At 70.9% G+C, this 57,671-nt stretch carries 43 protein-coding genes (1 of these 43 running past the window's edge); 22 read left to right on the top strand and 21 right to left on the bottom strand.

Features of this window, described 5'->3' with window-relative positions:
* The 3 genes in view from ACYQ1K_RS22770 to ACYQ1K_RS22760 are tightly spaced (at most 12 nt apart) and all read right to left on the bottom strand, a layout consistent with a single transcriptional unit that may run on beyond the window.
* Window positions 1–50, bottom strand: partial view of an SDR family NAD(P)-dependent oxidoreductase gene (locus ACYQ1K_RS22770; RefSeq protein ID WP_459985623.1) — the 5' portion only. Its footprint begins 766 nt before the window's first position; the window shows 50 of its 816 coding nt (coding positions 1–50); the start codon lies at window positions 48–50; its stop codon lies off the left edge, out of view.
* Window positions 51–62: 12 nt separating this feature from the next.
* Window positions 63–1,865, bottom strand: coding sequence for a peroxidase family protein (locus tag ACYQ1K_RS22765; RefSeq protein ID WP_459985622.1), 1,803 nt, complete (start codon window positions 1,863–1,865; stop codon window positions 63–65).
* The gene (locus ACYQ1K_RS22760; RefSeq protein ID WP_459985621.1) at window positions 1,862–2,263 is read right to left on the bottom strand and encodes a hypothetical protein; all 402 of its coding nucleotides are present in this window, start codon (window positions 2,261–2,263) and stop codon (window positions 1,862–1,864) included. The genes ACYQ1K_RS22765 and ACYQ1K_RS22760 overlap by 4 nt, the downstream gene beginning before the upstream one ends.
* Before the next feature lie 153 nt (window positions 2,264–2,416).
* Here ACYQ1K_RS22760 and ACYQ1K_RS22755 point away from each other — a divergent pair, with 153 nt between their 5' ends.
* The 6 genes from ACYQ1K_RS22755 (at window position 2,417) to ACYQ1K_RS22730 (ending at window position 8,757) form a co-directional block, all read left to right on the top strand.
* Window positions 2,417–4,282 (top strand): S8 family peptidase, encoded by a 1,866-nt coding sequence (locus ACYQ1K_RS22755; protein ID WP_459985620.1) that lies wholly within the window; start codon window positions 2,417–2,419, stop codon window positions 4,280–4,282.
* A gap of 36 nt (window positions 4,283–4,318) precedes the next feature.
* On the top strand, window positions 4,319–5,620 hold the full coding sequence (locus ACYQ1K_RS22750; protein ID WP_459985618.1) for an alpha/beta fold hydrolase: 1,302 nt from the start codon (window positions 4,319–4,321) through the stop codon (window positions 5,618–5,620).
* A 163-nt stretch (window positions 5,621–5,783) separates the two neighbouring features.
* Entirely contained in the window at window positions 5,784–7,067 is a 1,284-nt protein-coding gene (locus tag ACYQ1K_RS22745) for a hypothetical protein (RefSeq protein WP_459985617.1), read from the top strand.
* Window positions 7,067–7,732 (top strand): peptidoglycan-binding domain-containing protein, encoded by a 666-nt coding sequence (locus ACYQ1K_RS22740; RefSeq protein ID WP_459985616.1) that lies wholly within the window; start codon window positions 7,067–7,069, stop codon window positions 7,730–7,732. Before ACYQ1K_RS22745 ends, ACYQ1K_RS22740 begins: the two co-directional genes overlap by 1 nt.
* Window positions 7,733–7,759: 27 nt before the next feature.
* The gene (locus ACYQ1K_RS22735; RefSeq protein WP_459985615.1) at window positions 7,760–8,356 is read left to right on the top strand and encodes a hypothetical protein; all 597 of its coding nucleotides are present in this window, start codon (window positions 7,760–7,762) and stop codon (window positions 8,354–8,356) included.
* A 20-nt stretch (window positions 8,357–8,376) separates the two neighbouring features.
* On the top strand, window positions 8,377–8,757 hold the full coding sequence (locus ACYQ1K_RS22730; protein ID WP_459985614.1) for an effector-associated constant component EACC1: 381 nt from the start codon (window positions 8,377–8,379) through the stop codon (window positions 8,755–8,757).
* A 2-nt stretch (window positions 8,758–8,759) separates the two neighbouring features.
* On the opposite strand, the gene ACYQ1K_RS22725 is transcribed toward ACYQ1K_RS22730, so the two are convergent.
* Window positions 8,760–10,862, bottom strand: coding sequence for a caspase, EACC1-associated type (locus ACYQ1K_RS22725; protein WP_459985613.1), 2,103 nt, complete (start codon window positions 10,860–10,862; stop codon window positions 8,760–8,762).
* Between the two features lie 130 nt (window positions 10,863–10,992).
* Here ACYQ1K_RS22725 and ACYQ1K_RS22720 point away from each other — a divergent pair, with 130 nt between their 5' ends.
* Together ACYQ1K_RS22720 and ACYQ1K_RS22715 are read left to right on the top strand one after the other, a co-directional pair.
* Window positions 10,993–11,406, top strand: coding sequence for a nuclear transport factor 2 family protein (locus ACYQ1K_RS22720; protein WP_459985612.1), 414 nt, complete (start codon window positions 10,993–10,995; stop codon window positions 11,404–11,406).
* 119 nt (window positions 11,407–11,525) lie between these two features.
* Window positions 11,526–12,029, top strand: a complete 504-nt coding sequence (locus tag ACYQ1K_RS22715; RefSeq protein ID WP_459985611.1) for a hypothetical protein — start codon at window positions 11,526–11,528, stop codon at window positions 12,027–12,029.
* Window positions 12,030–12,108: 79 nt separating this feature from the next.
* Here the strand turns inward: ACYQ1K_RS22715 and bfr are convergent, their stop codons facing one another.
* Entirely contained in the window at window positions 12,109–12,603 is a 495-nt protein-coding gene (gene bfr / locus ACYQ1K_RS22710; protein WP_459985610.1) for a bacterioferritin, read from the bottom strand.
* Window positions 12,587–12,790 carry a (2Fe-2S)-binding protein gene (locus tag ACYQ1K_RS22705; protein WP_459985609.1) on the bottom strand — a complete coding sequence of 68 codons (204 nt, stop codon included), beginning with the start codon at window positions 12,788–12,790 and terminating at the stop codon, window positions 12,587–12,589. The genes bfr and ACYQ1K_RS22705 overlap by 17 nt, the downstream gene beginning before the upstream one ends.
* A gap of 158 nt (window positions 12,791–12,948) precedes the next feature.
* Here ACYQ1K_RS22705 and ACYQ1K_RS22700 point away from each other — a divergent pair, with 158 nt between their 5' ends.
* Window positions 12,949–15,255 (top strand): ATP-binding protein, encoded by a 2,307-nt coding sequence (locus tag ACYQ1K_RS22700; protein ID WP_459985608.1) that lies wholly within the window; start codon window positions 12,949–12,951, stop codon window positions 15,253–15,255.
* Between the two features lie 26 nt (window positions 15,256–15,281).
* On the opposite strand, the gene ACYQ1K_RS22695 is transcribed toward ACYQ1K_RS22700, so the two are convergent.
* Window positions 15,282–17,660: an ABC transporter permease gene (locus ACYQ1K_RS22695; RefSeq protein ID WP_459985607.1), complete on the bottom strand. Its 2,379-nt coding sequence runs from the start codon at window positions 17,658–17,660 to the stop codon at window positions 15,282–15,284.
* Entirely contained in the window at window positions 17,657–18,388 is a 732-nt protein-coding gene (locus ACYQ1K_RS22690; protein WP_459985606.1) for an ABC transporter ATP-binding protein, read from the bottom strand. Before ACYQ1K_RS22690 ends, ACYQ1K_RS22695 begins: the two co-directional genes overlap by 4 nt.
* Window positions 18,389–18,618: 230 nt before the next feature.
* On the opposite strand from ACYQ1K_RS22690, the gene ACYQ1K_RS22685 reads away from it, so the two are divergent.
* From ACYQ1K_RS22685 to ACYQ1K_RS22650, 8 genes are all read left to right on the top strand, one after another.
* Entirely contained in the window at window positions 18,619–19,611 is a 993-nt protein-coding gene (locus tag ACYQ1K_RS22685; RefSeq protein ID WP_459985605.1) for a DUF2157 domain-containing protein, read from the top strand.
* Between the two features lie 96 nt (window positions 19,612–19,707).
* Entirely contained in the window at window positions 19,708–21,288 is a 1,581-nt protein-coding gene (locus ACYQ1K_RS22680; protein WP_459985603.1) for an MFS transporter, read from the top strand.
* Between the two features lie 287 nt (window positions 21,289–21,575).
* Window positions 21,576–24,062: a winged helix-turn-helix domain-containing protein gene (locus tag ACYQ1K_RS22675; RefSeq protein WP_459985602.1), complete on the top strand. Its 2,487-nt coding sequence runs from the start codon at window positions 21,576–21,578 to the stop codon at window positions 24,060–24,062.
* Window positions 24,063–24,174: 112 nt separating this feature from the next.
* Window positions 24,175–25,623 carry a cytochrome ubiquinol oxidase subunit I gene (locus ACYQ1K_RS22670; protein WP_459985601.1) on the top strand — a complete coding sequence of 483 codons (1,449 nt, stop codon included), beginning with the start codon at window positions 24,175–24,177 and terminating at the stop codon, window positions 25,621–25,623.
* On the top strand, window positions 25,620–26,654 hold the full coding sequence (locus tag ACYQ1K_RS22665; protein WP_459985599.1) for a cytochrome d ubiquinol oxidase subunit II: 1,035 nt from the start codon (window positions 25,620–25,622) through the stop codon (window positions 26,652–26,654). Before ACYQ1K_RS22670 ends, ACYQ1K_RS22665 begins: the two co-directional genes overlap by 4 nt.
* A 106-nt stretch (window positions 26,655–26,760) precedes the next feature.
* Window positions 26,761–28,614: a glycoside hydrolase family 15 protein gene (locus ACYQ1K_RS22660; RefSeq protein WP_459985598.1), complete on the top strand. Its 1,854-nt coding sequence runs from the start codon at window positions 26,761–26,763 to the stop codon at window positions 28,612–28,614.
* Window positions 28,611–29,972, top strand: coding sequence for an NAD(P)/FAD-dependent oxidoreductase (locus ACYQ1K_RS22655; protein ID WP_459985597.1), 1,362 nt, complete (start codon window positions 28,611–28,613; stop codon window positions 29,970–29,972). Before ACYQ1K_RS22660 ends, ACYQ1K_RS22655 begins: the two co-directional genes overlap by 4 nt.
* A gap of 25 nt (window positions 29,973–29,997) precedes the next feature.
* The gene (locus ACYQ1K_RS22650) at window positions 29,998–31,551 is read left to right on the top strand and encodes a GMC family oxidoreductase (RefSeq protein WP_459985596.1); all 1,554 of its coding nucleotides are present in this window, start codon (window positions 29,998–30,000) and stop codon (window positions 31,549–31,551) included.
* 75 nt (window positions 31,552–31,626) lie between these two features.
* On the opposite strand, the gene ACYQ1K_RS22645 is transcribed toward ACYQ1K_RS22650, so the two are convergent.
* The 4 genes from ACYQ1K_RS22645 to ACYQ1K_RS22630 all read right to left on the bottom strand — a co-directional run bounded on the left by ACYQ1K_RS22645 (window position 31,627) and on the right by ACYQ1K_RS22630 (window position 39,674).
* Entirely contained in the window at window positions 31,627–33,906 is a 2,280-nt protein-coding gene (locus tag ACYQ1K_RS22645) for a winged helix-turn-helix domain-containing protein (RefSeq protein ID WP_459985595.1), read from the bottom strand.
* Window positions 33,907–33,992: 86 nt separating this feature from the next.
* Window positions 33,993–35,399, bottom strand: a complete 1,407-nt coding sequence (gene zwf / locus ACYQ1K_RS22640) for a glucose-6-phosphate dehydrogenase (protein WP_459985593.1) — start codon at window positions 35,397–35,399, stop codon at window positions 33,993–33,995.
* Between the two features lie 131 nt (window positions 35,400–35,530).
* The gene (locus ACYQ1K_RS22635) at window positions 35,531–37,840 is read right to left on the bottom strand and encodes a helix-turn-helix transcriptional regulator (RefSeq protein ID WP_459985592.1); all 2,310 of its coding nucleotides are present in this window, start codon (window positions 37,838–37,840) and stop codon (window positions 35,531–35,533) included.
* A 238-nt stretch (window positions 37,841–38,078) separates the two neighbouring features.
* On the bottom strand, window positions 38,079–39,674 hold the full coding sequence (locus ACYQ1K_RS22630; RefSeq protein ID WP_459985591.1) for a PucR family transcriptional regulator: 1,596 nt from the start codon (window positions 39,672–39,674) through the stop codon (window positions 38,079–38,081).
* A 118-nt stretch (window positions 39,675–39,792) separates the two neighbouring features.
* On the opposite strand from ACYQ1K_RS22630, the gene ACYQ1K_RS22625 reads away from it, so the two are divergent.
* A complete protein-coding gene (locus ACYQ1K_RS22625) occupies window positions 39,793–41,328 on the top strand; it encodes a CoA-acylating methylmalonate-semialdehyde dehydrogenase (RefSeq protein WP_459985590.1) in 1,536 nt (511 codons plus the stop codon).
* A complete protein-coding gene (locus ACYQ1K_RS22620; protein ID WP_459985589.1) occupies window positions 41,321–42,784 on the top strand; it encodes an aspartate aminotransferase family protein in 1,464 nt (487 codons plus the stop codon). Before ACYQ1K_RS22625 ends, ACYQ1K_RS22620 begins: the two co-directional genes overlap by 8 nt.
* Before the next feature lie 82 nt (window positions 42,785–42,866).
* Here the strand turns inward: ACYQ1K_RS22620 and ACYQ1K_RS22615 are convergent, their stop codons facing one another.
* From ACYQ1K_RS22615 to ACYQ1K_RS22585, 7 genes are all read right to left on the bottom strand, one after another.
* A complete protein-coding gene (locus tag ACYQ1K_RS22615; protein ID WP_459985588.1) occupies window positions 42,867–43,850 on the bottom strand; it encodes a TauD/TfdA dioxygenase family protein in 984 nt (327 codons plus the stop codon).
* A 53-nt stretch (window positions 43,851–43,903) separates the two neighbouring features.
* Window positions 43,904–44,887, bottom strand: coding sequence for an ABC transporter permease (locus ACYQ1K_RS22610; RefSeq protein ID WP_459985586.1), 984 nt, complete (start codon window positions 44,885–44,887; stop codon window positions 43,904–43,906).
* Between the two features lie 10 nt (window positions 44,888–44,897).
* A complete protein-coding gene (locus ACYQ1K_RS22605) occupies window positions 44,898–45,707 on the bottom strand; it encodes an ABC transporter ATP-binding protein (RefSeq protein WP_459985584.1) in 810 nt (269 codons plus the stop codon).
* Between the two features lie 6 nt (window positions 45,708–45,713).
* The gene (locus ACYQ1K_RS22600) at window positions 45,714–46,778 is read right to left on the bottom strand and encodes an ABC transporter substrate-binding protein (RefSeq protein ID WP_459985583.1); all 1,065 of its coding nucleotides are present in this window, start codon (window positions 46,776–46,778) and stop codon (window positions 45,714–45,716) included.
* 68 nt (window positions 46,779–46,846) lie between these two features.
* On the bottom strand, window positions 46,847–48,208 hold the full coding sequence (locus ACYQ1K_RS22595) for an LLM class flavin-dependent oxidoreductase (RefSeq protein ID WP_459985582.1): 1,362 nt from the start codon (window positions 48,206–48,208) through the stop codon (window positions 46,847–46,849).
* Window positions 48,209–48,329: 121 nt separating this feature from the next.
* The gene (locus ACYQ1K_RS22590) at window positions 48,330–49,622 is read right to left on the bottom strand and encodes an ROK family protein (protein WP_459985581.1); all 1,293 of its coding nucleotides are present in this window, start codon (window positions 49,620–49,622) and stop codon (window positions 48,330–48,332) included.
* A 178-nt stretch (window positions 49,623–49,800) separates the two neighbouring features.
* Window positions 49,801–50,682, bottom strand: coding sequence for a LuxR C-terminal-related transcriptional regulator (locus tag ACYQ1K_RS22585; RefSeq protein WP_459985580.1), 882 nt, complete (start codon window positions 50,680–50,682; stop codon window positions 49,801–49,803).
* A gap of 106 nt (window positions 50,683–50,788) precedes the next feature.
* Between ACYQ1K_RS22585 and acs the strand changes: the two genes are divergently transcribed.
* Both acs and ACYQ1K_RS22575 read left to right on the top strand, forming a co-directional pair.
* Entirely contained in the window at window positions 50,789–52,759 is a 1,971-nt protein-coding gene (gene acs / locus ACYQ1K_RS22580) for an acetate--CoA ligase (RefSeq protein ID WP_459985579.1), read from the top strand.
* A complete protein-coding gene (locus ACYQ1K_RS22575) occupies window positions 52,759–53,322 on the top strand; it encodes an adenylate kinase (RefSeq protein ID WP_459985578.1) in 564 nt (187 codons plus the stop codon). Before acs ends, ACYQ1K_RS22575 begins: the two co-directional genes overlap by 1 nt.
* Before the next feature lie 82 nt (window positions 53,323–53,404).
* Here ACYQ1K_RS22575 and ACYQ1K_RS22570 read toward each other — a convergent pair whose 3' ends face one another.
* Together ACYQ1K_RS22570 and ACYQ1K_RS22565 are read right to left on the bottom strand one after the other, a co-directional pair.
* On the bottom strand, window positions 53,405–54,883 hold the full coding sequence (locus tag ACYQ1K_RS22570; protein WP_459985577.1) for a S8 family peptidase: 1,479 nt from the start codon (window positions 54,881–54,883) through the stop codon (window positions 53,405–53,407).
* 146 nt (window positions 54,884–55,029) lie between these two features.
* On the bottom strand, window positions 55,030–56,400 hold the full coding sequence (locus ACYQ1K_RS22565; RefSeq protein ID WP_459985576.1) for an FAD-binding oxidoreductase: 1,371 nt from the start codon (window positions 56,398–56,400) through the stop codon (window positions 55,030–55,032).
* A 278-nt stretch (window positions 56,401–56,678) separates the two neighbouring features.
* Between ACYQ1K_RS22565 and ACYQ1K_RS22560 the strand changes: the two genes are divergently transcribed.
* A complete protein-coding gene (locus ACYQ1K_RS22560) occupies window positions 56,679–57,242 on the top strand; it encodes a hypothetical protein (RefSeq protein WP_459985575.1) in 564 nt (187 codons plus the stop codon).
* Window positions 57,243–57,671: the final 429 nt, after the last annotated feature.

Raw genomic sequence — 57,671 nt, 5'->3', positions numbered from 1 at the left:
AGGACGGTCGCGCCGGCGAGCCGAACCGGCCGAAAGGTTTCCCGAGACACGACTGGCCTTCCTCAGGCGCTCCGCCGCCAGGCGGCGAACGCGTTGGGCACCTCGACGAGTGCCGGTCGAAGCTCCGGATAGTGGCGCAGGAGCACCGACTTCATCGAGTTGTCGTTGATCCAGGCGAACCCTTCCGGGGTGTAGACGTCGGGCGTGTAGTAGTCGGTGAAGAAGCGGTCGCTGTTGAGACGGCGCGACGCCATGAGGACGAAGATGCGGAACGCGGTGTCGCTGAACGCGAATCCCGCGGGCCGGCGTTCGGCGTACATCCCCACCTGCAGGTCCACCTTGTCGATGTCGCCGTCGTAGAGGTCGCGGATCTCCTGCGCCCAGTGGGGATTGTCGGTGAGCTCCTCGAACGTCGACACGGGCTCCAGGTGGATCAGGCGCCGGAAGGCGTTGTAGCGCGGCACTCCGAGCTCTCGGGAGCGGAGGATGTCGGTCGCCGCCAGGTCCTGGAGCCGTCCGTCCGGCCGCACGAACTCCTGCATGGAGCGGGGGTAGTTGTGCAGGCTGACGAAGCCAGGGGGCAGCGTTCCGAAGGAGTAGAGCAGGTCGCTCATGGGTATCTCGGCGAGGACCTCGAGCGCGTGCGGACCGGTGAGGTCGCCGAAGAGGCAGTCTCGGATCGTCTCGTCGTCCCGGGCCCGTCGCAGGCTCCACTCGTCGCGAATCAGCGGGTGCATGCGGTAGACGGCCGCGAACTCCTCGGTCAGCGCATACGGCACGCCGTAGTGGTCGGTCCTGCTGCCGGGGATGCCGCTGATGACCTCGCTCCCGCTGACCCGCCCGAACATCTTGTGCACGCGCTCACCGGCCAGGCCGAACCAGTTCGCCCGCATGCCGATGACGGTGGTCGGGTTGTTGATGACCGCCGGCGTCCACTCGACCGTGTGGATCTTGGCGAGCAGCGCCGAGTTCACCAGGCGGGCGCGCTGGAAGAGCTCCTCGTCGTCCCAGCCCGGGTACGCCGCACGCAGGTGGTCGCAGATGGCGTTGTGCTCCCGCGTGAACACCGTGATGAGCATGGCCATCCCGGTCCAGAAGCCGGTGGTGCGCGACGGGTCCTGACTGGGCTCCTTCGGCCACGGCAGCGAGCCGTCCGCGTTGACCAGCAGCTTCCCGTCGACCTTGCTGCGGCGCGCCGCGGTCAGCTCCTCGGACTCGCCGTAGATCTGCGACCCATCCCACCAGTGGGTGAGCACATTGATCCGCGTCTGCGGCGCGGTCGAACCCGGCGGCCGCGTCGGGTCGTCCATGGTCCGCAGGATCGTCATCGGCTTGTCCGGCCAGGGGTCGTCGTCGGCCAGCTCGACGACCCACGGGTTGTCCTTCGGGCTGGCGCCGTGGCTGAACCAGTCGTGGATCATGAACTGGAGCCAGGCGGCGATCAGGGAGTTGCCCCCGGCGACGGCGTCCAGCTGATGGCGGGTCATCAGGCGGCGGCTGACCTCGCGCGGGCTCGGGCTCGCCAGCACGTCCTCGGGTGCCGAGGGGGCGATGTCAGCGAGCGGTATGTTGCGGCCGAACCGAGTGCCGACCATGCCCATCGCGCCGTCGCTCAGGTCGTTCCAGCTGCCGTCCGCGGCCCGATGCGTCAGCTGCGACGCCTCCCGCGCGGGCGGTGTCGGCGCGCCGACGGAGGGCAGACTGCGCGTGTCGACGAGGTTCTGCTGGCGCAGCCGTGTGCGGATGCCGATGAGCACACCCAGCGCGACGGGGACCGGCAGCCGGTGCCAGCCGACGCGATGGTCGAGCCGCTCCGCGAGGGCGGTGTAGACCCGCCAGAAGGGTCCGCTCCGGTAGGTGGTCATGCCTGTCGTCCTCCGTGGGTGCGTGGGCGCGCAGCGACGGCGAGCGCGGTGTTGAGCGCCGAGATCGCGATGAGCGGCAGTCCGTTGCGGAGCCGGACGCGCCGGGTCACGGTGAGCAGCGTCGCGGTTGCGGTGTCGCAGGCGTGGATGAGCGGCGCCTCCGCGACCGCCTTGGCCCGTGCGGGCCCGTCGGCGCCGACGAGGTCGCGGCCGATCAGGACCGTGCGGATCCCGAACATCCGGAAGGCGTAGACCGCAGCCGGGCTGGGCGGATCGGCCGACTGCACCCGCCCGATGAGGAACTGCGGGACCACCAGGGCGAGTGTGCCGTTGATGATCCTGATCGCCGCGAGCACCAGACGTGCTCGGTCTGCCCCCACGGTGTCGACATGCGCCATCACTACCCCCGATCGTCGAGAAGGCGCGCTCCCTCTCCTCGATGGTGGTCAGCGCGGCGGACTAGGGGCAATGGCCCGAAATGACTAGGGACGTAGCCCCCTGAGCGCTGGAGGATGGAACGATCTGTGGCGCCACTCGGGTGGGTGAGGGACATGACAGAGCACGGCAAGCCCGGTCGGGAGCCGGGAGACGGCGACTTCTCGCCCGACAAGCTCTCCCGGCAGACGGCACCACCTGACCTGGAGGACGACGCGAACCGGCGCCGCTGGGGGCTCGGTGACAGCCCTGACGCCCGCGGGCCGTACCTCGTCGAGCTCAACGTGCTCCACGTCGACGGGCTGTCGGGGGCCACCGTCGCCTTCCGGCGTCTCTTCGAGCAGGTCTTCGACGAAGGCGCGTCGGGGATCCCTCCGTGGAACCTGACCAAGATCTCGAAGAGCTACTTCCGTGCCGACATGACCCTGGCCGAGTGGAAGCGGCTCGTCGCCGCGGACCAGGACCAGGCGATCGAGGCGGCCAGCGGCGTGGCGACGGCTGTCGCCACCACTGCTGCCGCCGAGACCGTGTCCACGTCCGTCCCGGTGACGCACACCGACGACTTCCCGTACCGCACCATCTACCGCCTGTGGCCCGACTTCCCTGTCCGGCCGCACATCTCCCACTCGGTCTCCACGATCAAGGCCGACGCCGCGCTCAGGTCGTTCGAGGCCAATGGGGCCGGCATCTGCTGGGCCGTGCTGGACTCGGGCGTCGACGCCACACATCCCCACTTCGGAGTGGAGGGGCGCAACCACCTGCTGCTCGACCCCGCCGTCGGGAACCTCCACCGATGCTTCGTCGAGGTCGACGGGGAGCTGCCCCCGGACCCGGACGAGGAGCGCGCCAGCGGGCGGCCACTGTCGGAGTCGGAGCGCAGCAAGCGCATTGCGCGCCATCGTGACCTGGCGCTGCAGGACGCGCTCGGTCACGGCACGCACGTCGCGGGCATCATCGCCGGAAGCGCCTCCACCACCTCGGGGGTGACGAACGTGGTGCTGGTCCGCCAGGACCGGATCGTCGCGGGCGACGAGGACGAGAACGAGCCCTCGCGGGTGACCGAGACGCTTGCCAAGCCGATCGCGCCGAGTGAGGCCGCACGGTTCCACGGCGTCGCACCGGGTTGTCGTCTGGTCAGCCTGCGAGTCCTCGACGAGTCGGGCGAAGGCAGGTCCAGCAACATCATCCGGGCGCTCGAGTACGTCCGCGAGAGGTTGAACGACAACCCCAAGCTCCTGCGCGTGCATGGGGTCAACCTCAGCGTCGGCTACGACTTCGACGCCGAGATGTTCGCCTGCGGACAGAGCCCGCTGTGCACGGAGGTGAACCGGCTGGTGCAGTCGGGAGTCGTCGTGGTCACCGCCGCCGGGAACACCGGCTACTCGACGCTGCCCACCACCTCCCGTGTGGCCAAGGTGGGCCTGTCCAACACGATCAACGACCCCGGCAACGCGGCGGATGCGATCACCGTCGGGTCCACCCACCGCGACTCGCCGCACACCTACGGGATCTCCTACTTCTCGTCCAAGGGCCCGACCGCCGACGGCCGCCTCAAACCCGATCTGGTCGCGCCCGGCGAGCGCATCATCTCCTGCGCAGCCGGCACCAAGAGGGAGACGACCCTCGCGGCCGTCCCCGCCGGCGCGGGGAGCGGGCCGGGGACAGACCCGGCGACAAGCCCGCCGACCGGTACGACGCCCGGCGCCGCGTCCGGGGCTGCGTCCGGGGCTGCGTCCGGGGCTGCGTCCGGGGCTGCGTCCAGCGCGACGACGGCGTACTACGTGGAGGACAGCGGGACGAGCATGGCCGCTCCGCATGTGTCCGGCGCCATCGCGGCCTTCCTCTCGATCCGCCGCGAGTTCATCGGGCGCCCGGAGGAGGTCAAGGAGATCTTCCTCTCGAGCGCGACACCGTTGGGGCGCGACCGCTACTTCGAGGGGCGTGGGCTCGTCGACCTGATGCGTGCCATCCAGTCGGTGTGACGCGGACACCGGCGAGCGGAGAGAGGAGCAAGGACCATGGTCGCTGGACAGTGGGAGGTCGAGTTCACCAAGGACGGTCGCATCTTCGACGAGGCCCAGGTCGACGCCCTGCTGGCCGGCCTCGCCGGCGCCACGGATCTCCTGGTGCTCGCCCACGGATGGAACAACGACCGCGCGGACGCGACCGCGTTGTACGACGGGCTGCTGACCTCACTGAAGGAGGTCGGACTCCCCGACTCCGGACGCGGGTCGAAGGTCGCCGTCATGAGGGTGCTCTGGCCGAGCAAGAAGTTCGCCCTCGAGTCCCTGATCCCCGGCGGGGGAGCGGCCTCTGCGTCGCCCGGAGTGGACGCGGCACTGCTCGCCGCGCTCGGGGAGCTCAAGCGCGACCCCGACCGGCTGGGCGGGCAGGGAGCCGACCCGACGCGGGCTGCCCTGGTGGACGGGGCGATCGCGCTCGTCCGGCAGCTCGACTCCTCGGCTGTCGCCAGACGTGAGTATGTGCAGCAGATCCGCGCGCTCCTGAGTCCGGACCAGGCGAGCGAGGACGACGGCTCCCGCGAGCTCTTCGAGCTCGATCCCGCGACGATCCTGGACCGCTTCTCCGAGCCCGTGCTGCCGACGGCAGGTGGGGGAGGAGCAGCAGGGCTGAGCGCGGGTGGGGCTGCGTCGCTCGGTGACCTCCTCAGCGGCGCCCAGGCTGGCGCCCGCAGGCTCGCCAACTTCGCGACGTACTACGCGATGAAGTCGCGGGCCGGTGTGGTCGGGTCGGGCGGTGTGTCGTCGGTGCTCGGCAGGGTTCGGGTCCTGGCGCCGTCCCTGCCCCTTCACCTCGTCGGGCACAGCTTCGGCGGTCGCCTCGTCACGGCCGCCGCGGCCACCCTTCCCGCGAGGGAGGCTCGCGTCAGCCTCGTCCTGCTCCAGGCGGCGTTCTCCCACAACGGGCTGGCGAGGCTGTTCGACGGCAAGCACGACGGAGCCTTCCGCACCGTCCTCGCCGATCGGCGGGTGAACGGCCCGGTCGTCATCACTCACACCAAGAACGACGAGGCCGTCGGCATCGCCTACCCGCTGGCCTCGCGGATCGCCCGGGACAGCTCGGCGGCGCTGGGCGACCAGAACGACCCGTACGGCGGCATGGGACGCAACGGTGCCCAGCACACACCGGAGCTCGACGCGACCGAGTCGGTGCTCCGCAAGGCCGGCACGGGGGTCTCCTACACCTTCAGCGCCGGCAAGGTGTCCAACCTGCTCGCGGACGCCGTGATCGCCGACCACAGTGATGTCCGGAGCACCGCCGTGGCGACGGCGCTCCGGGACGTGATCCGCCTTCCATGACGTGGGCGAGGATGCCGAAACATACCCAGAAGTGACGATTGTGCGGACAAGACGATCAGTGTCCAGCTCCGATCCCGTCCCATGGACGATGAGGGCAACGGCCCGTCGTTCTGGGCTTTCAGAGCGTCGCCCGCACCAGACTCGGATGTGAACGGGGCGTGACATGGCGAAGCGACTGGCGGTGCCGTCCGTCGAGGCCGCAGTCCGCGTCATGCAGGCGCGCCTCGACGTCTCCCACGCCGAGGGCCTCGCGCCCGACCAGCTGGCCGCGGCCGATGCGGTCCGCAGCTCGTTGAAGCTGGCACTGGACGCCTCTCGGGGCGAGGGCGACAACGCCAGCCGACGCGGACCGATGGGCTGGTGGCGGCGCAGGAAGGAGTGGTGGCACGGCACGCTCGTCGAGGCGTCGTACGCCTATCTCCACGCCGCCCGCGTGCAGATGCTCGACGTCTACGACGACGTCGAGCTCCACGCCGAGGTGCCCGCCGCCCTCGCGCGGGTCCAGGGGTGGCTCCGTCACGACGACCCGCGGTACGTCGGCGTGCATTCCTTCGCCGGCAAGGACGCGACGACGACGCGGGCCATGCTGCGGCGCTTGGTCGAGGACGGCTACGACGTCTCGGACCGACAGCACGCGAGGCTGCGGAGCTTCCGCAACATCGTGCTCGTCGCCGTCGGGCTCACCACGCTGGTCATCGCGGTCACGGTCCTGCTCGTCTGGAAGGACCCGAGGGCCCTTCCGATGTGCTTCCCGGACCCCGACAGCAAGGCTCTCCTCTCGTGCCCGTCCCGAGCGCATGCCGTGGCGCCGCAGAGCCAGGACATCCTGGTGGTCGCGCTGGCGGGCCTGATCGGAGGTGTCTTCGGCGCGGTCGTCAACATCCGCAACCTGCGGGGCACCTCCGCCTCCTACGACGTCCCCGTCGCGCTGGCGGTGTTGAAGCTCCCGCTCGGCGCGTTGACCGCGATCGTCGGGATCGTGCTCGTGCACGGTGCCTTCATCCCCGGCCTGTCGAACCTCGACACCCAGGACCAGATCGTCGCCTACGCCCTGCTCTTCGGGGTGGCGCAGCAGGCGTTCAGCAGGCTGCTCGACCAGAAGGCGCAGGACCTGCTCAACGGCCTGCCGACCAGGGAGAAGCCACCGGCCGCCGGTGCCGGCACTGCTGCTCCGGCGGCTGGCGCTGAGTCGTCGGCAGTTGCCGCCGGTTCGCCCGTGCCCGGCGTCGTGACGGCGTCGTCCGCGACTGGGGCGGCCGGCGTGGCTGGGTCGGCTGCTGGCCGAACGCCCGACGAGGGCGAGGCCGATGCGCTCGCCGACGAGGAGCTCGCCAAGCCGGAGGAGCCTCAGGAGCTCCTCGACAACCCCGAGGGCGACGAGACCGACCAGATCCAGGACGACTCCTCCGACGTCATGCCGGACGCGCCGGTGAGGGACCACACCTGATGCGAGACTTCAACCAGGCCAAGGCCTTCGCCCTCGCCCAGCATGAGAACCCGAGCCGGAGCTGGTTCAACTGCTGCCAGATCTTCTCCCGCCAGTGCGTGGGCTCGCCGCCCTTCGGTGAGTCGGCACGCCTCGCCTTCAACAGCATCCCGACGGCCCACAAGCACGACACGTTCCCGCCTCCCGCCGGGTCGATCGCCTACTACGGCTTCTCCGACCACGGCTCCGGCCACGCCGTGTTCGTGGTCGAGGGAGGCAACGTCTGGTCGAACGACATCCTTCGCAGGGGTCAGATCGACCGGGTCCGCTGGGACGTCTTCCCGTCCCGCTGGCGCCTGCCCTACCGAGGCTGGATCGCGTCCTGTCCGGCCGGCGACCTGCCGGTGCAGGAGCGCAACGGCCAGGGACTGACGTTCCGGCAGCGAAAGAAGGTCTACCGCAGCAAGATGCGGTTCCGCCAGCCTGACTCCGACAGCGTCTGGAACCTCCAGGTCGCCCTGATGGCGCGTGGCCTGATGGAGGCTCCCACCGCCTACTACGGCCGCAAGACGCTGGCCGCCTGCGCGGCCTTCCAGCGCCAGCAGGGCTGGACCGGTCGCAACGCCGACGGGATCGCAGGCCCGGAGACCGTACGGCGTCTCGGGCTCGTCTGGGTCCCCAAGTAGGCCCACGGAGGTGAGTGTGGTGCGCCGATGACCAGTCGCTATCCCGGACGTCGGGTCGCCCACCGGACGCCGCCCCGTCTCACCGACTCCATCCGTGGCGTCAAGTGGGCGGCCGACCATCACTACCGCTGGATCGACGTCAACGCCCTTCCGTCGCAGGAGCGGACCCTGCATGCGCAGCACGGTGCGCCGTACGGGCTCGCCCAGCAGGGGTTCCTGCCCAAGGGCGACACTCGGCGCGTCCAGGATCTGACCGACGCCGAGCTCGCGGCGCTCCGGTCCTCCGACGGCTACCGGGTGCCGATCATCGAGCAGATCATCCAGGTCTGCGCCGAGGAGCAGGTCAACCTCGAGCTCGAGGCCAAGGACCACCGGTGGTTCACGCTGGCCGAGACGTGGAAGCCCGTGGCCGAGGCGGCGCTCGCGGCCTGGGGCCCGACGTGGCAGGACCACCTCAACGGCAAGGTGCTCACGGACCTGTCCGGCGGCCTCGACTACGCGCTGGCCGTCTGCTCGGCGATGCACGAGGCCACGGTGCCGTCGATCATCCTGCCGCGCCGAGCCGCCCGGATGCAGCGTCTCGACCGGCCGTTCATCACCTTCAACCACGGCGGACGTGTCTGACCTCCGGAAGGAGTCTGCTCATGACGAGCGAGATCATCATCGAGGTCGTCGACCCGACGGCCGATCTGGAGCAGCTGGACCGGTCGGCCCACGCGCTGCGCGAGGAGCTCCTCGAGATCCCCGAGGTCGAGTCCGTGACGACTCGGGCCAAGGGGCCGGCGCCCCAGGGCGCGAAAGGCGTCGACGTGGCCTCGATCGGCGAGATGATCGTCGTGGCCCAGTCCGGGGTCGCCCTCGTCGGGAGCCTGATCGGGCTCCTGCAGGGTTGGCTGAGACGACGCGAGCCCGGTCAGAGCCTCAAGCTGACGATCGACGGCACGTCGATCGAGCTGGCGGCGACCTCGGAGCAGCAGCAGGCGCTGGTCGAGGAGTTCCTGCGCCAGGTGGCACCCGCGACCTGACCTCAGCGTGAGCCCCAGGCGGGCGCTCCGATCGTGACGCCTTCCCGGTGCAGCAGGGCGCTCGGCTCCCCGTCCTTGTCCTTGACGACCAGCGTGGATGTCCCGTCGCGTGTCGACTCGACCCAGACGACGCTCGTGCCGTCCGGGCTCCAGGTCGGGAAGCTCGCCTTGTGGCCGGGCGCCACCTCGGTCGGCGCATCGCCAGGCGCGCGCTTGGTGAGGATCGCCGTGGCGGTGGAGCCGTGGGGCGCTCTGAGGAAGAGGAGGCCGCCCTGCGGTGACCAGTCGGGCCGGCTGTCGTCGCCGCTCTGGCCGCTCGTCCACTGCTCGACCTCGGACCCCGAGATGTCGAACGACACGAGGACGCCTGGGCTGTCGGTATCGGCGCCCTTGACCACGACGAACTCGTGCTCGTTGATCCAGGTCGGGTCCGCCAGGGTGGTGTCGTCGCTGACGAGCCTCAGGTCGTGGCCCGTGCCGTCGGTCAGGTAGAGACCGATCGCCTGCGGCGTGCCGTCCCAGCAGACGAAGGCGAGCCGGTCGCCGTTCGGGCTCCAGGCCGGGGGACCGGCATACGGGCAGGTGACACGGTCCTCCCGGCTGAGCAGCGGACGTCCGACATGGTCGTCAGCGGCGCTGCCGGCGAGATAGGGGATCCCGCCGATCCGCTTGCCGTCCACGTAGTCCTGGAGCAGGTAGAGGTAGGACCTCCGGTCGGGCGAGATCACCGGACGCCGCGCGTCCACGCCTCGTCGCAGGACGGTCATCGTCCCCGTCTCGCTGTCGTAGGCGACCAGGCGCTGATGGGGCTGATCCGTGTGGTCCCCCAGGCTGAACAGCATCTCGCTGTCCGCGAACCCGCGGGTCGCGGCGGTAGCCGCGTCGGGGGTGGTGGGTGCCTGGTCGTCCGGCCAGAGGAGGACGGCGAGCGTGCCGGCGAGCACCGCGGCCGCTCCCACGCCTGCGACCCATCCCCACGGGCGGAACGAGATCGCGCGCCGCTGGCGGCGCTTCTCGCGATCTCGTTCGATCGGAGGCGGCATCGGGTCGGGGGACTTCGGCGGCCCTGGCGGCAACTCCTCGGGCGGTCCCTCAGGCAACTCCGCCGGTGCCGACTCCGGCGAGCGCTTCGGAGCGGGTGCGCCTTCGAGTGCCCTGCGTGCCGCGGCCTTGACCCGGTCGTCGGCATCGACGCTCAGGCGCTCGAGGGCACGCAGCGCGGCGAGAGCCTTGCCCTGGTGGTCGCTCTGCAACAGCTCGGCGAGCGGTTGGACGACGCCCATCCGCTCCCAGTAGGACTGGCTGTCGAGCGAGGTGCGGATGTCGGCGGGGAGCTCGGCGGGCACCAGGACCGGCGTCGCCCGCTCGGCGATGAGGATGTCGCCGGTGCGGTCGTACGCCGTCATCTGCGGAGTCTGGTTGCGGTTCGCGTGGGTGACCTGGTCGTGGACGTAGTCGTAGAGCTCGTCGAGGGAGACGTGCCCGTCGTTGTTGAGGTCGGCGGCTCCGGTGCGCAGACCCTCGACGACCGCATTGGTGAAGACGGAGGGGCCCGCCCCCGCCTCGGCGCGCACGGCGTCGCCCTCGAAGGAGTACTGGAGCGCCGAGGACGCCGCGATGACCACGCGCCCGCGCCCGCCGAGCCGGTCCGGGATGTCGACGCTCTTGTCCGCCCGCGTCGACACGCCACGCGTGAAGGCGCCGGCGTAGCAGCAGTCCAGGAACAGGACGATCTGGCCCGCCCGGGACCGCTCCATCGCCTGACGCACGAAGCTCGACGCCACGCCGGTCGCGTCCAGCAGGTCCACCCGGGTGTCGCGTGCGGCGAAGTAGAGCTCGCCACCCTCGTCTTTGAGGCCGTGGCAGGAGAAGTGCAGGAGGAGCAGGTCGGCCGGCCGCCGGTCGCGGAAGAAGCTCGAGATGGCGACGCGCACGTCCTTCGCGCTGTCGTTGGCGAGGGTGGCGACCTCGAAGTGGCCGATCTCCCGGTCCTCGAGGACCGCCGCCAGCGCGACGGCGTCATGGTCCGGAGCGCGCAGCTGGGTCAGCGTCGGATCGTCGTACTCGTCGATCGCGACGATGAGCGCGCTGCGAACGCCGTCCATCCCGCCTCCGGGACCTGCCGGGACCCACACCTTCCTCCTCAAGGAGGAAGGCGCCCGGCCTGCTGATACGAGTCTATTTCCGGTTGCCTCGGACCCGCCAGGGACGGCGACAGCGACTATCGTCGGCGACATGGCGACCACGCTGGAGCGTCTCCGCGATGCCATGAACGCACATGACCCGCAGGGCATGGCGTCCCTCATGGCAGTGGACTACCGCAGTGCGCAGCCGATCCACCCCAACCGTGGGTTCGGGGGAAGCTCCCAGGTGTTCGAGAACTGGTCGGCCGTCTTCGAGGGCGTGCCGGACTTCAACGCGGAGCTGGTCGCCTCGACGGTGGACGGCGACGTCGAGTGGGGCGAGTGGGACTGGCGGGGCCACCACCTCGACGGCTCGACGTTCGCCATGCGCGGCGTGACGGTCTTCGTCGTGCGCGACGGGCTCGTGAGCGAAGGGCGCTTGTACATGGAGCCGGTGGAGGAGGGCGGCGGCGACATCGCCGACGCGGTGCAGCAGCTCTACAAGCCGCCGCGGTCGTCCGACTGAACCAGACACCCCCTGACCTTCCCCAAGCCGGGCCTTGCGGCCCTCCGCGGCCGAGCGCACGATGAAGGGCGCGGCGCGCCGGGGGACCGCGACCGCAGAATCGACTGAGGAGGGAGAACATGGAAACTGCACGTCTGCGCCTACCCAGGCAATCGGTCATCGCCCTCACGCTGGCGCTGGTCGCCCTGATGTTCGTGGTCCCGTCCGCCGCCGCCGGCGGCCGACACGGGGGCGGCCACACCCGTGTCGAACGGTTCCTGCTGATCAGCACCAACCCGGACACGACCAACGACCAGCCGGTCCTCGGCTTCGGACCCATCCACGCCAAGGGCACCGACCATGTGGTCAGCGACACCCAGGACGTCTTCGTTTTCCCGGCCGGGACCCTGTCGGTGACCCACAAGCCGAAGAAGACGCATGAGTCCTCCGACCCGGTGACGTGCCTGTTCACCTTCAGCGAGCGGGGGACCTACCGGATCACCGGCGGAACGGGCGCGTACGCGGGCGCGTGGGGACACGGCAACTACCGAGTCCAAGGCACCAGCATCGGCTGCGACCAGAACGCCGCTCCCGAGGTGTTCACCCTGACCATCAACGCGAAGGGACCGCTGCACCTCCACTAGAGCGTCAGAGGGTCGAGCCCGGGTGGGCTGGTCGCCGGACCGCTCGCCCGGGCCGTCAGTCGGGCCTTCGGCTGGGCCGTCAGTCGCCGGGACCTGTGCCGGCGCTCACCTGCTGCGCGAGGTACTGCTGGAGACCGACGCGCTCGATGGCATCGAGCTGGCTCTCGAACCAGTCGGCGTGCCGCTCCTCGTCACGCACCATCTCCTCGAAGACGGACGCCGAGCCGTGGTCCTTGAGCGCATGGCACTCCTCGGCGGAGGCGTTGAACTGGGCGACGGCGGCGCGCTCGCTCTCGAGCGCGAGGCGGAGCATCTCCTCGGCGGTCTCGCCGACCTTGATCGCGTTGAGCTTCTGCAGGTTGGGGTGGCCGTCGAACATGAGGATCCGGTTGATCAGGTCGTCGGCGTCGCGCATCTCGTCGATGGACAGGTCGTAGAACACCTTGCCGAGCTTGCCGAGTCCCCAGTTCTCCAGCATGCGCGCATGGAGGAAGTAGGTGTTCGTGACCGTGAGCTCGAAGGTCAGGGCGTCGTTGAGGAGCTCGACGACACGGGGGTCAGCTGGCCGCACCATTCACCTCCAGGAGGGCATCGGATGCCTCCTGATGCTGGCACACCAGCGCCTTGACCGTGAAGATGCACGAGCCGCAGTCCTGGGACGCGCCGGTCCGCCTGCAGACGCTGGCAAGACTCCGGGCGCCGTCGGTGACCGCCTGGGCGATGTCGCGGTCGCTGACGACCCGACAGTGGCAGACGATCATGGTGACCCCTCAAGACGATGCGAGGTGGAAAGGGTAGCCTTACCTACTAGCGGCTGTCCAGGGAGATCGTCCGCGACTCCTTCGCGGGGCCCACGGCTGCGCTGGCGGCGTCCGCGGACCTGGCTGCGCCTCGGCGCCTGCGTCATTAGGCTGGGCAGGTGGCGTCCAGGCACGTCAGCAACCTGCCGACGGACCTGACCTCGTTCGTCGGGCGGGGCCAGGAGCTGCGTGACGTGCGACAGCTGATCAGCCGGTCACGGCTGGTCAGCGTGATCGGGCCGGGCGGGGTCGGGAAGTCGCGGCTGGCGATGCGGGTGGCCGCGCAGATGGAGCGGAGCTTCCGCGACGGCTGCTGGCTCGTCGAGCTGGCCTCGGCCACCGACCCGTCCATGCTCGCCGAGCTCGTGGCCGGTTCCCTTCGGATCCCGGAGCGCTCGGACCGTGATGCGGTCGAGGCATTGGCGGGCTACTTCGGTGACCGCGAGTTCCTGCTGGTGCTCGACAACTGCGAGCAGCTGCGGGCCGCCTGCGCGTCGCTGCTCGCGGCGATCCTGCCGCAGGCACCGGGTCTGCGTGTGCTGGTCACCAGCCAGGAGGTGCTGGCGCTGCCGGGCGAAGCGGTCTACCGACTCCAGCCCCTTGTCGTTCCCGACCACGGCGAGAGCCTCGACATGGCCGAGGTCTCGCCGCCCGTGGCGCTCTTCGCCGATCGCGCGGCGAACGCGTTGAACGGCTTCGAGCTGACCGAGGAGAACGTCGACGCCGTGGTCGAGCTGTGTCGCCGCTTGGATGGGATGCCCTTGGCGATCGAGCTGGCCGCCGGCCATGCGCGGGTGATGTTGCCGGCGCAGATCCTCGAGCGGATGGGTGACCGCTTCGGTCTCCTGGCGAGCCGGAGCAGCGCTGTGCCCGCTCGTCAGCAGTCGTTGCGGGCGGCACTGGACTGGAGCTATGAGCATTGCAGCCCCGAGGAGCAGGCACTGTGGTGCCGACTGTCGGTGTTCCGCGGCTCCTTCGACCTGCCGGCCGCCGAGGCGGTGTGTCGGGTCGCCGCGTCGGCGGAGGTGGCGGACGTCGTCGGCGAGCTGGTCGACAGGTCGGTGCTCATCTCCGAGCCACACCCCTCGGGCATGCGGTACCGGCTACTCGAGACGCTGCGTGAGTACGGCTGGCAGAAGCTGCACGAGTCCTTCGATCGTGAGGCCGACCCTCCTCGCGACCAGCTCCGGGCGCGGCACCTGGACTGGTACGTCGCGCTGGCCGGCGAGTTCGCCCGATCGTGGTTCGGTCCCCGTCAACGTGCGTGGCTCGATCGTCTGCACGCCGAGCTGCCCAACATCCGTGCCGCACTGACGTTCGCCGCCGAGCATCCGTCGAGTGCCGAGCGAGGGCTCCTGCTCGCGGGCGACTTGTGCTTCTACTTCAGGGTCAGCGACATGCGCGAGGGCGAGCACTGGCTGAGGCGTCTTCTGCAGATCAACGCCGAGCCGTCCGTCGGGCGCACGCACGCTCTTGTCGCACTGGCGTGGCTGCTCAGCACGCGCGGTGATCCCGAGGCGGACCGGGTCGCCGATGAGGGGCTGAGGATGGCCGAGGCCTTCGACCCGACTCTGGCGCCGCGCGCCATCGGGATCCTCGCCTCCTCGACGGCCGGGCAGGACCTCGCGAGCACGATGCCCGTCTTCGAGGCTGCGCTTGCCGAGGCCGAGCGGAGCGGGACGGCCTTCGACCGCGCCTTGGCACTGCACAGCCTGGCCTGGAACCTCGGTCTTGCTGGCCGGATGGAGGAGGCGGAGCGGTACTTCGGCCCGAGCCGCGCGGTGTGCGAGGAGGCCGGCGAGCTCTCGTTGCGGGGCGCGTTGCAGCTCAGGCACGGCCTCGTCGGATGGATGCACGGCGACCTCGAGCTCATGGCCGAGGCAGCGACCGACGCGTTGCGGGCGGCACGCGTCGTCAACGACCTGGTGACCTGTGCCAACGCGGTCTGCCTCCTCGGTGTCGCCGCGGTCGGCAGCGACGACCGTCTGGCGGCAAGCCTGTTCGGGGCCGCGGAGCGCGTCTCGGAGGACGCCAACGGGTCGATCGTGAGCACCCCGCCGTGGCTGGCGCTTCTCGAGGACGCCAAGGCGCGGTGCCGGGCCGGCGCTGGGCCGGCCGCTTACGACGAGCACTACCGGCGCGGTCGCCAGCACCCCCTCGAGGACGCCATCGGCGCGGCGCTCGGGGAGCGCCCCGCCAGCCCCAGCGGCCCTCTGGCGCGACGCGACTTCGGGCTCACGCGCCGCGAGCTGGAGGTCGTGGAGCTGGTCTCGGAGGGATTGACCAACAAGGAGATCGCCCAGCGGCTGGTGATCTCGTCCCGCACCGCCGACACCCATGTGCAGAACGTCTTGACGAAGACCGGCTTCAACACGCGCAGCCAGGTCGCGGCCTGGCGAGCCGCGCAGGTGCAGGCTCTGGCCTGAGCTCATCGGAGCGACGGCGTGCCCACTCAGGCGTAGCGCAGTGCGTCGCCGGGACGGAAGCGCACCGCCCGGCGTACTGGCAGGACGAGCACGAGCAGCGCCAGCACCGTGGTGCCCACCAGCGCCACGACGATGTTGCCGGGTGGGAAGACCACTGGCAGGCGCACGTCGACGATCTCCCACACCAGCCGCACGATCAGCCGCGTGAGCAGGTAGCCGACGGGGATGCCGACGAGCCAGCCGGCGAGCGCGAGCACCACGCCCTCGGTGGTGAAGATCCGGCGGATGTCGCGCGCTCTCGCGCCGATGCTCCGCAGGATCCCGATCTCGCGGGTCCGCTCGAGCACGCTCGTGGTGATCGCGTTGGCCAGTCCGACCATGCTCATCGCCACGATCACGAAGCCGAGCACGGCGATCGTCCTCGTGAGCGTGCTGTTCGCGGCGACCTCGTCCCGCTCGGCGACGTACCGGATCTCGCTGGTGACCTCGTAGCCCTGGGCGGCGAGGCGGTCCTCGAGGAGCGAGGTGGTGCGGTCCACGGCGCGCGGTCGGCCCGACACGGTCTTGATCCAGTAGGCGCTGGCCGCCGTGGGCCGGCCGAGCAGCGCACGCGCGGTGCTGAGCGGCAGGTAGAGCGCCGTCCCGCTCTCCTGCTGGTTGGTCGCGATGCCGATGATGCGGAAGAGGGCTCGTCCGGCCGCCGTGTCGAGGGCGACGGTGTCACCGACGGCGACACCGGCGTTCTGGGCGATGTTGCGCTCGATGACGGCGACGTGCGCGCCACGTCCGTACTCCTCGGTGTCGAACCAGCGGCCGTCGGAGAGGCGGTAGCCGAACAGCGGGTCCTGCTCCACGCCCCACACGAATGCCTCGTGCCCGCGCAGCTCGACGGCGCTCTTGAGGACCGGCTCCGCCTCGGCGACGCCGGGCGTCGCGAGGATGGTCCGGCGTGCCCGCTCGTCGAACGGGGCGCGGCCGCTGGTGGCGATCTGCACGTCCTCCAAGTGGGAGCCCCAGGACGCCCGCGTGCTGTCGGTGGCTGCCTGGGCGAGGGCCAGGACGGAGAGCAGATTGCCGACGGCGACCGCGACGATGACCACAGTGGCGATGCTGCGCCTCTTGCGGCGCCCGACGTTGCGCAGGCCGATCTGGAGGGTCCGGGGCAGAGCCGACGTATGTCGCAACGCGCGGTCGACCGCGCCCGTGCCGCCCGTGGCGGACCCGGTCGCCTCGAGCGCCTCGCGCAGCCCCACGTGGAGCGCCCGCCTGATCGCGGGGAGGGCGGCCAACGGCGGTGCGATGAGCCCGACGAGGATGCTCGCCACCGCGACTCGCGCATCGACGCCGAATCCGACGTGCACGGCCCAGTAGGTCGAGCCGAAGTACTGCGAGAGCAGGCTCGAGAGCACGATGCCGAGGATCGTCCCCGTCACCGCGCCGGCGGCCCCGAGCAGCAGGGTGGTGCGCGCGTAGACGAGGGCGACCTGCCGGCGCCGGGCGCCGAGCGCGCGCATGACGCCGATCTCGCGGGTCTGCTCGGCGACCAGCGTGCTCAGCGTGTTCGACACCAGGACCACCGCGGAGATGAGCGCGAGCACGGTGATGACGCCGAGGAGCTGGGAGAACTGCTCGGTGTCGGCCCTGCCGGGCCAGTCGCCGGGGGCACGGATCGCGGGGAGGTCGGTGAAGCCGTCGAAGCCGGGCAGCGTCTCGAGCCGGCGGCGGACCTGCTCGACGGTCGCGCGAGCCGCGGCGGGATCGGTGTCCTCGAGGCGGAGTGCGAGCTCGCCGTACCCGCGTTCCCCGCTCAGCTGCGCCGCCGTCGCCGCCGGCGCGTAGAGCACGATCACCTTGTCGTCCTGGACCTGCTCACCACCCGGCAGGGACCGTCCCCGGCCGCTGATGGCGAACCTCGCCCGCCCGCCGGCGGCTCGCAGCAGCGTCAGGTGGTCGCCGGCAGCACCGTCGTACACGCCCGTGTTCTCGTCCTGGACGTCCGCGAGGAACTGGCCCGGTCCAGGAGGGGAGCCGGACTCCACCCGCACGACGTCGACGCCCTGACGGGCGAAGTCACGGATGCCGATCACCCGCGCGGGCGCACGCCGTTCGCCGACCAGCATCCGCGTGTCGACCCTCGACCGCGCCTCGACGGCCGCGACGTTGGGAAGCGCCGCCAGCCCGTCCAGCTCGGTGTCGGTCAGCTCGATCGGACGCACGCTCAAGGTGACGTCAGCCAGCCGGCCGGCGCGGACCTCCTCCTGCATCGCCCGGTCGATCAAGGTGGGCACCGCGAAGAAGGAGATGCTGGCGACCGCGATCGCGAGACTCAGCACGGTGAAGAAGGTCCGGGCCGGCCGACGGGACAGGTCGGCGACGGAGAGCCGGTGCTCCGCGGACAGCATCATGAGCCCCGATCGCCGACGACGCGACCGTCGCGGATCTCGACCATCCGGTGCGCGCGGGCCGCAAGCTCGCGGTCGTGCGTCACGAAGAGCACCGTCTTGCCCTCGTCGTTGAGCCGCGTCAGGAGCTGGAACATCTCACCGGCAGTGACGCTGTCGAGGTTGCCGGTCGGCTCGTCGCCCACGATCAGCGCAGGATCGGCGGCGAGCGAACGCGCGATCGCCACCCGCTGCTGCTCACCGCCCGACAGCTCCGCCGGCAGGTGCTCGGCCTTGTCGCCGAGACCGACGACCTCGAGGTTGCGCCGCGCCCGCTCGAACCGCTCATGCTTCGACCCGCGGCGCAGGAAGTCCAAAGGGAGCGCTGCGTTCTCGAGGGCGGAGAGCGTCGGCAGCAGCTGGAAGAACTGGAAGATGATCCCGACGTTCGCTCCTCGCCAGACCGCGAGCTCCTCCTCGCTCAGGTCGTCGATGCGCGATCCCTCGAAGCCGACCGTGCCGGCGGTCGGGCGGTCGATGCCGGTGACAAGGTTCAGGACCGTCGACTTCCCGCTTCCCGACGGGCCCACCACGGCGACCATCTCGCCGCGGGCGATGGAGAGGTCGACCCCGCGCAGGGCGCGGTACTCGAGCTTGCCCGTTTGGTAGGTCTTCTCGACACCGACGAACTCGATCAGCGGCGAGCGCGTCGTGCCCGCCGCCGGCTTCCGGATGGTCTCTGCCTCGCTCATCACCGCTCCCGTCCCGTGCAGGATCGACGACCGGTGCGGGTCCACGACAGGGCCGTTGGACCCGATCCGGCCGGGTTCCTGCGCAGCGTGACGAGACTGACGCGGCAAGGACGAAGGTCCTTCCGCGGTGGACCGGCCAGCACTGGCACCGGCACCGCGTGCCGTACGAGGATCGGGAGGCAGGACTCGGCCTCGTCCTGCGTTCGTGACCGGAGGTTGCCATGAGAAGCGTGACCGCTCACCGTCCGCGTCCAGCACGCCGGCTCTCGGAGGCCGTGCAGGAGTGGGTCGACGTCGGACTCATCTCGAGTGAGCAGGCGCGCAGGATCCGGCAGCACGAGGCCGCCTCCGAGCGGAGTCCGCTCACGTTGTCGCCGGCGCGGCCACCGCAGGCCGGTCCGTCACTGGTGGTCGAGGCGCTCGGCTATCTCGGCGGAGTCGTCATGCTGGTCGGAGCCTCCATCCTCGTCAGCGCGTACTGGTCCGACCTCTCGGTCGCCTTGCGGGTGGTCCTGGTCGGGGCGACGGCCGCCACGCTGATCGGCGTCGGCTTCGCGGTGCCCGAGCGGCTGGGTGAGGCCGCGGGGCGCCTGCGCTCGGTCCTGTGGGCGGCCGGCGTGGCCGCGACCGGAGCCTTGCTAGCCGTCGTGTGTGCGGAGGTCCTCGACCTGTACGACGAGCATCAGCTGTGGATCGTGGGCAGCGGCACGACGGCGGTCGCCGCCGTGCTGTGGTCGTTGCGCCGTACCGCGCTGCAGCAGCTGGCCCTGTTCGTGCCGCTGATGCTGGCGGCGGTCGGGGCCGGCTTGGAGGTCACGTCGACGGACTCCGCGTGGGGCGGCGCCGCGATGTGGGGTGTCGCGGTGCTCTGGACGACGGCCGCCTGGCTCGGCCGGCTCGAGCCGCGGGTGAGCGGTGTCGCGCTCGGCGCGCTCGGAGCCGTGGCGGGCTCGCTGATCATGGGTGACGACGTGGGGATCGGGCTGGGACTGGCCACCGGCGTCGCGACGGTCGCGCTCGCCCTGGCGGAGCGCAACCTCGTCTGGCTCGGCGTGGGCGCGGTCGCGCTGCTCCTGACGACGCCGCGCGCCGCCAACACATGGTTCCCCGGCCGGCTGTCCGCTGCCCTGACGTTCATCGTCACCGGGGGCCTTCTGGTCGGCGCGGCCGCCTGGGTCGCCCGGCGCCGGACTCCCGAAGAAGCTCCCGACCGGGCTCCCTGAGGGCTCGTCGTCGGGTGAGTCGAACGGCGCGGACGCGCCGCGGCTCATCCGAAGAGGGCGATGCACGAGCCGGCGCTCGGCGCGACAGTGAGCGGCGTGGAGACCATCGACGACGCACGCCCCGCGCGTTCCGGCGCGGTCCTGACCGCGCTGATCCTGGTTGCGGCGGTCGCCAACCTGAACCTCGCGGTGGCGAACGTCGCACTGCCCGACATCGGCAAGGCGTTCGACTCGACCCAGACGACGCTCGACCTGATCGCCGTGGGCTACTCGCTCGGCCTGGCCGCCTCGGTCATCTACCTGGGCGGCCTCGGCGACCGGTACGGCCGCAAGCTCATGCTGGTGCTCGGCGTCTGCCTGTCGATCCCGGCCTGCCTGATGGCGGCGTACGCCCCGACCGACATCGTGCTCGTCGCGGCGCGGATCCTGGGCGGCCTCTCGGCCGGCATGGCCTACCCGACGACGCTGGCGCTGATCACGGCGCTGTGGGCCGGAGCGCCGCGCACCCGCGCCATTGCGCTCTGGTCCGGCCTCGGGGGCGCGATCTCGTCGCTGGGACCGCTGCTCTCCGGGCTGCTGCTGGAGCACTTCTGGTGGGGCTCGGTCTTCATCGTGACGCTGCCGTTGGCGGTCGTCGCACTCGTCATGGCGGTGCTGTTCGTGCCCAGCCATGTCAACGAGGCCACCGACCCGGTCGACCATGTCGGCGGCGTGCTGTCGGTGGTCCTGGTCGCCGGACTGGTCCTGGCCATCAACTTCGCGCCCGTCCCGGACAAGACGACCCTGACGCTGACCCTGACCGGCATCGCCGTGATCTCCGCCATCGGGTTCGTCATCCGCCAGCGCCGCTACGCCTTCCCGCTCTACGACCTGCGCGTGGCCGCCCGGCGCGTCTTCTGGGTCGCCGCCGTGGCGGGCATCATCGTCTTCGGCACGCTGATGGGCGCCATGTTCGTCGGGCAGCAGTTCCTGCAGAACGTGCAGGGCTACTCGACGTTCGAGTCCGGGCTGGCCATCATCCCGGCCGCGTTGTTCATGGTCCTGGTGGCCCCACGCTCGGCGAAGCTCGTCGATGCGCTCGGCGCGCGGGTGACCCTCCTCATCGGCTACGCCTGCTGCCTCCTGGGCTTCCTGACCATGCTGCTGCTGTGGAACGAGGGTGTCGGCTACTGGGCGATCGGCCTCGGCTACGCCCTTGTCGGCGCCGGGGTGGGCTTCGCCGGCACGCCTGCGTCGCACTCGCTGACCGGCTCCGTCCCGGTCAGCAAGGCCGGCATGGCGTCCGGCACGGCGGACCTGCAGCGCGACCTCGGCGGCGCGATCATGCAGTCGATCCTGGGTGCGCTCCTCGCGGCCGGCTACGCCACCGCGTTCTCCTCGCAGATCGCGGCCTCGCCGCAGTCGGACCAGGTCAGCCAGGCGACCCAGAACGCCCTGACCAAGTCGTTCTCGTCGGCGGAGTCGCTCGCCCAGCAGTATCCCGACCAGGCGTCCGCCATCACGAGCGCGGCCAAGACGTCGTTCCTCGACGGCGCGGACTGGGCCTACACCGCCGGCATCCTGGCCATCCTCCTCGGCGCAGCGATCGTGTGGTTCCTCTTCCCCCGCAAGAGCGAGGAGGCCCGGCTGCTGGCCGAGTACCACGCAAGCGACACCGAGGCCGCCGGGGTTCGTTGAGAAGTCCCCGGGCCGGGACGTCATGCGGACGGTGCAAGCGGTCACACCGTCCGCATGACGTCCCGGCCGTGTCCGGTGTGGAGATGACCCGCAACCGGCCCCGTATCCCCCTGATCGGGCGATGCCCGCAGACGGGCCCGGGAGAACAGTCGGCACGGGTGAGCCGCCCGAGACGACCGGACGCGTGCTGCCCGGAGCCCCCACCGCTCCGGGAGCGCGGGAGGGAGGGGCCGATGCGGCAGCATGCGTGGGCGGACGGACCAGCCGACGGAGGTCACGAACGACCGATGACCGTGGAGATCCGACGCACACCGCTCCTGGTGCCGGCGGGACGACTCCGGCCGACCCGCGCCTCCTGGCACGTGCCTCGCGAGGAGCTGGTGCGGCGCGTCGCGCGGTCGGTGGACCGGGTCCCCTTGACGCTCATCCGGGCTCCTGCCGGAACAGGGAAGACGATCCTGGCAGCGGACTGGGTCAGCAGCCGGCTCCAGGCCGGAAGGCCCGCCGCGTGGCTGAGCCTCACCGACGCCGACGACGATCCTGCCGTGTTCTGGCCGCGACTGCGGACCGCGCTGATGGTCGCCGGGCTCCTCCCGGAGGTCACGGTTCCCCGGCCGAGAGCTCCCGCGGCGGACGTGGAAGCGCTCGGCACCCGCCTCTCGCAGCGCGGGGGTCCCGTGGTGCTCGTCGTCGACGCGGTCGACCGGCTCCGCTCACGGACGCTCCTCGGCCAGATCGGGACCCTGTTGGAGAGCGGAGGGGACTGGCTTCGCGTCGTCATGACGAGCCGGACGGAGCCGGCCCTTCCGCTGCAGCGGTTCCGGGTGGAGGACAGCCTGACCGAGATCGGCGCCGACGACCTGGCCTTCGGGCGCGACGAGATCGAGCGGGTTCTGCTGGGTCACCACGTGACGCCGGGCGACGGCATCTGTGACGACGTGCTGGTGAGGACCGAGGGGTGGGCCGCGGGTGTCCGGCTCGCCGCGCTCCGGCTGGGGGCGCACGACCCGGCTGAGGAGTCGGCCCACGATCAGGCCCAGCGCCGGCCCGATCGTCAGGCCGCGGACGCACGGGCGGCCCTCGACGGGTTCGCCGAGCTCTACCTCCGGGAGCAGGTCGTCGACCCCCTCGCACCGGCCGAGCGGGACGTGCTCACCGCGGCGGCCGTCGTCGATGAGCTCCCACCCGGTCTGGCGCGGGCCCTCACGGGGCGCGCCGACGCGGACGCGCTGGTCCGCAGCCTGTCGACGGGCAACGGGTTCCTGCTTCCGGTGCATGGCCGCCTCGACACCTTCCGGCTGCATCCGCTCGTGGCCGAGCTGCTGAGGGCCGACCTCGACCGGCAGGCTCCCGCACGGTCGGCACTCCTGCATCGGCGCGCGGCCGAGTGGTTCGACGACCAGGGCCATCTCGCGGCCGCCGTACGCCATGTGACCGCCGCCGGCGACTGGCAGACCGCCGCGGAGCGCGTCGTCGAGGGGCGGGGCCTCGCCGAGCTGATCCTGGGCACGACCACCGGGGTGGCACTTGCGGCCGATCTGTCCGCCGTCCCCGAGAGAGGCACCCCGGAGGCGAGCGTGCTGCGAGCGGCGATCAGGCTTCGGGAGGGCGACCTCGACGGGGCTCGCGCTGCGCTCGACCTGGTCGACGGGCGCCCCGGCGTCGCGGTGTCGGTGATCTGGACGGCATGGTGCGACGCGGCAGGTCGGACCGCGGAGACCCTCGTCGCCGTGCGCGAGGCCAGGTCGAGGCTCGAGGAGGCGGACGCGCCGGACCCCCTGGTCACTGCTGTCGTGGCCACCGCCGAAGGCGCCGCGCAGCTGCGCGCCGGTGATCTGGCCGCCGCGTCCGTTGCGCTCGGTGAGGCGGTGTCGGCCACCGCCGGCACCGACGGGCCACTCCGGGTCCGCTGCCTGTCCGAGCTCGCGCTCGCGGAGGCGTGCGCGGGGCACTTGACCCGGGCCTTGGAGCTGGTGGACGCGGCCGAGCGGGCGGCGACCGAGCAGGGCCTCGCGATGACCTCGCGCCCGGTGGTGCTCGAGCTCGCGCGGATCTGGGTCGCGGTGGAGCGCCAGGATCTGCATCAGGCACAGCGCTCTCTCCACCGGGTCAGTCGGACGCGCATCGGCCGCAACGACGAGGTCTGGCGCAGCGCCACGCTGCTCCTGCGGGCGCGCTATCTGCGCGACCGGGGGGACCTGCCTGGCGCTCGCCGCCAGCTCGGGCAGGCAGGACCTGCGCCGCGATGGCTCCGCGACCATCTGGAGGCCGAGTCACACGGGCTGGAGATGGGCGAGCACGGCCGCAGCGAGCGGCTGGCGGTCGGCGGATACGGTCGCGTCCAGGATCTGCTCGACCACGCCGACCAGCGCTGCCGGCTCGGGGACCTGGCCGCGGCCCGGTCGGACATCGGGCGAGCACTGAAGCTCGGGAGGGTCGAGCGCCTGCGCCGGCCGTTCACGCACGCATCGTCGGAGGTCCGGTCGCTGATCCGCCACGACGCGCGGGTCCACGCGCTGGCGGCGTGGCTGGGTGACGACCAGCTGGGCGCCGATGACGCCGCGGTGCCGCGACCCGTGCTGGAGCCCCTGTCCGAGCGCGAGCTCGAGGTGCTGCGCCATCTCGCGGCGTTCCTGACGACCGAGGAGATCGCCGCCGCGATGTTCATCTCCGTCAACACGGTGCGGACCCACATCAGGCGGGTGCTGGAGAAGCTCTCGGTGTCGCGACGGCACGAGGCGGTACGGCGCGGGCAGGAGCTGGGGCTGGTGTGAGTGCCAGGCGCCCGACGTCGTCCGCTGCGGGTGATGCAGACCCGCTCGAGCCTCGACAGGCTGAGCGACGGGCGGGATCGGCGTTCCGGAGCGGCGAGGGGGGTGACCCGGCATGAGCGGAGCCGTGAGCGACCTGGTGGTGGTCGCCGCTGCGAACCCGGTCGGCTGGGCGCGCTCGCAGATGGCGTTCACCCTGGCGTTCCACATCATCCTGGTGCCGCTGGGCGTCTCGTGGTCCTTCATGACGCTCGTCGCGAACTACCGCGGCGTGCGGCACGGCGACTCCGACGCTCTCCTCCTGGCGCAGCGCTGGTCGAAGTACATGGCGCTCACCTTCGCCGTCGGCGCCGTCACCGGCACCGTGCTCAGCTTCGAGTTCGGGCTGCTGTGGCCGCGGTTCATGGGGCGCTGGGGAGAGGCATTCGGCGTGCCGTTCGCGTTCGAGGGGATCTTCTTCTTCACCGAGGGCGTCTTCGTCGCGATCTACATCTTCGGGTGGCGCCGGCTGCGACCCTGGCTGCACTTCTGGACCGGCGTGCCGATCGCGGTGGCCGGCGTCTTCGGCGCCATCTCGGTGGTGGCGGCCAACGCCTGGATGAACGCTCCGTCGGGGTTCACCCTCGACTCCGCCGGCAACGTGGTGTCGGTCGATCCATGGGGCGTCATCTTCAACAAGGCCATGCCCCTGCAGGCCGCGCACATGGTCGTCGCGGCCTATCTGGTCGGCGGCTTCCTGGTCTCCTCGGTGTACGCCGCGGCGATGCTGCGTGGGCGCACCGACCGCTACCACCGGCTCGGCTTCCTCATCCCGTTCACCGTGGCCGCCATCGCGACACCCGTGCAGATGGGCGTGGGCGACGCGCTGGCCCGCTGGGTCTACCAGGAGCAGCCGGTCAAGTTCGCCGCCATCGAGCTGGTGCCGCAGACGACGTCCGACGTCCCCGAGACCCTGCTCGGCCACCTCAACTCCGACGGCACCGTCTCCGGCGGCGTCCCGATCCCCGGACTGGCCTCGTGGCTCTCGGACCCGAGCACCGGCACGTCGACGGTCGTCAAGGGCCTCGACAGCGTGCCGTCGAACGCGCGGCCGACCATCTCCGAGGTCAATGTCGTGCACCTGTGCTGGGACATCATGGTCGGGCTCGGCACGCTGCTCTTCCTCCTCGCCGTCTGGTATGCCGCCAGCTGGGTCCTCCGGCGGCGGATGCCCGGCACCAGATGGTTCCTGCGTGCCGCCGCGTGCGCCGGCGTTCTCGCGGTCGTCACCCTCGAGGCGGGGTGGGTGGTCACCGAGGTCGGCCGTCAGCCGTGGATCGTCTACAACCTGATGAGGGTCGACGACGGCGCGACCGCGAACACCGGCGTCTGGATCACCTTCGTCGCCGTGCTCGTGCTGTACGCCGCCCTCGGGATCACGACCATCGTGGTGCTGCGCTCGATGAGCCGACGGTTCCGCCGCCGCGGCGGCTTCGTCGACCACGACGTGCCCTACGGCCCGAGCGGCCCGAGGACTGCAGCCGAGACGGCGGACTCCTCCGAGACCGCGGAGCGCGTGCCGTGAGCACGTTCGTCGCCGTCGTGCTTCTCGGCGCCATGGCGGCGTACGCCGTCCTCGGCGGTGCCGACTTCGGTGCGGGGTTCTGGGACCTGACCGCCGGGGGACCGGAGCGGGGCGAGGCGCCGCGCGACCTCATCGAGCGCTCGATCGGCCCGGTCTGGGAGGCGAACCATGTCTGGCTGATCTTCATCTTCGTCGTGACCTGGACGGCCTTCCCTTCCGCCTATGAGGCGATCTGGCTGACGATGTTCGTCCCGCTCACCATCGCCGCCCTCGGGATCGTGCTGCGCGGCGCGGGCTTCGCGTTCCGCAAGTCGGTGGTGACCGTGCGGTTCCGCCGCATCTTCGGCGGAGGGTTCGCGCTCTCCTCGATGCTCGTGCCGTTCTGCCTGGGTGCGGTTGCCGGCGGGATCGCGTCCGGCCAGGTCCCCTCCGGTGGCGAGGCGGGCGACCCCGTGGAGAGCTGGCTCAACCTGACCTCGATCGTGACAGGGCTGCTCGCGATCGCGGCGGCGGCATACCTGTCCGCGGTCTATCTGGTCTGGAACGCACGCCGTGACGACGATCGGTCGATGGCGCAGTACTTCCGGCGTCGCGCGGTGGCCGCGGCCGTGGTCACCGGCGTGCTGTCGGCCGTCGGGTTGGTGGTGTTGCACGCCAAGGCCACGCACGTCTTCGACGGGCTCACCTCCCGGGCGCTCCCCCTCCTGGTGGCCAGTGCGGTCTGCGGAGTGCTGGCGCTGGTCCTGCTCATCCGGAACGCGACGCTCGGCGCCCGGGTCCTGGCCGTGCTGGCCGTGGCGGGGACCATCGTCTCGTGGGGAGTGGCGCAGTGGCCCTACCTGCTCGGTGACTCGCTGAGCGTCGAGGACGCCGCCGCGCCGTCCGGGACCCTGACCGCACTCGTGGTCGCCGTCGTGCTCGCCGCGGTGATCGTCGTGCCCGCGTTCGTGCTGCTCTTCGTGCTAGCGCAACGGCAGCTGCTGCCCGAGGAGGGCGTCCCCGACGTCGGGGACGGCCCACTGCCGGGCTGATCGGGGCTGGCCGAGGCCAATCATCTACGGGGGATGATGCGGCGTCGACGGCGTCCGCGGAGGGTGGAGCAAACCCGCCGGTCACCACCCGCGAAGGAGCCCCGACGTGGCCACGACGTCTCCCTTCCCCCCGATCGCCGACTACGCGTTCCTCTCCAACTGCCACACCGGTGCCCTGGTCGCTCCCGACGGCTCGGTCGACTGGCTCTGCCTCCCGGCGTTCGACGGTCCGAGCGTGTTCGGCAACCTCCTCGACCGTGGCGCCGGCTCGTTCCGGTTCGGGCCGTATGGCGTCAACGTGCCGTCGACGCGCAGCTACCTGCCCGGCACCAACGTGCTCACCACCACCTGGAACACCCGCGGGGGCTGGCTCGTGGTGCACGACGCGCTCACGATGGGGCCGCGGCAGGGTCCGGACGTCGTGACTCCCCACACTCGGCCACCCGCGGACGACGACGCCGACCACCTGCTGGTGCGCACCGTCCAGTGCCTGGAGGGCAGTGCCGAGGTCGAGCTCGTCTGCGAGCCGGCCTTCGACTACGGACGCACCCCCGCCACCTGGACGCAGGTCGACGACCACCGGGCGGACGCGACGGCCGCCGGCCAGACGTTCCGGCTGGCGACGGACATGCTCGTCGGGATCGAGGGCCCGTCGGCGCGGGCGCGGCACGTGCTCACCGCCGGCGAGACGGCCTTCTGCGCGCTGTCGTGGGCCGAGGACCTCGTCACGCCGCCCGACGTCGCGGACGCGATGCGCAGGATCCGGGCGACGGAGCGGTTCTGGCGGTCCTGGCTGGACCGGGCGCGCGTGCCCGACCACCCGATGCGTCCGCATCTGGAGCGCTCCGCCCTGACCATCAAGGGGCTGACCTACATGCCGACTGGGTCGACGGTCGCCGCTCTCACCACGTCGCTGCCCGAGACGCCGGGCGGCGAGCGGAACTGGGACTACCGCTACACCTGGATCCGCGACACGACCTTCACGCTGCAGGCGCTGCACTACATGAACCTGGACTGGGAGGCCAACGAGTTCATGCAGTTCGTCGCCGACCTCGAGCCCAACCGCGACGGGTCGCTGCAGATCATGTACGGCATCGACGGGCGCCGCGACCTCACGGAGACGACCCGGGACGACCTGTCCGGCTACGAGGGAGCCCGGCCGGTGCGCATCGGAAACGGGGCCTTCGACCAGCGGCAGAACGACGTCTTCGGCGCCGTTCTGGACGCCATCCTCCTGCACACCTCCCGCAGCCGGCACCTGCCGCGACGGCTGTGGCCGCTGGTCGAGTCGCAGGCGCAGTGCGCGATCGACGCCTGGCAGAAGCCGGACCAGGGCATCTGGGAGGCGCGGGGCGAGCCGCAGCACTACGTGTCCTCGAAGCTGATGGGCTGGGTCGCGCTCGACCGGGCGGCGAAGCTGGCGGAGATCCGCGACGACGACAAGCTGGCCCAGCTGTGGCGCACCACGGCCGACGACATCCGCGAGGACATCCTCAGCAACGGCGTCAGCGATCGCGGCGTGCTCCGCCAGCACTACGGCACCGACGCGCTCGACGCGTCCACGCTGCTGGCGGCCCTGTTCGGGTTCCTGCCGGCGACCGACGAACGCCTGCGCAACACCGTGGACGCCATCGAGAACGAGCTGACCGAGAACGGCTTCGTCCTGCGCTACCGCACCGACGAGACGGACGACGGGCTCTCCGGCAAGGAGGGGACCTTCTTGATCTGCTCCTTCTGGCTGGTCTCCGCCCTGGCCGTCATCGGGGAGATGGGGCGCGCCAACAACCTCATGGAGCGCCTGCTGCGCATCACCTCGCCGCTCGGCCTCTATGCCGAGGAGTTCGAGGTCGACCGCGCTCGCCACCTCGGCAACTTCCCGCAGGCGTTCTCGCACCTGGCGCTGATCCAGGCGGCCGGCCGGATCATCCTCGCCGACTTCCGTGAGGAGCTGTCGCTGTGACCGAGGCAGTGAGCGGGGCACGCGGCGGGCCGCCGCACGTCGTCGTCCTCGGCGGCGGGCTCGCCGGCGTCGCGTGCGCCCACCGGCTCGGCGACGAGGGCGTCCGCGTGACTCTCGTCGACGGCAACGACTACCACCAGTTCCAGCCACTGCTCTACCAGGTCGCGACCTCGCAGCTGCCCGCGGAGGACATCGCGCGTCCGCATCGCACCATCTTCCGTGACCACCCGAGTGTCGAGGTCCGCAACGTCGAGGCGACGAAGGTGGACCCTGAGGCCCTCAGCGTGACGCTCGCAGACGGCGCCGTCGTCACCGGGACGCACCTGGTCATCGCGGCCGGGGGACGACCGGAGTTCTTCGGCGTGCCCGGGGCGGCGGAGCACGCCTACCCGCTCTACTCGGTCGCCGACGCCGAACGGCTGCGCCTGCACTTCCGTGCGCTGCTGGATGCGGTCGCCGAGAACCGTCAGGATCTGGAGGATGCGCTCGACGTGGTCGTGGTCGGCGGCGGCCCCACAGGGGTGGAGGTAGCCGGCGCGCTGGCCGAGCTGACCCGGGCGCTCGCTACCCTGGGCGAGATCCCGCGACCGGGGCGCATCCTCCTCGTCGATCGCGGTGGGGCGCTCCTCAGCGCCTTCTCGGAGAAGTCCCACGACTACGCGCACCGCCGACTCACTCAGGTGGGCGCCGAGATCCGGCTGCGGACCGGCGTCGCCTCGGTGCACGCCGACCGTGTCGAGCTCGACGACGGGACCCTCGTCCCGACGCGGACCGTCGTGTGGGGCGGTGGCGAGTCGGCCGCGACGATCGCCGCGGCGACGGGCCTGCCCACCGGCCGCGGCGGTCGCCTGGACGTGGGCCCCGACCTGACGATCGCGGGTCATCCTCACCTCTACGCCGTGGGGGACGTCGCCAACATTCCTGCGGACTCGGAGGGTGACGCGCCGGTCCTGCCCCAGCTCGGCTCGGTCGCCCAGCAGTCCGGGCGATGGGCCGCGGACAACATCCTGCGCGAGCTCGACGGTCAGCCGGCCCTTCCCTTCAGGTACAAGGACAAGGGCATCATGGCGATGATCGGCCGCAACGCGGCGGTCGCCGAGGTCGGCAAGCACCGTCACGAGGTGGAGGGGCCGGTCGCGTTCGCCGCCTGGCTCGGCGTCCACGCGATGCTGCTCTCCGGCGCCCACAGCAAGACCGATGCCTTCCTTTCCTGGGCGTGGGACTACTTCGACCGCGACCACGCGGCCGTGGTCGAGAGCTCCACGGCGCCGCGCCGCATCGCCTGGGGGGACGACGAGGCGGACGTCCCGCACATCTCGGTCGAGCGTCGTTCCGCGGCGCCGATCAGCAGCATCTGAGGGCACATTCGGGAGGAGGACTTCCATGTCGGACGACTACGACGTCATCATCGTGGGATCGGGGGCCGGCGGCGGCACGCTCGCGCACCGGCTGGCGCCCTCGGGCAAGCGGGTGCTCGTCCTGGAGCGGGGGGACTGGCTCCCGCGGGAGAAGGAGAACTGGGACGCCACCGCGGTCTTCGTCGACAACCGCTACGTCTCGCCCGACACCTGGCACGACGGCCAGGGAAAGGCCTTCCAGCCGCAGATCCACTACTTCGTCGGCGGGGCGACGAAGTTCTACGGCGCCGCCCTCTACCGACTGCGCGAGCGCGATTTCGGAGAGCTCAAGCACCACGGCGGGATCTCGCCGGCCTGGCCCATCGGGTACGACGTGATGGAGCCGTACTACACCGCAGCCGAGCAGCTCTACCAGGTCCACGGCGCGCGCGGTGAGGACCCGACCGACCCGCCGGCCTCCGGGCCCTACCCCTTCCCGCCGATCTCCCACGAGCCGCGCATCCAACGGCTGTTCGACGACATGGCCGCCGTCGGGCTGCATCCCTTCCACTCGCCGTCCGGCGTGATGCTCGACGAGCGGCGACCCGAGGAGAGCCTGTGCATCCGGTGCGCCACGTGTGACGGGTTCCCCTGCCTGGTGCACGCGAAGGCCGACGCCGACGTGGTCGCCATGCGCCCGGCCCTGCGGCACGACAACGTCACACTGCTTCGGAACGCCCGTGTCCGCCGGCTCGAGACCGACGGCTCCGGCCGGTCCGTCTCGGCCGTGGTGGCCGAGGTGGAGGGGGCGGAGCAGCGGTTCAGCGCGGGTGTCGTCGTCCTGTCGGCCGGTGCGGCGAACTCGGCGGCGATCCTCCTCGCGAGCGCGAACGACCAGCACCCGCGCGGTCTGGCGAACGGCTCGGACCAGGTCGGGCGCAACTACCTCTTCCACAACAGCCGTGCCTTCCTGGCGGTCTCCAAGGAGAAGAACGACACCCGGTTCCAGAAGACGCTCGGCCTCAACGACTACTACTTCGGCGACGCCGACTTCGACTACCCGATGGGCAACCTGCAGATGGTCGGGAAGTCCTCAGCTCCGATGTATCGGGGGGAGAAGCCCCTCGAAGCCGGCTTGGCGCCCATGTTCGCGCTGAGCGACGTCGCTGAGCACGCCGTCGACTTCTGGCTCTCGGTCGAGGACCTTCCCGACCCCGACAACCGGGTGACGCTCAACGGCGGTGGCCAGATCGTCCTGCGCTACAAGCCGAACAACACCGAGCCGCTGGAGCAGCTCTACCGCCGGGTGAAGAGACACCTGAGCCATCTCGGCATGCACCCGCATCATCTGGTCCCGCGCAGCATCTACATGAAGAACGACGTGCCCGTGGCCGGCTGCGCCCACCAGGCCGGGACCGTGCGGTTCGGGCACGACCCGGCCACCTCCGTGCTGGACACCGACTGCAAGGCCCACGAGGTGGACAACCTCTACGTCGTGGACACCAGCTTCTTCCCCAGCATCGGCGCAGTGAACCCGGCCCTCACGGCGATGGCCAACGCGCTCCGGGTCGGGGACCATCTCATCGCGCGACTCGGGTGAGCCCACGGTGAGCCCCGAGGGTGAGCCCGGGGGTGAGCCCGGGGGTGAGCCCGGGGGTGAGCCTCTGGTGAGCGCTCAGACGCCGCGCCGGTCCGCGAGCAGGTCGACGGCCTCGCTCCTCGACGAGACCCCGAGCTTGCGGTAGATCGACTTCACCTGGGACTTCACCGTGTGGTGGGAGACGAAGAGGTGCTCGGCGATCTCGGGGAAGGTCAGGTGCGTGGGCAGAAGAGGCAGGAGCCGCAGCTCTGCAGTCGTGAGGGAGGAGGTGCCCACGGGCGCGGCCCGCGTGATCTGGTCGACCCGCTCGCGCAGTCGATGCAGCTCGCCGGGAAGCGTGCCCAGGTCCGGGCGGCGGCGCACGATCGCCTCCGCCTGATCGAGCACGGCGAGGGCGCCGGCGGGGTCCGTCAGCTCCAGGTAGACGCGCGCGAGCGTGAGCAAAGCCTGCATCGACACCACCGGCAGTGCGTCGGTGAGGAGCGGCCGCAGGGCCGCGGCACGCCTGACGAGCCGGCGCGCCTCGCTCATGTCGGCTCGCCGTACGGCGGCCCCGGCGGCCGCCGCGAACACCAGGGCGCTGGTCCAGTAGCCGTCGAGCCGGGCGCTGTCCACGAGGCCGACCGCCTGCTTGAGCAGCGCGTCCGCCTGTGCCCACTCGCCGCGCGCCGAGGCCATCAGCGCCTGTTCGGCGAGGATCATCGCCGCCAGCGGCGGTGAGTCGAAGCTGACGGACAGGTCGTGCGCGCGGGTGAAGAGCTCCTCGGCCAGGTCGAGGTCGCCCTGCAGCAGCCCCGACAGCGCCTGCACGTGGGTCATCGTCGCTCGGTAGGGGCTGACGGGGCTCAGGCCCTCGAGCGCACGCTCGGCATCCAGCCACATCTGTGCCGGCCCCGTCCGACAGAGGTTGGCACGGAGGTAGGCGAGCGTCCCTGCCACGGTGTTCCCGTCTGGGAGAGTCCCGTCCGGGAGGGTGCCGCCGTTCCCGACACCGTTCACAGGGGCGCTCTCCGCGAGCGCGACCCAGCGCTCGGCCTCCCGGGCACGTCCGAGCAGGGCGAAGATGAGCGCGGCGTGAGCCCCGACGGCTGTGGCGTACGGGCCGATCGCCCGTCCCTCCAGCAGCTCGAGCCAGGAGCGCACCGTCTCGACGCGTCCTTCGGCCCAGACGTGCTGCATGATGTCGAGGACGATCCGGGCGACCCGCTCGCTGTCACCCGCCGCGGCGGCGTGGTCGATGGCGGCCTCGGGCAGGCCGTTGGCCTCATACCAGTCGGCCGCAAGCGTGTGGAGGTCTCTGACCAGCGCTGCGGGCCCGCGATGCAGCTCGGCGACGAGGAGCTCGCGGAAGAGATGGTGGTAGCGGTACCACTCCCGGCGCCGGTCGAGCGGGACGACGAACAGGTTCTGCTCCTCCAGGCGGCGGAGCACCTCGGCCGACGACGAGCCGCCCACGAGTGCGTCGCAGAGCGGGCCGCACATCGAGTCGAGCACCGAGGTGTGCGTGAGGAAGTGCAGGTCGGCGGGGGAGAGGTGGTCGAGCAGCTCGGAGTGGAGGTAGTCGTCGACGAAGCGGTCGTCCCCGGCGAAGGTGAACCCCGGCGCCGGCATCCCGGACCCCAGGGCCAGCGCGGCCAGGTAGAGGCCGGCCGGCCAGCCCTCCGTGCGCTCGACCAGGTCGTCGGCCTGTGCGGCTGAGACGTCCGCCCCGGCGTAGTGGAGTAGTTCCTGCGCCTCCTCGGCCGTCATGGTGAGGTCGGCGGGGCCGATCTCGACGACGTCGCCCTCGACGCGCATCCTGGCCAACGACGGCCCGCCGCCGCGTGAGGCCAGCGCCAGCCGCCACCCGGCGGGCAGTCGGTGGGCGAGCTCGACGATCGAGACCAGCGCCTGGGGGTCGGTGACGACCTCGAGGTGGTCCAGCACCACCACGACCGGGCCCTCGAGCTCGCCCAGGACCCCGAGGATGCGCGGCACGGCGCTGACATTCCCACCCATCGCCGCGACCATCTCGCGGCCGACGGGGGGCACGTTCGCGACGTGCCCGAGCGCAGCCAGGATGTCGGCCCACAGCGTGGCCGGGTCGTTGTCCGAGCGCTCACAGGAGATCCAGGCCACGCAAGGACCGAGTCGTTCCGCCCACTGGGCCAGCAACGTCGTCTTGCCGTAGCCGGGCGGAGCCACGATGCTCACCACCGGCTCGTCGGAGGCCATCAGGCGGTCGACGAGCATGGTCCGGGGGACGAGGCGGTGGCGCACCGGCACGCCCGCGCCTCCGACGCGGGCAGCACTCTGCTTGGCTGCTGGCCGAGCCGCCGAGAACGGCGCGGCGGCCCCCTCCCTGGGCCCTTCCACCCGACCGAGCCTATCGCGGCGTGCCGGTCGGACGGCCCCCGTTTGCGGGCTGTACGCGCGTCGTTCGATCGCCGTTCAGCGGGGGCTCAGTCTGCCAGCCAGACGTCACGCCAGCCGCCCGTGCCGTGCACCAGCGCGTCGGCTGCTGCGGGTCCCCAGGTGCCCGGCTGGTAGGTCTGCACCGGCGGCGGCGCATCGAGCAGGGGCTGCATGACGCGCCAGGTCTCCTCGACGCCGTCCTGGCGTGAGAAGCGCGTGCTCTTCCCGTTCATCGCCGCGTGGAGGAGCACCTCGTACGGCGTGGGACCCTCCCCGCCCTGGTCCGCGAAGACGGCGTCCAGCTCGATCGGCGCGATCTGGTCGAGGTCGGCCCGGTGGGCGTCGAACTGTAGGCGGATGCCGGTGGAGGGGTCCAGTCGCACCACGACCTGGTTGGGCTCCGCCGCACCCGCGAGCCCGAACCCGAGCTTGGGTGGGCGGTTGAAGACGAGGCGCAGCTCCGTCTGCGTCGCCGGGAGCCGCTTGCCGGTGCGGATGTAGAAGGGCACCCCCGCCCATCGCCAGTTCTCGATCTCCAAGCGCAGGGCGGCGTACGTCTCGGTCGTCGAGTCCGCGGCGACGCCCTCGATGGCGCGATAGCCGTCGTACTGACCGCGGACGTAGTGCTTCGGGTCGGCCTCGACCACCGCCCGGAACAGGGCGACCTGGGCCTCCTTCAGCGTGACCGGGTCGCCGCGCGACGGCGGCTCCATCGCGGCGGCGGCGACGACCTGCATGAGGTGGTTGACGACGACGTCGCGCAGCGCGCCCACCGGGTCGTAGAAGTGCCCGCGGTCCTCGACCCCGAAGTCCTCGGCCATCGTGATCTGCACGCACTCGATGTAGTTGCGGCTCCACAGCGGCTCCAGGATCGCGTTGGCGAACCGGAGGTGCAGGATCTCCTCGAGCCCCATCTTGCCGAGGTAGTGGTCGATCCGGAACAGCTGCGACTCGTCGATGTACTGATGCAGCTCGGCCGCCAGGTCGCGCGCCGACTGCTGATCGTGACCGAACGGCTTCTCGACCACGACCACGGCGTGGGAGGTCAGGCCCGCCTCCGAGAGCCCCTGCACGACGCGCCCGAAGAGGAAGGGGGGGATCTCGAGGTAGAAGACGGGCTTGTGAGCACCCTTGACGGCGTCGCCGACTCGTTCGTAGGTCGCCGGGTCGGTGAAGTCGCCGTGCACGTAGGAGAGTCGCTCGGCGAACCGGTCGAACACCGTCTTGTCGAGCTCCTCGCCCGTGCCCTCGATCGAGGTTCGCGCGCGTTCGATGAGCTGGTCGAGCGTCCAGTCGTCGGCGGCGACGCCGACGATCGGGCAGGTCAGCAGCCCGCGCTTCTCCAACCGGTAGAGCGAGCGGAAGGTCATCACCCGCGCCAGGTCGCCGGTGATGCCGAACACGACGAGCACATCGCCTGGTTGCGTCTGCTGGCCTGCGGTTGTCGACGTCATGAGCGTCACGATGCCCCGCAGCCCCGGCCCGTGCCTCGCACACAGCGGATGATCCGCATCCCGCTCTGGGACGTCATGCGGACGGAGCAAGCGGTCACACCGTCCGCATGACGTCCCGGATCCGACCCCCGTCACCGTCGGCCGGCCAGCCAGACGCCGATCTGGCCGCGGGAGGTGTGGCCGAGCTTCACGAGGATGTTCTCCACATGTGTCTCGACCGTGCGGACCGAGATGACGAGCTCCCCGGCGATCTCGCGGTTGGACATGCCGTCCGCCACCAGCACTGCCACCTGGCTCTCGCGGCGGGTGAGCGGGGGATACGTGGTGGCTCCCGCGACGCGTTTCGGCGTGGCTCGCTCGGGAGCGCGTTCGACCATGGTGACCGCGGGCTCGGGACCGTAGCCCTGCAGCCCGCGCTCGAACGCCGCACGGAAGGCCCTGGCGCCGATCCGACCCAGCAGGCCGGCCTCGCAGCGGGCGTGGCCGTCGACCAAGTAGGCGAACGCGCCCAGCGACGTGCCCGCCCGCGTCAGGGCCGCCTGCGCGCGGCCGAGCAGCTCGGCCGCCTCCACCGGGTCCCCGTCCTGCGCGGTGATCCACGCCTGCACCTCCAGGACCATGCCGATGCCGAGCTGGCCCCCGTACTCGACGCTGAGTGCGAGGCTCTCCTGGAGCGCTCGGGTCGCGCCCGGACGGTCGTCCGCTCTCCAGCGCGCGACCGCCCGTGCCCACAGCACGTAGACCATCTCGAACCGCTCGCCGAGAGGACCGGCCGTCGCGAGGAACTCCTGCACCCTGGGCTCGGTGGCGGCCGGATCACCGCCCATCGCCTCCGCAAGGGCGAGGTCACCGAGGGCCCAGATGAGGCCGTTGAGGTCGCCGGCCTCCCGGAACTGGGTCACCGCCGAACTCATCAGGTCCCGAGCAGTCGGATCCAGCGTCGTCGTGGCCGCCAGGGCGGCGGCGTAGGTGAGCCAGGCCATCTCGGTCGCGTTCGCACCCTGCGAGGCCACGTTCCAGGCCTCCTCCATGGTCGTGGCGAGCTTGACGCGGTCGTCCTGGAGCGCCGCCAGGATGGTGCGCGTTCGCAACGCCGTGAGCCGGGTGAGTCGCGGGAGGTCCCGTTCGGTCGCCTGGTCCAACCAGTACGTCGCCTCGTTGAGGCACCCGAGCGCGAGCCACGCGTCGGTCAAGGTCGCGACAAGGTGGACGGCGTCGCGTTCTCCTCCCGGCTGCGAGAGCGCGAACGCCAGCGCCGCTCTGATGTTCGGGAGCTCTTTGCGGATGCGGACGAACCAGGCGAGCTGCGCGGGGCTGACCCACTCCCGGCGCGCCTGCTCGGCGACGGCGATGCACCAGGCGAGGTGAGCCCTGCGCTGCGCCAGCTCCTCATCGGCCTCGGCGAGTCGGGCCAGCCCGTAGCTGCGGATGATCTCCGGCATCCGGAACCGGACCGACTCGGCGTCTCGCTCGGTGAACAGGATCGACTTCGACACCAGCCGGTCGACGACGCCGAGGAGCTCGAGCCCGCTCGGGCTGTCGACGACCTGCCGCAGGGCATCGAGCTCGAAGCCCTGCGCGAAGACGGCGGCCTGACGCCACACCGACTGCTCGTCGGAGTCGCAGAGCTGATAGCTCCACCCGACCAGCGCGCGCAAGGACTGCTGTCGAGTCGGAGTGGCTCGCAGTCCCTTGTCGACCAGCTCGTAGTGATCGCCGAGCTGCGCGAGCAGGTCACGGGGCGCGAGGACACGTGTCCAGACCGCCGCCAGCTCCAGCGCGAGTGGCACGCCCTCCAGTTGCGCGCACAGCTCGGCCACGGTGGCGACGTTCGCCGCGTCGACCACGAACGAGGGGGAGACGGCCGTCGCCCGATCGACGAACAGTGACACCGCCTCGTAGGCGTTCAGCGCTTCGACGGAGGCCACACCCGGCTCAGGCAGCGGGAGCGGAGCCACCGGGTAGACGCGCTCACCCGCGATGCCGAGAGCCTCTCGGCTCGTGGCGAGCACGTGCAGGTCGGGGCAGCGCTTCAAGATCGCGTCCACGGCGGCAGCACACGCCTCGACCAGGTGCTCGCAGTTGTCGAGGATGAGCAGCGAGTGCCGGTGGCCCAACGCCCGGGCCAACGCGTCGAGCGTCCAGGTCAGGCCTTGCTGGCGCAGTCCGAGCGTCGTCGCGATCGCATCCCCGAGCAACGCCGAGTCGACCAGGTCGGCGAGCTCGACCAGCCAGACCCCGTCTGCGAACGCCCGACTCGACGACTCTGCGGCATGCCGCGCCAGCCGCGTCTTGCCCACGCCTCCCATCCCGGTGAGGGTCACGAGGCGAGAGGCCGCCATGAGGTCGCGGATGTCGGCGAGCTCCCGCCGTCGTCCGACGAAGCTTGTCAGCTCGGCGGGTAGGTTGGTGCGTCCCCGGCCGGTCGCAACGGCCGCCATGGGGTCATCACACGCTCAACCCCACCAGCCGTCAAGGGGGCCCCGGCCGGCCCCGCGGCCGCTGGCTGCGCCGGACAGGGGCCGACACGCCGGCGTCGTCGGTGTGTCGGGTCGACCACGCGCATGGAGCGGCCGCCCCCGCGGCCGTTGGCTGCGCCTGACTCGGGCGACACGCCGGCGTCGTCGGCGGGTCGCGTCGACGAACCGCACCGAGCGGCCTCCCTGGGTCCCGAGGTGCCTAGGCGCCGTCGCCCAGGACGGTCGACCGGCGGATCTCATCGATGATCAGCGCCAGGTGGAGGGAGGTCCGAGTCTCGCCGTCGTCGAGATCCACGCCCAGTCGACGCTCGATCTGGGCGATGCGCTCGTAGAGAACCGGACGCGACACGGCGATGCTCGCGGCGGCGGCCGACTTGCTGGCGGGATGCTGGAGGACGGCCCGCAGCGCTTGCTCGAGCCTGGTGTCGTGGTGCTCGGCGCCGCTGCGCAGGGGGCCGAGCTCTCGGTCGCTGAAGGCGTGGAGCCTCTCGTCGTCCCCGACCAGGGTGAGCAGTCCGCGGACGTGGACATCGACGAGGTGATGGACCTTGCCGGGAGCCGCGTCGTCACGAAGGGCCGCCAGCACTTGGCGTGCCTCCCGCATCGACCGGTCGACGGTCGAGAGGTCGTGCACCTCGCTGCCCGCGGCGGCCAGGAAGCCGAGGCGGCTCGGGAGCGCGCCGGCGATGTCGTCTGCCACCTTGGCCGCGGACATGCGGCGCGGGACCGAGAGCAGGGCTCGGACGAGGCCGCCGACGGGGGCGATGAGGACAGGGATCGGTCTCGTCGCCGTCGCGTGCACGAGGGCGGCGACGAGCTCGTCGGCGGCGGCGCTCGACCGACGCAGCTCACCCTCGGTCGGCCGGAACGCCACGGCGATGAAGCGCCGGTTGGCCGTCGGTACGCCGGCCAGCCGGCACCGTTGCTCGACCTCGGGGGAGGTGGGATCCGCCAGGAGTGCGACGAGCAGCTCGTGGTGGACCTGGCGTTCGCGGCTGGTGCGCTGTCGGTCGTGCAGCATGTGCATGGCGAGGGCCGCCGCCCCCCGCTCGGCGACCGCCACCAGCCGCTGACTCGGCGGCGTGGGGGAGTCGAGGACGAGGCGCCCCCAGCGTCGTTCGCTGCGTCCGATCCGTGCGATCAGCCATCCGTGGCTGCTGTCCCACGCGGTCCGGCCACGCGGCTGGGCAGCGAGCGACCGACGGTGCCAGTCGTCGAGGAAGGCAGTCGCGTCGCCGGGGCCGACGACGTAGTCGAGGACGCGGTGCTCCTCGCTCTCGAGGACTGCCGTCGCGGCGGCGAGGTTCGAGACGGCCTCGAGGATCTCCTTGGGCCCGGCCTCGGCGACACTGAGGGCGGTGAAGGTGTCGTGGACCTGCTGGGACTCCCGCAGCTCGGTGAGCTGCTGGTCGACGATGCGCTCGCCGACGCTCTGGGCGACGGAGGCGAACCTCGCCTCGCGGCGCAGGACGACGAGCGGGAGCCCCTCGATCTCGCAGGTCTCCACCAGCGCCGGCGGCGCCTCCTGCCAGCGGCGGCCGAGCTCGAGGAAGAGTCCCGCGGCCCCCGACTCCGCGAGGCTGTGCGCGAACGCCGCCAGCCCCTCGGCGGTGTCGGCCAAGGCGATGCCGGTGGTCAGCACGAGGTCACCTTCCCGAAGAAGGCCGGCGATGTCGGGCAGCTCGGTGGTGTGCACCCAGCGGACGCTGCGGCTCAGCCCGTCGTGACCGGCGAGGGTCTGCGGGTCGGCGCTGCGGACCACCGGCATGAGGAGGACGTCGGAGACGGTGATCACAGCGGCGACTGCCTTCCGTCGATGTGTCGGGGCTGCTTCTCGAATCCTACGGAATGTCTGCCCGGATGCGCGCACCGCGGCCCGAAGATGGAGGCGCATCGTCAAGGAGAGGACTCAGATGTCGCACACCATCGCCCACTGGGCAGCCGGTCAGGCCTTCGACGGCACGAGCGGTCGCACCGCCGCCGTCACCAACCCCGCCACCGGCGCCGTCACCGGTGAGGTCGCGCTGGCGTCGATCGAGGATGCCGAGCACGTGATCGCTGCGGCCGCGGCGGCTGCGCCGGGGTGGGCGGCGACGTCGCTGGCGCGGCGTACCCAGATCGTCTTCGCCTTCCGTGAGCTGTTGAACGCGCGTCGTGACGAGCTGGCGGCGATCATCACCGCCGAGCACGGCAAGGTGCTCTCGGATGCGCTGGGTGAGGTCGCCCGCGGCCAGGAGGTGGTGGAGTTCGCCTGCGGCATCTCCCACCTGCTCAAGGGCGGTCACTCCGAGAGCGTCTCGACCGGTGTCGACGTGCACTCCAAGCGCGATGCACTCGGTGTGGTGGGCATCATCAGCCCGTTCAACTTCCCGGCGATGGTGCCGATGTGGTTCTTCCCGGTCGCGATCGCTGCCGGCAACACAGTCGTGCTCAAGCCGAGCGAGAAGGACCCTTCGGCCGCGCTGTGGATCGCTGCGCTGTGGCAGGAGGCCGGTCTGCCCGACGGTGTCTTCAACGTGCTGCAGGGCGACAAGGTCGCCGTGGACGCGCTGTTGGACAGCCCGGTGGTGCAGGCGATCAGCTTCGTGGGGTCGACCCCGATCGCGGAGTACGTCTACGAGCGGGCCTCCCGCAACGGCAAGCGGGTGCAGGCCCTGGGTGGGGCCAAGAACCACATGGTCGTCCTTCCGGACGCCGATCTGGACCTGGCCGCGGACGCCGCGGTCTCGGCGAGCTACGGCAGCGCGGGGGAGCGATGCATGGCCATCAGCGTCCTGGTCGCGGTCGGGTCGGTGGCCGACGAGCTCGTGGCCCGGATCGCCGACCGCACGCGGACGCTGCTGATCGGTGACGGATCCGCCGAAGCCACCAGCGGCGACGGATCTGGTGGTCGTGAGGCGGACATGGGTCCGCTGGTGACGAAGGTGCACCGCGACAAGGTGGCCTCGTTCATCGACTCCGGGGAGCAGCAGGGCGCCAAGATCGTCGTGGACGGTCGCGACGTGGCCCCGCGCGGCGGCGAGAACGGCTTCTGGTTGGGCCCGACCCTGTTCGACCACGTGACCACGGACATGGACATCTACCGGGAGGAGATCTTCGGACCCGTCCTCTCGGTGGTGCGGGTGGAGACCTACGCCGACGCGATCGAGCTGCTCAACGCCAACCCGTATGGCAACGGCACCGCGATCTTCACCAACGACGGTGGCGCTGCTCGCCGGTTCGAGGCCGACGTTCAGGTGGGCATGATCGGTGTCAACGTGCCCGTCCCGGTGCCGGTCGCCTACTACTCCTTCGGCGGCTGGAAGCGGTCGCTGTTCGGCGACACCCACGCCCACGGCGTCGAGGGCGTGCACTTCTTCACGCGCGGCAAGGTCGTCACCACTCGGTGGATCGACCCCGCCAACCGCCCCGAGGGTGGCCTCGAGCTGGGGTTCCCCCGCAATGTCTGAGGCGACGCTGATCTCTGACACCGACGGCACGGCCTCCCAGTCGGCAAACCAGTCGACCCACGAGCCGACCCACGAGCCGGCGCAGGAGAGCGCGGTCCCCTCGCTCAGCGAGCTGGTGGACTCCTCCCCGGAGCGGGCCTACGAGCTCGACCGCGCGCACGTGTTCCACTCCTGGTCCGCGCAGTCGCTGATCAAGCCGATGGTCGTGACCAAGGCTGAGGGCTCCTACATCTGGGACGGGGAGGGCAACCGGCTGCTCGACTTCACCTCCCAGCTGGTCTACACCAACATGGGCCACCAGCACCCCCGGATCGTCGCGGCGATCCAGGAGCAGGCGGCGCAGCTGTGCACGGTCGCGCCGGGCTATGTCAACGCGGCCCGCTCCGAGGCGGCGCGGCTGATCGCCAGCCACACGCCGGCCGGGCTGGACAAGGTGTTCTTCACCAACGGTGGTGCCGACGCCAACGAGCACGCGATCCGGATGGCGCGGCTGCACACCGGCAAGCACAAGGTCCTCTCGACCTACCGCTCCTATCACGGCGGCACCCACCTGGCCGTCAACGTCACCGGCGACCCCCGTCGCTGGGCGAGCGACAACGGCTCGAGTGGCACGGTGCACTTCTTCGGGCCGTTCCTCTACCGCAGCCCGTTCCACGCCACGACCACCGAGGAGGAGTGCCAGCGGGCGCTCGCGCACCTCGAGCAGGTCATCACCCTCGAGGGGCCGGGCACGATCGCGGCGATCGTGCTGGAGTCCATCCCCGGCACCGCCGGGATCATGATCCCTCCGCCGGGCTACCTGGCCGGCGTCCGCGAGCTGTGCGACCAGCACGGCATCGTGTTCATCGCCGACGAGGTGATGGCCGGGTTCGGCCGGGCGGGGCGCTGGTTCGCGATCGAGCTCGCCGACGAGTCCACACCGGTGGTGCCGGACCTGCTGACCTTCGCCAAGGGCGTCAACTCCGGCTACGTGCCGCTCGGTGGCGTCGTGATCAACGAGGCGATCGCGGCGACCTTCGCCGAGCGGGTCTACCCGGGCGGGCTGACCTACTCCGGCCACCCCCTCGCCACCGCGGCGGCGGTGGCGACCATCCGGGCGATGGAGGACGAGAAGGTCGTCGAGCGTGCCGCCGCGCTGGGCGAGGAGATCTTCGCGCCCCGTCTCGCCGAGCTCGCCGGCAAGCACGAGTGGGTCGGCGAGGTGCGCGGCATCGGTGCCTTCTGGGCGATCGAGCTCGTCTCCGACCCCGAGACTCGGGAGCCGCTGGCGCCGTACGGCGGCAGCAGCGAGGCCGTCAACGCCATCGTCGCCGGGTGCAAGCGCCGAGGCCTGCTCCCGTTCGTCAACTACAACCGCATCCACCTCGTCCCGCCGCTGACCACCGGCGCCACGCAGGTCGCCGAGGCCATCGACATCCTCGACGAGGCCATCGCCGAGGCGGCCGCCGGGGCCTGACGGGCCGACACGGGTCACCGACTCAGACGGAACGCCCGGCCGCGCCAGGCTGCGCGGCCGGGCGTCCGGCGTCTCTCGGGGCTCAGCTCGCCAGGGTCCCCACCGGCGAGTAGTGCGACGCGTCGCCCTTGCGGGCGGTGCTGTGCACCCCGTCGACGCTGACCGGCACGTCTCCGGCGAGCGTGATGCGGTGCAGCCGTCGGTGCTGGTCGTCGTAGTCGTCGACGGCGTAGTGCTGTGTCGCCTGGTTGTCCCAGATGGCCAGGTCGCCGAGCCGCCAGCTCCACCGCACGGTGTTGTCGAGCCGGGTCACGTGGCGCTGGAGCAGGCCGAACAGGTCGGCGGAGTCGCGGCTGGACAGACCCACGAAGTGTCGGACGAAGTGGCCCAGCAGCAGCGTGCGCTCGCCGGTGACCGGGTGGATCCGGACGACGGGATGCTCGGTCTCGTACTCGACGTGACCGAACTCCTCGCGGTAGGCCTGCTCATTGACGTCGATGCCGCCGATCCGCTTCTCGTCACGGTCGGCCGCGTAGTCGTAGAGGTTCGAGTGGACCGCCCACAGCCGGTCGGTGAGCGCCTGCAGCGCCGGGTGCAGGAGCTGGTAGGCGCGGGTGGTGTTCGCCCACACGGTGGTCCCGCCGTACGGCGGCAGCTCGACGGCCCGCAGCAACGACGCGGCCGGGATGCGATCCACGAACGTCACGTCGGTGTGCCAGCTGTTCGCCTTGCCGGTGTCGGAGTCGATCGGCAGGATCGCCTGGCCGTCGCCGGCCACGGTGGGATGCGGCTTGGTCAGGGTGCCGAGCAGTCCCGCGAAGGCCCGCTGCTCGCGGTCGCCTGCATGGTGCTGGTCGCGGAAGAAGACGACCTGATGGGCGGCCAGAGCGGCCTTGATCTCGGCGACCTGGGCGGCCGGCACGTCGCCGCCGATGGCGACACCGCTGATCTGCGCGCCGATGTGGGCGCCGACCTTGCGGACCTCGATGGTGTCGTAGCCGGGTTCGGGCTCGGCCCGGGTGGCGATGGTCTCGGTGGTCAGGGTGGGGTCGAGCTGGATGGTCATCGAACGTCCTCACGTCAAGGATGGGGTGGGGTGGGGAGGGAAGCGGGACCGGTTCAGGTGCGCCAGCGGGAGAACCGCCGCTCGAGGAGCAGCAGCAGGTAGTTGAAGCCGACGCCGATCACGGAGATCGTGAGGATGCCGGCGTACATCTCGGGGATCTGGAAGTTGTTCTCCGCCGAGATGATGAGGTAGCCGAGGCCGGCCTTCGCGCCGACGAACTCGGTCGTGATGAGCACCATCATCGACGCCGCGCCGGAGAGCCGGACGCCGGTGAAGATCGTCGGGACGGCCGCGGGGAGCACGACCTTGCGGAAGAGGCTCACGTTGGAGAGTCCGAGCGACCGCGCCGACTTCACCAACAGCGGGTCGACGTTGCGGGCGCCGCTGATCGTGTTGAACAGGACGACCCAGAAGCAGGCGTAGGAGATCATCGCGATCTTGGAGAAGTCACCGATGCCGAGGATCAGTGTGAAGACCGGGATGAGGGCGACCGCGGCCGTGTTGAGGAAGACGGTCAGCAGGGGGCTGAGCACCTCGGCGATCGTCTTGTACCAGGCGATGAGCAGGCCGAGCGGGATGGCGATCGCGTTGGCGACGAGGAAGCCGGTGAGCGAGCGGTGGAGGCTGGCGACGATGTCGGTCCACAGCGTCCCGTCCGCCGCCAGCCGGCCGAGCGCCCGCACCACCTCGGTGAACCGGGGCAGGAAGGCCGGCTCGACCCACCCTGCGTGGGGCGCCACCTGCCAGAGCACCAGGAGGGCGAGGACGGCGATCACCCGCTTAAGCGTCCCGGTCGCCCCGCGGCCGACGACGGACAGGAGCGACGTACGCCGGCCCGCCCGACGCGCTCGGCCCGCTCGGCCCGCCCGGCCCGCCCGGCCCGCCCGGCCCGCCCGGCCCGCCCGGCCCGATGGCGACGTCTGGACCGGCCCGGTCGTGCGGGCATCGCGTCGATCGGTGGTGACCGGGGCCCTGTCCCGGGGACCGTCGGTGAGCTGACTGCGCAGCTCGGGGGAGGTCGTGGTCGTCTGACTCATCAGTGGGCTCCTAGACGGCGACGGGTGTCTGCTGGGACTCGAAGCTGCGGCGCACCTCGTCGCGCAGCAGCGTCCAGATGTGGTGGCGTCGCTCGACGAACGCCGGAGCCGACCGCAGGTCCTCGCCCACGACGGTGTCGGGGAGGTTGACGTCGACGATCGCCTTGATCCGCCCGGGCCGCGATGTCATCACCGCGACGCGCTGCCCCAGGTAGACCGCCTCCTCGATCCCGTGGGTGATGAACAGGATCGTCGTGCCGGTGCGGCGCCAGATGCCGAGCAGGTCGTCCTGCAGCGCCTCGCGCGTCTGGGCGTCGAGCGCGGCGTACGGCTCGTCCATCAAGAGCACCGCCGGCTCATAGGCGAGGCTGCGCGCGATCGCGACGCGCTGCTTCATGCCTCCCGAGAGCTCGTGCGGGTAGCGGTCGGCGAAGGCGGACAGCCCGACGAGACCGAGGACCTCGCGAGCGCGCGCCGTCCGCTCCTTGCGCGGGACCTTCTTCTCCTCGAGACCGAACTCGACGTTGGCCAGCGCGGTGCGCCAAGGGAAGAGAGCGTACTGCTGGAACACGACGCCCCGGTCCAAGCCCGGTCCGGTCACGGGCCGGCCGTCGACGACGACCTCCCCGCGGGTCGGCCGGGTCAGCCCGGCGACGAGGTCGAGCAGCGTCGACTTGCCGCACCCCGAGGGGCCGACGAGCGTGAGGAGCTCACCCGCCGGCACCTCGAGGCTGACGTCGTCGAGGGCGACGAACTCACCGCCGGTCGATCGGTCCGGGAAGGTCTGCGTGACGTGGCGGATGCTGATCTCGCTGGTCATCGGCGCTCACCCGCCTTGCTTGACGTGGGGGTTGAACTCGTTGGTGTAGAGGTCCTTCGGGTCGGGCGCCTGCTTGACCGAGCCGGTCGAGAGCAGCCAGTCCTTCCAGAGGTCGAAGTCGCTGTCCTTGATCTCGCCGTACGCCGACGGCACCCCAGAGCTCTGCCAGTACTGCACGCTCTGGGTGTTCTCGTTCGTCCGCTTGCGGGCCTCGATGATCTTGACGAACTCGGAACGGACCTGGTCCTGCGGCGTCTTCTTCTCCCACTCGATCGCCTTGCCGACGCCGTCGACGAACGCTCGGACGGCGTCCGGGTTCTGGGCGATGACGTCCTTGCGGAAGACGTACTGGCCACCGTTGAACTGCCCGTACTGGTCGACCTGCGTCCACAGCGGGTGGATGCCTCCGTGCGAGAGGGCGAGCTGCTGGAACTGGCCTGACAGGGCGGCGACATCCACCTGATGGCGGCGCAGGGCGTCCTCCTGGTTGGTCGGCGGGAGGACCACGAGCTCGACCTTCTTGACGTCAGCCTCGGAGAGGCCGACCGAACGCAGCTCGTTGAACACGTCGGCCTCGTTCTGGCCGCCGAGCGTGTTGACCGCGACCTTCTTGCCGACGAGGTCCTTGGCGCTCTTGAGGGGACTGCCGTCGAGGACGTAGTAGCCCGTGAAGGTCTTGCCGTCGCCGCCGTAGTAGTTGAGGACGGCCTTGATCGGTGCTCCTGAGCTGACCAGCTTCTCGACCGCGCCGCCGAAGGCGCCACCGAAGTCGGTCTGCCCGGTCGCTGCGGACTGGATGTCCTGCGGGCCGGAGATGGTGTTGCCGACCCACTTGAGCTTGATCTTGCCCTTGAAGTAGCCGAGGTCGTCCGCGAGCTCAGGCAACGTGACCTGGTTGTTCCAGCCCTGGTAGCGCAACGTGGTCACACCGCCCTTGGCCTCGGCACCGGAGGACGCGCCACAGCCCGTGAGGGCGGCGGTCGCCACGGCGGCGACGGCCGAGAGGAGCAGTGTGGAGCGGGTCAGGCCGCGCGGCCGCCGTGTCTGGTCGGTCGTGGAGGGTCGTGCCACTGGATCGTCCTTCGTGTGGGTGGGGGAATCGGTGGGAGGGTGGAGATGCCCGGGGAGGGGCGGTCGGGTCACTTGCCTGCGGCGAGCGCGAGATCGGCGCGGTACAGGCTGTCGGGACGGGGCAGGCCGTAGTGGTCGCGCAGGGTGTCGCCGGTGTACTCCGTGCGGAACAGCCCCCGCTCGGCGAGGATCGGGACGACCTGAGAGACGAAGGCCTCGAGGAGCTGGGGGTAGAGCGGAGGCATGACGTTGAACCCGTCGGCCGCGCCGCTCTCGAACCACTCCTGGATCGTGTCGGCGATCTGCACCGGCGTGCCGTGCACGACGTTGTGCCCGCGGCCGCCGGCCAGTCGATGGAGCAGCTCGCGCAAGGTGGGGCGGTCGCGCTCCACGATGTTGGCGATGACCTGCTTGCGGCTGCGCCTGTTGTCCAGGACGTTGCCGGCCTGGCCGAAGACCTCGGTCGGCACGACCTCGTCCAGCTCGAGGTGGCGAAGCGAGACGCCGCCCATCTTCTCCAGCTGGTCGAGACCGTACGCCGGCACCGTGAGACTGTTGAAGTACTCGTAGAGCTCGCGTGCCTCGTCGGCGGTGTCCGCGATGAACGGGCTGATTCCCGGCAGGACGAGGACGTGGTCGGGGTTGCGCCCGAACGAGCGCGCGCGGCTCTTGATGTCGTCGTAGAACGCCTGCGCGTCAGGGAGGGTCTGGTGCGCGGTGAAGATCGCCTCGGCGTTGCGGGCCGCGAACGCCCGCCCCTCGTTGGAGGAGCCCGCTTGGACGTAGACCGGCCGCCCTTGCGGCGAGCGCGGCGCGTTGAACGGGCCCTTGACCTTGAGATGGCGCCCGACATGGTCGATGGCGTGGATCTTGCTGACGTCGAGGTAGTCGCCCGAGGCGCGGTCGGCGACGACGGCGTCGTCCTCCCAGCTGTCCCACAGCTTGGTGACCACGTCGACGAACTCCTGGGCGCGCCCGTAGCGCTCCTCGTTGCTGGGCGTCTGGTCGAGCCCGAAGTTGTGCGCGGCGTCCTCGCTGAACGTCGTCACGATGTTCCACCCCGCGCGGCCGTGCGAGATGCGGTCGAGGCTCGAGAACAGGCGGGCGAGGTTGTAGGGCTCGTAGAACGACGTCGAAGCCGTCGAGATGAGCCCGATCCGCTCGGTTGCGGTGGCGATCGCCGTCAGGAGGGTGATGGGCTCGAACTCGTGGCTCGGGCGGTAGCCGGTGCCGTACCAAGCGGGTCCGTCAGCCAGGAACACCGCGTCCAGCTTGGCCGCCTCGGCCGTCCGGGCGATCTCCTGGTACCACGAGATGTCGTCGACACGCTCGATCGCGCTGTCCGGATGGCGCCAGGACGCCTCATGGTGGCCGGTGTCGTGGAGGAAGGCGTTCAGGCTCAGCTGTCGGCCGGTCTGGGGAGTGCTCACATAACTAGATTAAGTCACTAGACATTATCGTCAACAATGCGCCGAAGTGAAATAAGTCCTCGACCGGCCCCGCCGGACGGCCCCGCCCGGACGGCCCCTGATCCCTGCGCTGCGTCTGCCGTCAGGACGCCGACGGCAGCCGGCCGACCACCTCCAGGGGTGCGGCGAAGATCCTGTCCAGCAGCACGCCCGCTCCGGCCATGGCCAGGAAGTCCTCGCAGCTGGGCGCGACGACGACCTCCGCCGGGTGTCGGAGCGTCCGCGAGCGAGCCGCCACCTCGGCGTAGAGCGCTTCGCGTGCCTCCGGCACCCAGATGAACCCGGCCTCGGTCAGCACGAGCACCTCGGGGCTGAAGAGGTCGACGAGGTGAGCCACGGCCTGTGCGACCACGCGGCTGCGCTCGACGAAGAGAGGGACGAGGCGCTGCTCGCCGCTTCGGACGAGGTCGACGAGGTCGGTGACGTAGCGCGCGCGGATGCCGAGCTCTGCTGCTCGGCGGAGCAACACATGGTCTGACGCCGCAGCTTGGAGGCAGGCGCTGTGGCCGCACTCGCAGGAGCCGGTGGTGATCGGGTTGGTGGTCGGGGTGGTGCTGGCCGGGTCGGTCGCCGGGTCGGTCGACGGGTCGGTCGTCGGGTCGGTCGTCGGGTCGGTCGCGGGGTCGGTCGTCGGGTCGGTCGCGGGGTCGGCGTCGACGGGCAGGTGGGCGAGGTGTCCGGCGGCTGAGTGACGCCCACGATGAACGTGCCCCTGCGTTGAGAAGGCGCCGTCGACGACGTGCCCGACGAACAGGTGGACGATGCTCTCGCGCGCCCGGTCGACGTGCCGGCCGAGAAGCTGCTCGGCCCGGAGCAGGGCTCGGCCGTGGTTCTCGACGTACGTCGGCAGGCCGGTCGCCGCCTCGAGCATCTGGGTCAGCGGCACGTCGTGCCAGTCGAGCATTGCGTTCTCGACGATGGTGCCGGTCGCCTCGTCGACCCAGCCTCCGATCGCCGTTCCGATCCCGTGGACGCGCCGGTCGGCATGCTCCGCGCACAGCTCGCGTGCCGCCCGCGCAACGGCGGCGATCGCGTCAGCCGGGTCGGGTCGATCGTGGGGAAGGCTGCGTGAGGAGAGAACCCGTCCGCGCAGGTCCACCACCGCGACCGTCGCCTTCGGGATGGCGACGTGCACGCCGAGCACGACGTTGGCGTCGCACTCGAGGTCGAGCGGCACGTGCGGGCGACCGAATCCAGGTGGGCCGGCTGCCTCGGGCGCCTCGCGGATCAGGCCGACGTCGAGCAGCGCTGCGCTGATCCCGCTGACCGAGGCGGTGGAGATGCCCGTCAGTCGGGCCACGTTGCTGCGGGCGACGGGGCCATGGTCCAGGACGGCCCGCAGCACGGCCGCCGAGCTCTCCGCTGCGCGGCGCACGGGGGGACGGTCGGGGAGGTCGACGCGTCTGGTCGACGTCGAAGGACGGGGTGCTCCCGGAGTTAATCGCACCATTTAACTAGACTAATGAGCGCTGCTGCGTGAGCACGGCCATCTCACCTGAAGGACGGGCTCGGGTCACGTCCCTCTCATCGTGAGTGCCGCCGCGGACTGCGCGTCAGTCGACGATGCCGAGCCGCCGCGCTTCGAGCGCGGCCTGCACCCGGTTCCGGACGCCGAGCCGCCCCATCGCCGCCCGCAGATAGCTCTTGACGCTGAGCTCCGAGAGGCCCAGGTGCTCGGCGATCTGAAGGTTGCTGAGGCCGGCGGCGACGAGGCGGACGACCTCCGTCTGCCGAGGCGTCAGACACGTGGCGGCTCGCGGCTGCACCGACTCGCCGATGAGCGCGCGCAGCGCCCGCGCCGTGTCCGGGTCGCTGGTCGAGTCCGCCAGGGCGGCGAGCTGGGCACGGACCTCGGCGCGAGGCTCGCCGTACCGCTCGCCCGGCTCCGCTCCATACCTCAGGTCGAACCCCTCGCCATAGCCCGCGCCATACCCCCCGGCGGCTTCCGAGCGCGACGCAAGGATCCGCACCCGCTCGTCGACGAGGTCGCGGACGTGGAGCTCGTGGGCGATCCGGGCGGCCGCGCGCTGCAGGCTGCGCAGGTGGTCCGAATCGACCTCGGTGCCGCTGCGGAAGCCGCCGTAGAGCAGACCGGCGATCCGGCCCCGGACCGTGATCGGGGCGACGGAGAGTCGGGCGATCCTCTCGCCGAGGATCTGCTCGTCGAAGTCGTGGGTGATCTCATGTGCGGTGGCGTAGTCGGGGACTGTCTGGGCCCGACCGGCGGTCCAGCAGCGGCCGCCGAGGCCACGGCGGGGTTGGACGACGATCGTGCGCAACGCGTCGGTCTGCGCGCCGGTGGCCGCGGTGACCCGGATCTGGTTCGCCTCGCGCAGACCGCCGAAGACCACAGGGATCCCGGCGTGGCGGCGCAGGTTGCGGCTCGCCAGGCGGACCAGCTCGTGGTCGTCGGGGCGCATGACATCCGCGATCACCCACTACCTCCTAACGGACCTAGTCACGCCGGCCGTGCGCCGCCAATGTGCTGCGCGACACAACGAGCCCAGCATAGAGATCCGACGACTCCCCGAAAGGCACCACGTGACGCACGCCACCATCCAGGCTCTCGGCCATGAGCACCGCCGCTTCGCACCGCCGGAGGGGCTCGCCGCCGACGCGAACCTGAAGGCGGATGCCTTCGACGCAGCAGCGACCGATCGGCTCGGGTTCTGGGCCGAGCAGGCCGCCCGGATCAGCTGGGGCCGGCCGTTCGAGGAGGTGCTGGACTGGTCCGAGGCACCGTTCGCGAAGTGGTTCGTCGGGGGAGAGCTCAACGCGGCGTACAACTGCGTCGACCGCCACGTCGAGGCCGGTCATGGCGACCGTGTCGCACTCCATTTCGTCGGCGAGCCTGAAGGCGACACGCGCGACATCACCTATCGCCAGCTCCAGGACGAGGTGTGCCGGGCGGCCAACGCTCTGGCGAGTCTGGGTGTCGAGGCGGGCGACCGCGTCGCCATCTACATGCCGATGATCCCCGAGACGGTGGTCGCGATGCTGGCCAGCGCACGTCTGGGCGCGGCGCACACGGTGGTCTTCGGCGGCTTCAGCTCCGATGCGCTCAGCAGCCGGGTGGTCGACTTCGACGCGAAGCTGATCGTCACCGCCGACGGCGGCTACCGACGCGGTGCGTCGTCGCCGCTGAAGCCGGCGGTCGACGAGGCGGTGGAGAAGTGCCGTGGGGAGGGCAAGGAGGTCGCCACGGTGCTCGTCGTCCGACGCACCGGCGACGACGTGGCCTGGCACGAGGGCCGCGACGTGTGGTGGCACGACGTGGTCGACACTGCTTCGAACGAGCACACGCCGGTCGCCTTCGACGCGGAGCACCCCCTGTTCGTCATGTACACCTCGGGCACGACCGGCAAGCCCAAGGGGATCCTGCACACGACAGGCGGCTACCTGGTGCAGGCGGCGTACTCCTTCTGGGCCGTCTTCGACCACAAGCCGGACGACGTCTTCTGGTGCACCGCCGACGTCGGCTGGGTCACGGGACACTCCTACCTGGTCTACGGGCCGCTCGCGAACGGCGCCACTCAGGTCCTCTACGAAGGTACGCCGGACTCGCCGCACCGCGGCCGGTGGTGGGAGATCATCGCGTCCTACGGTGTCACCGTGCTCTACACGGCACCGACGGCGATCCGGACGTTCATGAAGTGGGGCGACCACATCCCGGCCGAGTATGACCTCTCGAGCCTGCGGATCCTCGGGTCGGTCGGGGAGTCGATCAACCCGGAGGCCTACGTCTGGTATCGCGACACCATCGGCGGTGGTCGGACTCCGGTCGTCGACACCTGGTGGCAGACCGAGACCGGCGCCCACATCATGAGTCCGCTGCCCGGCGTCACCGCTGGCAAGCCGGGCTCGGCGATGGGCCCGATCCCGGGCATCAGCGTGGACGTCGTCGACGACTCCGGCACGCCGGTGAAGAACGGCGAGGCCGGCTACCTGGTGATCACCGAGCCGTGGCCGTCGATGCTCCGCACGATCTGGGGCGACCCCGACCGCTACCGCGAGACCTACTGGTCGCGCTGGGAGGGGCTGTACTTCGCCGGTGACGGCGCCAAGAAGGACTCCGACGGCGACATCTGGGTGCTCGGCCGGGTCGACGACGTGATGAACGTGTCCGGGCACCGGCTCTCGACCACCGAGATCGAGTCCTCCCTCGTCGCGCACCCGAAGGTCGCCGAAGCCGCGGTGGTCGGTGCCGCCGACGAGACCACGGGCCAGGCCGTGGTCGCCTTCGTCATCCTGCGGGAGTCGGCTGCCGACGACGCGGGCGACATCGTCGCCGATCTGCGCGCCCACGTCGGGCACGACATCGGCCCGATCGCCAAGCCGCAGCGGATCCTCGTCGTTCCCGAGCTGCCCAAGACGCGCTCGGGCAAGATCATGCGGCGCCTGCTGCGCGACGTCGCGGAGAACCGCGAGGTCGGCGACGCCACCACGCTGGCCGACAGCTCGGTCATGGACCTCATCGCGGCAGGGATGAGCAGCGGCCCGGAGACCGACTGATGCGCGTGTTGCTGATGGGCCCGCCGGGCTCGGGCAAGGGCACCCAAGGTGCCCGCCTCGCGGGCCGGCTCGGTCGGCCGCACATCTCGACGGGCGACCTCTTCCGCGCGCACGTGCATCAGCAGACCGAGCTCGGCCGGCAGGCGCAGCGGTTCATGGACGCGGGGGAGTACGTGCCCGATCACGTCACCAACGCGATGCTGCGAGACCGCCTCGCCGAGCCCGACGTCGGGCGCGGGTTCGTCCTGGACGGCTACCCGCGCACGCTCGACCAGGTCCAGACCCTCGACGCCGTCCTGTCCGAGCACAGGGCGGCCGTCGACCGCGTCGTCGAGCTCGTCGTCGACAAGGCCGAGCTCCTCGGTCGCCTGCTCGAGCGCGCCCGCACCGGCGGACGCACCGACGACACCGAGTCGGTGATCATGCAGCGGCAGGCGGTCTACGAGCGGGAGACGAGCTCGCTGCTGGCGGCGTACGAGAGGCGCGGCCTGCTGTGCCGCGTCGATGGCGTGGGCGACGTCGACGCCGTCCAGCGGCGGATCGGGGTGGCGCTCGAGAGCTGAGCTGCTCGAGATCGATGCCCGACCCGGCAGGAGCACCGCCGGGCCGGGCATCGCCTCACTCATGCGAGATCGGCGCTGACGATCACTGGACGGCCGCCAGCGCGTTCACCTCCCCGGCTCCGTAGAAGGAGTTGTGGCCGGTCCCGCCGCGGCACACCTGCGGAGCGCCGTCGTTCACGCTGGGGAACGGGGCGTACAGGCTGGCATCCGGACACGGTAGCGGTGTCGCGGTCCGCTGGATCTTGGCCTCGACCGCCCGCGGGCTCATGCCGGGGTGGGCGCTCAGGACCAGAGCCGCGACGCCGGCGACGTGCGGGCTGGCCATCGAGGTGCCCTGGAGATAGCAGTACGTCGCGCCGTCGGCGACCACCGGCCGCAGGCACGGGTCGCCTGCGGGGTAGGTGGAGAGCACGCGTCCGTTCGGGGCATCCGCCGTCACCTGCAGGAGCGAGTCGCCGCCGGGAGCCGCCACGTCGACGGTGGAGCTGCCGTAGGAGGAGTAGAAGCTCTTCAGGTGCAGCACTCCGGTCGCCGAGACGCCGATGACCCCCGGCACGTCGACGGGGACGGAGGCACACGCGTTGGTGATGTCACGGACTACCGGTGTGGTGTCGTCCGGGCTCTGGGCGTCCTGGCGGAGGTGGTTGAGGTCGTCGGAGAAGTTGCCCTCGGCCGCGACGACCACGATGCCCTGGGACTCGGCGTACTGGATGGCGCGCGACTCGGCGGTCCAGATCGCCCGCTGGGCGGGGTCGTTCTTGCAGTTCATGTACCAGGGGTCGGCGAAGTAGCTGTTGTTGGTCACGTCGACGCCGTGAGCGGCCGACCACATGAAGGCGCAGACGACGGCTTCGGGGAAGAAGAAGCCCTCGTCGTTGCCGGCCTTGACCCCGGCGATCCGGACGTTCGGAGCCACGCCTTCGATGCCGATCCCGTTCGCGGCGGCCGCGATCGTCCCGGCCGTGTGCGTGCCATGTCCGTCCTTGTCGTTGCCGACGCCGAGCGGTGCCGGCACGCCGCTGGTGCAGTCCGTGCTGGCCGCGGCGTCGTAGTTCGGCGCCAGGTCGGGGTGGGTGAAGTCGAGTCCGGTGTCGAGATCGGCGACCAGGACGTCACGGCTCCCGGCCGTGATCTGGTGGGCGGCCGGCGCGTTGATGTTCCGCATGTCCCACTGCAGCGGCGCAAGCGGCTCGGTGCTCACCACAGTCGGTGCGGCGCCGCCGACCTGGGCGTCGTCACCGAGCGACGTGGCATAGGGCCGAGTCGGCGCGGCTGCCTGGACGCCGTTGGCGGCGCCGACCGCCGAGGCGAAGTCCGATCGGCCGGACCGCGCGACGACGACCCCGATCTGGGCGTAGGTCGCCACGACCGTGCCGCCGGCGGCGGCGACCGCCTTGGCCGCCCCGGACGTCGAGGCACCGGTCTTGTAGAGCACGAGGTAGGTGCTGTCGGCTCCCGTCGAGGCCGCGTCGACGGGAGCAGTGGCGGTGATCGCCGCCGCTGCGGCGAGGGCGGCGGCGCCGAGCAGCGCCGTCGTGGCCTTGCGTGGGTGTCTGATCATGTCTGTCCTCCGAGTGCCGTGGCGACATGGGTGAGCGCCACCGTCGACCGTCGGTCAGTCCGGAGGGTGCCCACATCGCCCGGATCGGGCCATGTGGGAGGTGCGCCGGGCCGACGGCGTACGGCGCACCTGGTCGACTGGAGGCCTCAGGCCGGCGCGATGTTCTGGTTGTGCCGGAACAGGTTGCCGGGGTCGTACTGGGTCTTGATCTGCTGGAGCCGGTCGTAGTTGCCCTTGTAGTTCGCCCGGATCCGGTCCTGGTCGTCGCCGGCCATGAAGTTGATGTAGCCGCCCTCCTCGGAGTGTGGCGCGATCGCGTCGTAGTAGCCGCGGACCCAGGCGGTGTTCTGCTCGTCGTCGGCCGCATCTGGCCACATGCCCGCGATCACGGTTGCGAAGTTGGCGTCGCGGTAGGCGAAGGCCGTCGCGTCCGACGACACCCGGTTGCACGCGCCGTTGATCGGGTAGATGTGCATCGTCGACGTCATGGCGGGCACCTTCGAGCCGTGCTCGACGTGCGCGTCGATCGCCTCGTCGGTGAGCTCCTTGGCGAAGCTGGCCTTCCAGTAGTGACGCAGTCCCTCCGGGTAGAGCGCGTCGAAGGCGCTGTTCAGGGCGGGATAGGGCATGGGTCCGACCATCTCGGCCACCGACGGCGCGAAGTCGCGCAGCGGCTTGAGCACGGTCTCGCCCTTGCCCACGTCGCCGGCCCAGCAGGCCACGAAGAGCGCGAGGGTCGTGCCGTGACGCTCCTCCGGGATGAACGGCAGCGGAGGCGCGATCTGGTACGCCGGGAAGCCGCCGAACTGCTCCGGGGCATCGGCGATGAGCTCGCGGTAGAGCCGGAACAGGTCGCCCGCCTTGTCGAGCTCGAAGAAGATTGGACCGCCGTAGATGTCCTTGACCGGGCTGAGCCGGAACTCGAAGGACGTGACGACGCCGAAGTTGCCGCCGCCCCCGCGGATCGCCCAGAAGAGGTCGGCGTCGTCCTTCTCGCTGGCGAGGTGGAACGTCCCGTCGGCGGTGACGACATCGGCTGCGATGAGGTTGTCCAGCGACAGCCCGAGGCCGCGTGCCAGGTAGCCGATCCCGCCGCCGAGCGTGAGGCCGCCGACGCCGGTGGTCGAGATGATGCCGCCGGTGGTGGCGAGGCCGAACGGGTACGTCGCAGCGTTCAGGTCGCCCCAGGTGGCGCCGCCCATGACGCGAGCGGTGCGGGTGACGGGGTCGACACGGACGCCGCGCATCGCCGACAGGTCGACGACGACCGCACCGTCCGCCGTGCCGAAGCCGGGGACGCTGTGCGCGCCGCCGCGGACGGCGACGGTCAGCCCATTGTCAGCAGCGAAGCGCACAGCGGTCATGACGTCGCCGGCGTTCACTGCCTGGACGACGACGGCCGGGCGCTTGTCGATCATGCCGTTGCGAACGGCCCGCGCCGTGTCGTAGCCGGGGTCGGCAGGTCCGGTGACGATCCCTCTGATCTCGGCTCGCAGCGTCTCCAGGTCGATGCTCATGATGCCTCCTCGGGGTCCGGGAAGGTCGCGTCCGGGCGACAGGGGGCGCCGAGGGGCGTTTCCCGAGAAAGCGTCGAGCGGGGCGTCACGAGCCGCGGCGATCCGCGACCGATGGGGTAGGACCGACGCTAGCGGCCGCTGGCGCGCACGAACAGCGGTGGAGCGGGTGAATTTGCGGTGCCTTCATGGGACCTGCCGCGGCGTCCGTCGTGCAGTGGCGGCGATCTGGGTACCGTGGAGACGCGGGCGTTCGCACGCAGGCGAGCGGGGGGCTCGTGATGGACTCGGACTCGACGTGGACAGACTCGGACTCGACGTGGACAGAGGGGCCGACGCTCTCGGCCTGGTGGTACGACTCGCCGAGGGGCGCGGTCGCCGGCAAGCTGCGGCTCGACCGGCTGGTCCAACGCGGGGCGGTCATCGCGGTCGATGTCGCGACGGCGACGTGGGTCGGAGGTGCCCATCGTCCGCGAGTCGGCAACGGTCACGGGGGCCTGATGCTCGGCGCGAGCCGATCCTCACCGCTGGAAGTGCTCCTCAGTCTGGTGCTCAGCCATCCCCGCATGTCGGATGGCGAGCTTCGGGAGCTCATGCACGAGATCGGCCGCACCGGCATCACCGAGGGGTTCCTCCGCGAGCTGCGGGACGGGCTCGTGCCCGACTCCTCCGCGCTCGTCGTGCTGTCACTCGGGGCCGACGTCGAGGCGGTTCAGGAGGTCATCGAGCGCGGACGGGCCAGGGGAGACGTCCGGCTTCTCCACACACCGATCGACCCCGACGGCCTTGCCGACCTCGAGCACTTCGCCCGTCGAAGCGCGCACCCCGACGGGGAGCTCGGCTGACGCGCGGTCTGCGGCATACAACCCTTGGGCATACCACCCCTGGGGGTGGCGCAGACGGTGATCGGCGCTGTCACGATGCGAAGCAGGGGCGCTGACCGGACCGCGCGCGGGGGACGATCCGGTCAGCGCCCCTCGTTGCGCCGTTCGCTTGTGCCCTTCGCGAGGCCAAGCCTCTGCACGTCGGCACATCCGTACTTGCGCTATGATCGAACATATGTTTGAATAAGTCTAGATCTTCGGTTGCTCGCTCGTAGGGCAGCCTCCCTCCACGTTGATCTGCTGACTTGTCCGTCTGCTGTCCGTGGAGCCCTGATGACCTCTCCTTTTCCGGAGCCGCCTCGTCGGCCTGCTGTGACGCGGTCGCATCAGGTGCATCGGTTCCTGGGCCGGCTGGGTGAGGTGTTGGACGAGGTGGGCACCGAGACGTTG

It is taken from the genome of Nocardioides sp. AN3 (assembly GCF_054653495.1).
This window is presented reverse-complemented; position numbering and strand designations above follow the sequence as displayed.

Coding starts and splice junctions, on each gene's coding strand:
- ACYQ1K_RS22765 (WP_459985622.1), bottom strand. CDS start 1,865: ATGACCACCTACCGGAGCGGACCCTTCTGGCGGGTCTACACCGCCCTC.
- ACYQ1K_RS22760 (WP_459985621.1), bottom strand. CDS start 2,263: ATGGCGCATGTCGACACCGTGGGGGCAGACCGAGCACGTCTGGTGCTC.
- ACYQ1K_RS22755 (WP_459985620.1), top strand. CDS start 2,417: ATGACAGAGCACGGCAAGCCCGGTCGGGAGCCGGGAGACGGCGACTTC.
- ACYQ1K_RS22750 (WP_459985618.1), top strand. CDS start 4,319: ATGGTCGCTGGACAGTGGGAGGTCGAGTTCACCAAGGACGGTCGCATC.
- ACYQ1K_RS22745 (WP_459985617.1), top strand. CDS start 5,784: ATGGCGAAGCGACTGGCGGTGCCGTCCGTCGAGGCCGCAGTCCGCGTC.
- ACYQ1K_RS22740 (WP_459985616.1), top strand. CDS start 7,067: ATGCGAGACTTCAACCAGGCCAAGGCCTTCGCCCTCGCCCAGCATGAG.
- ACYQ1K_RS22735 (WP_459985615.1), top strand. CDS start 7,760: ATGACCAGTCGCTATCCCGGACGTCGGGTCGCCCACCGGACGCCGCCC.
- ACYQ1K_RS22730 (WP_459985614.1), top strand. CDS start 8,377: ATGACGAGCGAGATCATCATCGAGGTCGTCGACCCGACGGCCGATCTG.
- ACYQ1K_RS22725 (WP_459985613.1), bottom strand. CDS start 10,862: ATGGACGGCGTTCGCAGCGCGCTCATCGTCGCGATCGACGAGTACGAC.
- ACYQ1K_RS22720 (WP_459985612.1), top strand. CDS start 10,993: ATGGCGACCACGCTGGAGCGTCTCCGCGATGCCATGAACGCACATGAC.
- ACYQ1K_RS22715 (WP_459985611.1), top strand. CDS start 11,526: ATGGAAACTGCACGTCTGCGCCTACCCAGGCAATCGGTCATCGCCCTC.
- bfr (WP_459985610.1), bottom strand. CDS start 12,603: ATGGTGCGGCCAGCTGACCCCCGTGTCGTCGAGCTCCTCAACGACGCC.
- ACYQ1K_RS22705 (WP_459985609.1), bottom strand. CDS start 12,790: ATGATCGTCTGCCACTGTCGGGTCGTCAGCGACCGCGACATCGCCCAG.
- ACYQ1K_RS22695 (WP_459985607.1), bottom strand. CDS start 17,660: ATGATGCTGTCCGCGGAGCACCGGCTCTCCGTCGCCGACCTGTCCCGT.
- ACYQ1K_RS22690 (WP_459985606.1), bottom strand. CDS start 18,388: ATGAGCGAGGCAGAGACCATCCGGAAGCCGGCGGCGGGCACGACGCGC.
- ACYQ1K_RS22675 (WP_459985602.1), top strand. CDS start 21,576: ATGACCGTGGAGATCCGACGCACACCGCTCCTGGTGCCGGCGGGACGA.
- ACYQ1K_RS22670 (WP_459985601.1), top strand. CDS start 24,175: ATGAGCGGAGCCGTGAGCGACCTGGTGGTGGTCGCCGCTGCGAACCCG.
- ACYQ1K_RS22650 (WP_459985596.1), top strand. CDS start 29,998: ATGTCGGACGACTACGACGTCATCATCGTGGGATCGGGGGCCGGCGGC.
- zwf (WP_459985593.1), bottom strand. CDS start 35,399: ATGACGTCGACAACCGCAGGCCAGCAGACGCAACCAGGCGATGTGCTC.
- ACYQ1K_RS22635 (WP_459985592.1), bottom strand. CDS start 37,840: ATGGCGGCCGTTGCGACCGGCCGGGGACGCACCAACCTACCCGCCGAG.
- ACYQ1K_RS22625 (WP_459985590.1), top strand. CDS start 39,793: ATGTCGCACACCATCGCCCACTGGGCAGCCGGTCAGGCCTTCGACGGC.
- ACYQ1K_RS22620 (WP_459985589.1), top strand. CDS start 41,321: ATGTCTGAGGCGACGCTGATCTCTGACACCGACGGCACGGCCTCCCAG.
- ACYQ1K_RS22615 (WP_459985588.1), bottom strand. CDS start 43,850: ATGACCATCCAGCTCGACCCCACCCTGACCACCGAGACCATCGCCACC.
- ACYQ1K_RS22610 (WP_459985586.1), bottom strand. CDS start 44,887: ATGAGTCAGACGACCACGACCTCCCCCGAGCTGCGCAGTCAGCTCACC.
- ACYQ1K_RS22605 (WP_459985584.1), bottom strand. CDS start 45,707: ATGACCAGCGAGATCAGCATCCGCCACGTCACGCAGACCTTCCCGGAC.
- ACYQ1K_RS22575 (WP_459985578.1), top strand. CDS start 52,759: ATGCGCGTGTTGCTGATGGGCCCGCCGGGCTCGGGCAAGGGCACCCAA.
- ACYQ1K_RS22570 (WP_459985577.1), bottom strand. CDS start 54,883: ATGATCAGACACCCACGCAAGGCCACGACGGCGCTGCTCGGCGCCGCC.
- ACYQ1K_RS22565 (WP_459985576.1), bottom strand. CDS start 56,400: ATGAGCATCGACCTGGAGACGCTGCGAGCCGAGATCAGAGGGATCGTC.
- ACYQ1K_RS22560 (WP_459985575.1), top strand. CDS start 56,679: ATGGACTCGGACTCGACGTGGACAGACTCGGACTCGACGTGGACAGAG.